The 55,529-nt window shown below is 61.2% G+C and carries 44 protein-coding genes; 14 read left to right on the forward strand and 30 right to left on the reverse strand.

All coding sequences use genetic code 11. The features are described 5' to 3' along the window. Window positions 1–69: 69 nt before the first annotated feature. From prfA to idi, 13 genes are all read right to left on the reverse strand, one after another. Window positions 70–1,137, reverse strand: a complete 1,068-nt coding sequence (gene prfA, locus DWZ15_RS07265) for a peptide chain release factor 1 (RefSeq protein WP_055252487.1) — start codon at window positions 1,135–1,137, stop codon at window positions 70–72. A gap of 231 nt (window positions 1,138–1,368) precedes the next feature. Beyond that, a complete protein-coding gene (locus DWZ15_RS07270) occupies window positions 1,369–2,796 on the reverse strand; it encodes a M20/M25/M40 family metallo-hydrolase (RefSeq protein ID WP_118450196.1) in 1,428 nt (475 codons plus the stop codon). Window positions 2,797–2,867: 71 nt separating this feature from the next. Next, entirely contained in the window at window positions 2,868–3,653 is a 786-nt protein-coding gene (locus DWZ15_RS07275; protein ID WP_117766727.1) for an amino acid ABC transporter ATP-binding protein, read from the reverse strand. Between the two features lie 22 nt (window positions 3,654–3,675). After that, complete coding sequence (locus DWZ15_RS07280) at window positions 3,676–4,824, reverse strand: amino acid ABC transporter permease (RefSeq protein WP_118450198.1); 1,149 nt, start codon at window positions 4,822–4,824, stop codon at window positions 3,676–3,678. A 9-nt stretch (window positions 4,825–4,833) separates the two neighbouring features. After that, window positions 4,834–5,760 carry a transporter substrate-binding domain-containing protein gene (locus DWZ15_RS07285; protein WP_117806678.1) on the reverse strand — a complete coding sequence of 309 codons (927 nt, stop codon included), beginning with the start codon at window positions 5,758–5,760 and terminating at the stop codon, window positions 4,834–4,836. A gap of 255 nt (window positions 5,761–6,015) precedes the next feature. Further along, a complete protein-coding gene (locus DWZ15_RS07290) occupies window positions 6,016–6,909 on the reverse strand; it encodes an aldose 1-epimerase family protein (RefSeq protein ID WP_118450200.1) in 894 nt (297 codons plus the stop codon). A 79-nt stretch (window positions 6,910–6,988) separates the two neighbouring features. Then, window positions 6,989–7,858: a hypothetical protein gene (locus DWZ15_RS07295; protein WP_118450202.1), complete on the reverse strand. Its 870-nt coding sequence runs from the start codon at window positions 7,856–7,858 to the stop codon at window positions 6,989–6,991. A 114-nt stretch (window positions 7,859–7,972) separates the two neighbouring features. Next, on the reverse strand, window positions 7,973–9,289 hold the full coding sequence (locus DWZ15_RS07300; RefSeq protein ID WP_233544666.1) for an ATP-binding protein: 1,317 nt from the start codon (window positions 9,287–9,289) through the stop codon (window positions 7,973–7,975). A gap of 143 nt (window positions 9,290–9,432) precedes the next feature. Next, on the reverse strand, window positions 9,433–10,302 hold the full coding sequence (locus DWZ15_RS07305; protein ID WP_118450204.1) for a MerR family transcriptional regulator: 870 nt from the start codon (window positions 10,300–10,302) through the stop codon (window positions 9,433–9,435). A gap of 92 nt (window positions 10,303–10,394) precedes the next feature. Beyond that, a complete protein-coding gene (locus DWZ15_RS07310; RefSeq protein WP_118450206.1) occupies window positions 10,395–10,973 on the reverse strand; it encodes a UbiX family flavin prenyltransferase in 579 nt (192 codons plus the stop codon). 37 nt (window positions 10,974–11,010) lie between these two features. After that, entirely contained in the window at window positions 11,011–12,498 is a 1,488-nt protein-coding gene (locus tag DWZ15_RS07315; RefSeq protein ID WP_118450208.1) for a UbiD family decarboxylase, read from the reverse strand. A 142-nt stretch (window positions 12,499–12,640) separates the two neighbouring features. After that, a complete protein-coding gene (locus DWZ15_RS07320) occupies window positions 12,641–14,098 on the reverse strand; it encodes an SLC13 family permease (RefSeq protein WP_164473338.1) in 1,458 nt (485 codons plus the stop codon). Window positions 14,099–14,340: 242 nt separating this feature from the next. After that, complete coding sequence (gene idi, locus DWZ15_RS07325; RefSeq protein ID WP_158572515.1) at window positions 14,341–15,282, reverse strand: isopentenyl-diphosphate Delta-isomerase; 942 nt, start codon at window positions 15,280–15,282, stop codon at window positions 14,341–14,343. A 158-nt stretch (window positions 15,283–15,440) separates the two neighbouring features. On the opposite strand from idi, the gene DWZ15_RS07330 reads away from it, so the two are divergent. Both DWZ15_RS07330 and DWZ15_RS07335 read left to right on the forward strand, forming a co-directional pair. Then, window positions 15,441–16,685, forward strand: a complete 1,245-nt coding sequence (locus DWZ15_RS07330; RefSeq protein WP_233544670.1) for an MFS transporter — start codon at window positions 15,441–15,443, stop codon at window positions 16,683–16,685. Window positions 16,686–16,742: 57 nt separating this feature from the next. Beyond that, window positions 16,743–17,189, forward strand: a complete 447-nt coding sequence (locus tag DWZ15_RS07335) for a low molecular weight protein-tyrosine-phosphatase (protein WP_118450212.1) — start codon at window positions 16,743–16,745, stop codon at window positions 17,187–17,189. Between the two features lie 129 nt (window positions 17,190–17,318). On the opposite strand, the gene DWZ15_RS07340 is transcribed toward DWZ15_RS07335, so the two are convergent. Next, a complete protein-coding gene (locus tag DWZ15_RS07340) occupies window positions 17,319–17,648 on the reverse strand; it encodes a TIGR04076 family protein (RefSeq protein WP_199580050.1) in 330 nt (109 codons plus the stop codon). After that, window positions 17,641–18,465: a PfkB family carbohydrate kinase gene (locus tag DWZ15_RS07345; protein WP_118450214.1), complete on the reverse strand. Its 825-nt coding sequence runs from the start codon at window positions 18,463–18,465 to the stop codon at window positions 17,641–17,643. Before DWZ15_RS07345 ends, DWZ15_RS07340 begins: the two co-directional genes overlap by 8 nt. Window positions 18,466–19,158: 693 nt before the next feature. Here DWZ15_RS07345 and DWZ15_RS07350 point away from each other — a divergent pair. From DWZ15_RS07350 to DWZ15_RS07360, 3 genes are read left to right on the forward strand one after another with little or no spacing between them, the layout of a single operon-like run. Next, complete coding sequence (locus tag DWZ15_RS07350; RefSeq protein ID WP_118450216.1) at window positions 19,159–19,665, forward strand: MarR family winged helix-turn-helix transcriptional regulator; 507 nt, start codon at window positions 19,159–19,161, stop codon at window positions 19,663–19,665. Continuing rightward, window positions 19,658–21,481, forward strand: coding sequence for an ABC transporter ATP-binding protein (locus DWZ15_RS07355; RefSeq protein WP_118450218.1), 1,824 nt, complete (start codon window positions 19,658–19,660; stop codon window positions 21,479–21,481). Before DWZ15_RS07350 ends, DWZ15_RS07355 begins: the two co-directional genes overlap by 8 nt. After that, the gene (locus DWZ15_RS07360) at window positions 21,474–23,393 is read left to right on the forward strand and encodes an ABC transporter ATP-binding protein (RefSeq protein WP_117640959.1); all 1,920 of its coding nucleotides are present in this window, start codon (window positions 21,474–21,476) and stop codon (window positions 23,391–23,393) included. The genes DWZ15_RS07355 and DWZ15_RS07360 overlap by 8 nt, the downstream gene beginning before the upstream one ends. A 305-nt stretch (window positions 23,394–23,698) precedes the next feature. On the opposite strand, the gene DWZ15_RS07365 is transcribed toward DWZ15_RS07360, so the two are convergent. Further along, entirely contained in the window at window positions 23,699–24,577 is an 879-nt protein-coding gene (locus DWZ15_RS07365) for a LysR family transcriptional regulator (protein ID WP_118450220.1), read from the reverse strand. Between the two features lie 234 nt (window positions 24,578–24,811). Here DWZ15_RS07365 and DWZ15_RS07370 point away from each other — a divergent pair, with 234 nt between their 5' ends. The 5 genes from DWZ15_RS07370 to DWZ15_RS07390 all read left to right on the forward strand — a co-directional run bounded on the left by DWZ15_RS07370 (window position 24,812) and on the right by DWZ15_RS07390 (window position 32,016). Next, the gene (locus tag DWZ15_RS07370) at window positions 24,812–25,693 is read left to right on the forward strand and encodes an SDR family NAD(P)-dependent oxidoreductase (protein ID WP_118450222.1); all 882 of its coding nucleotides are present in this window, start codon (window positions 24,812–24,814) and stop codon (window positions 25,691–25,693) included. A gap of 84 nt (window positions 25,694–25,777) precedes the next feature. Further along, window positions 25,778–27,034, forward strand: coding sequence for an MFS transporter (locus DWZ15_RS07375; RefSeq protein WP_118450224.1), 1,257 nt, complete (start codon window positions 25,778–25,780; stop codon window positions 27,032–27,034). 67 nt (window positions 27,035–27,101) lie between these two features. Next, complete coding sequence (locus DWZ15_RS07380) at window positions 27,102–28,142, forward strand: Gfo/Idh/MocA family protein (RefSeq protein WP_118450226.1); 1,041 nt, start codon at window positions 27,102–27,104, stop codon at window positions 28,140–28,142. 412 nt (window positions 28,143–28,554) lie between these two features. Further along, window positions 28,555–30,702: a Tex family protein gene (locus DWZ15_RS07385; RefSeq protein ID WP_118450228.1), complete on the forward strand. Its 2,148-nt coding sequence runs from the start codon at window positions 28,555–28,557 to the stop codon at window positions 30,700–30,702. Between the two features lie 180 nt (window positions 30,703–30,882). Beyond that, complete coding sequence (locus DWZ15_RS07390; RefSeq protein ID WP_118450230.1) at window positions 30,883–32,016, forward strand: Abi family protein; 1,134 nt, start codon at window positions 30,883–30,885, stop codon at window positions 32,014–32,016. A gap of 424 nt (window positions 32,017–32,440) precedes the next feature. Here the strand turns inward: DWZ15_RS07390 and DWZ15_RS07395 are convergent, their stop codons facing one another. The 5 genes from DWZ15_RS07395 to DWZ15_RS07415 form a co-directional block, all read right to left on the reverse strand. Beyond that, window positions 32,441–33,145, reverse strand: a complete 705-nt coding sequence (locus DWZ15_RS07395) for a transaldolase (RefSeq protein ID WP_233544672.1) — start codon at window positions 33,143–33,145, stop codon at window positions 32,441–32,443. 324 nt (window positions 33,146–33,469) lie between these two features. After that, a complete protein-coding gene (locus DWZ15_RS07400) occupies window positions 33,470–34,861 on the reverse strand; it encodes a PTS ascorbate transporter subunit IIC (protein ID WP_089573144.1) in 1,392 nt (463 codons plus the stop codon). Window positions 34,862–34,932: 71 nt separating this feature from the next. Then, a complete protein-coding gene (locus DWZ15_RS07405; protein WP_022094539.1) occupies window positions 34,933–35,208 on the reverse strand; it encodes a PTS sugar transporter subunit IIB in 276 nt (91 codons plus the stop codon). 75 nt (window positions 35,209–35,283) lie between these two features. Beyond that, window positions 35,284–35,730 carry a PTS sugar transporter subunit IIA gene (locus tag DWZ15_RS07410; protein WP_089573145.1) on the reverse strand — a complete coding sequence of 149 codons (447 nt, stop codon included), beginning with the start codon at window positions 35,728–35,730 and terminating at the stop codon, window positions 35,284–35,286. Between the two features lie 9 nt (window positions 35,731–35,739). Then, window positions 35,740–36,450 (reverse strand): transaldolase, encoded by a 711-nt coding sequence (locus tag DWZ15_RS07415; protein WP_117564350.1) that lies wholly within the window; start codon window positions 36,448–36,450, stop codon window positions 35,740–35,742. 348 nt (window positions 36,451–36,798) lie between these two features. Between DWZ15_RS07415 and DWZ15_RS07420 the strand changes: the two genes are divergently transcribed. Further along, a complete protein-coding gene (locus tag DWZ15_RS07420; RefSeq protein WP_158548938.1) occupies window positions 36,799–37,590 on the forward strand; it encodes a DeoR/GlpR family DNA-binding transcription regulator in 792 nt (263 codons plus the stop codon). Between the two features lie 45 nt (window positions 37,591–37,635). On the opposite strand, the gene DWZ15_RS07425 is transcribed toward DWZ15_RS07420, so the two are convergent. Next, the gene (locus DWZ15_RS07425) at window positions 37,636–38,463 is read right to left on the reverse strand and encodes an HAD hydrolase family protein (protein ID WP_158572516.1); all 828 of its coding nucleotides are present in this window, start codon (window positions 38,461–38,463) and stop codon (window positions 37,636–37,638) included. A gap of 75 nt (window positions 38,464–38,538) precedes the next feature. Between DWZ15_RS07425 and rlmKL the strand changes: the two genes are divergently transcribed. Continuing rightward, on the forward strand, window positions 38,539–41,106 hold the full coding sequence (rlmKL, locus tag DWZ15_RS07430; RefSeq protein ID WP_118450238.1) for a bifunctional 23S rRNA (guanine(2069)-N(7))-methyltransferase RlmK/23S rRNA (guanine(2445)-N(2))-methyltransferase RlmL: 2,568 nt from the start codon (window positions 38,539–38,541) through the stop codon (window positions 41,104–41,106). A 96-nt stretch (window positions 41,107–41,202) separates the two neighbouring features. Here the strand turns inward: rlmKL and DWZ15_RS07435 are convergent, their stop codons facing one another. From DWZ15_RS07435 to DWZ15_RS07455, 5 genes are all read right to left on the reverse strand, one after another. Further along, window positions 41,203–41,916, reverse strand: a complete 714-nt coding sequence (locus DWZ15_RS07435; RefSeq protein ID WP_199580051.1) for a response regulator — start codon at window positions 41,914–41,916, stop codon at window positions 41,203–41,205. A gap of 4 nt (window positions 41,917–41,920) precedes the next feature. Further along, window positions 41,921–43,546 (reverse strand): ATP-binding protein, encoded by a 1,626-nt coding sequence (locus tag DWZ15_RS07440; protein WP_089573157.1) that lies wholly within the window; start codon window positions 43,544–43,546, stop codon window positions 41,921–41,923. A 113-nt stretch (window positions 43,547–43,659) separates the two neighbouring features. Further along, window positions 43,660–43,854 carry a hypothetical protein gene (locus DWZ15_RS07445; protein ID WP_118450240.1) on the reverse strand — a complete coding sequence of 65 codons (195 nt, stop codon included), beginning with the start codon at window positions 43,852–43,854 and terminating at the stop codon, window positions 43,660–43,662. Window positions 43,855–43,915: 61 nt separating this feature from the next. Beyond that, window positions 43,916–45,943: a KUP/HAK/KT family potassium transporter gene (locus DWZ15_RS07450; RefSeq protein WP_118450242.1), complete on the reverse strand. Its 2,028-nt coding sequence runs from the start codon at window positions 45,941–45,943 to the stop codon at window positions 43,916–43,918. A gap of 159 nt (window positions 45,944–46,102) precedes the next feature. Next, entirely contained in the window at window positions 46,103–46,975 is an 873-nt protein-coding gene (locus DWZ15_RS07455) for a nitroreductase family protein (protein WP_118450244.1), read from the reverse strand. Window positions 46,976–47,189: 214 nt separating this feature from the next. Between DWZ15_RS07455 and DWZ15_RS07460 the strand changes: the two genes are divergently transcribed. After that, window positions 47,190–49,490 carry an LTA synthase family protein gene (locus DWZ15_RS07460; protein WP_118450246.1) on the forward strand — a complete coding sequence of 767 codons (2,301 nt, stop codon included), beginning with the start codon at window positions 47,190–47,192 and terminating at the stop codon, window positions 49,488–49,490. Window positions 49,491–49,797: 307 nt separating this feature from the next. Here the strand turns inward: DWZ15_RS07460 and bilS are convergent, their stop codons facing one another. The 3 genes from bilS to DWZ15_RS07475 form a co-directional block, all read right to left on the reverse strand. Continuing rightward, the gene (gene bilS, locus DWZ15_RS07465; RefSeq protein WP_118450248.1) at window positions 49,798–50,349 is read right to left on the reverse strand and encodes a flavodoxin family protein BilS; all 552 of its coding nucleotides are present in this window, start codon (window positions 50,347–50,349) and stop codon (window positions 49,798–49,800) included. 127 nt (window positions 50,350–50,476) lie between these two features. Next, complete coding sequence (locus DWZ15_RS07470; protein ID WP_118450250.1) at window positions 50,477–52,336, reverse strand: ABC transporter ATP-binding protein; 1,860 nt, start codon at window positions 52,334–52,336, stop codon at window positions 50,477–50,479. Further along, entirely contained in the window at window positions 52,337–54,181 is a 1,845-nt protein-coding gene (locus DWZ15_RS07475; RefSeq protein ID WP_118450252.1) for an ABC transporter ATP-binding protein, read from the reverse strand. Between the two features lie 397 nt (window positions 54,182–54,578). Between DWZ15_RS07475 and DWZ15_RS07480 the strand changes: the two genes are divergently transcribed. Further along, window positions 54,579–55,412, forward strand: coding sequence for an LPXTG cell wall anchor domain-containing protein (locus tag DWZ15_RS07480; RefSeq protein ID WP_147352322.1), 834 nt, complete (start codon window positions 54,579–54,581; stop codon window positions 55,410–55,412). The last annotated feature ends 117 nt before the right edge of the window (window positions 55,413–55,529 follow it).

Below are 55,529 nucleotides of genomic sequence, written 5' to 3' on the forward strand. Positions count from 1 at the left end.
GAATGGCCTATTTGCTCAATGTGTTCGGCTGAGATCGGAAATCAACCCCGTTCGGTAGAACGGCGGAACTTAGACTGCCTGTGCCAGCTTCTCGGCACGCTCGGCGGCGGCGAGCGCCTCGATGACGGTGCCGAGCTGGTCGCCCAGGAGGACGCCATTGTAGGTGGAGTTGAAACCGATGCGGTGATCGGTCACGCGGTCCTGGGGCTGGTTGTAGGTACGGATCTTCTCGGAACGGTTGCCGTGGCCGATCTGGCTCTGGCGCTCGGCACCGAGCTCTGCCTGCTGCTTCTCGAGCTCCATCTCGTACAGACGGGCGCGCAGCATCTGCATGCAGACTTCGCGGTTCTGGATCTGGGAGCGCTGTTCCTGCGACTGCACCACGGTGTTGGTGGGCAGGTGGGTGATGCGCACGGCGGAATAAGTGGTGTTAACGCACTGACCGCCAGGACCGGAGGCGCAGTAGGTGTCGATGCGCAGGTCGGACTGGTTGATCTGGACGTCGATCTCCTCGGCTTCGGGAAGTACGGCGACGGTCGCCGTGGAGGTCTGGATACGGCCCTGGGACTCGGTCTTGGGAACGCGCTGGACGCGGTGCACGCCGGACTCGAACTTCATGACGGAGTAGACGCGGTCGCCCTCGACCTTGAACTCGATGGACTTAAAGCCGCCGGCCTCGCTGGGGCTGGAGTCGAGCACGGTGGTCTTCCAGCCGCGCGACTCGCAGAAGCGCTGATACATCTTGTACAGATCGCCGGCAAAGATAGCCGCCTCGTCGCCACCGGCGGCGGAGCGAATCTCGACGATGGTGTTCTTGTCGTCGTTGGGGTCGCTCGGGATGAGCATGTACTTAATGTCTTCCTCGAGCTGGGGAAGCTTGGCCTCGTTTTCGGAGATGTCCATCTGGAGCATCTCCTTCTCATCGGCATCGGTAGTATCGTGGAGCATTTCCTTGGCAGCCTCGATGTCATCGAGCGCGCCGATGTACTCGCGCGAGGCAGCGATGAGGTCGGACTGGTGTGCGTACTCCTTGTTGAGACGCGTGAACTCCTTGATATCGGAGGCGACGGCTGGGTCGGAAAGCTTCTTCTCGAGCTCCTCGTAGGCCTTGATGATCTTTTCGAGCTTGTCGCGCATGACGGACTCCTTTTATATGCGTGAAGGTGAAAATCGGCAGAATTGATGGGGCGCGGGGCGCCGCTGCGGGGGTAAAGCCCGGCTAGAACATGTCGATCTTCAGATACATGCGCATCCCTTCGCGTATGGGGGTACATAGTTGCGGTCTAACCTATACATGATAGCGTGCGCAGGCAAACCTGCATACAACCCGCACGGAATCCGACAAAGGGAGAGTCCCTTTGTCGGATTCTAGAGCGTATGGAGCAGGGCGATGAGGAAGCGAACACCCTGGAGGTAGGCGCGGCGGGTGATACGCTCGTTAGTGCCATGGACGCCGCGGTCGCACTCGTCATCGTCGACCACAAAGGCCGAGAAGCGAATGCACTCGGGGCAAATGCGCTGGTAGTTGGCAGCATCGGTGGCACCGATCACGGTTGAGGGGACGATGCTGACAGGAACCCCGCCCGTCGCACTCGGTCCGTTTTCCTCCGCCCCCTTTGGGTCGCGGAAGTAGCAGGCGGCAATGGCGCGAACGGCCTCGAGCCCCGGTCCACCGACACGCGGGGACGGCGAGGGCTCGGAGCTGCCGGGGCCGAGTTCGACCTCCACGCGCCCGGCAAGGCCCGCCGCGGCAACGGCCTCGCGGCAGCGAGTAGTGACATCGGCCACGCCCGTGCCCTCGAGCATGCGGAAGTTGATATTGGCCCACATATCCTGTGGCATCACGTTGGCGCCGGTGCTGCCACCCTCGATCTGCGTGGGCGCGCAGGTGGTCGTCACCAGCGGATAGAGCTTCTTGCTGGCGAGGCAGTCGCGGACAATGACGTCCCCGTTGGCGGCAATCTCATCCGCCGTGTAGAGCCCCAGCTCGACGAGCTGTGCGGCAAGCAGATCGGTCACGCGCGTCGGCCACTCGATATCGCAGATTGCGGCGATAGCGCGGCTCAGTACCTCGAGCGATGTGCCGCCGTAGGGGTTGGACGAATGCCCGCCCTCACTCTTCGTCTTGAGCACAATATCGGCGTAGCCCTTCTCGGCAAGGTCGGCATGCATAAGCCAGCCCTCGCCCGCGCCGTACTCGGCAGCCGAAACAATACGGTAGTCACCCTCGTCGATCAGGTATTCAAGTTCAATACCGCGCTCCTCGAGCACGCGACCGATCGCCCGCGCGCCGTACTGCGTGGTTTCCTCGTCCTGGCCAAAAGCCAGCAGCAGGGTTCGCTCGTGCTCCCAGCCGTGCGCCAACGCATACTCAACCGCCTCGAGAATGCCTGCGACCTGATCCTTCATGTCGATAGCGCCGCGACCCCAAATGTAGGTGTCGTCCACCTGTCCGCTAAAGGGGGCGTGCGTCCAGTCGGCCTCGGTATCCGGCACCACGGGGACCACGTCCATGTGGCCCATGAGCATGACGGGTTTGAGGGCGGAGTCGGAACCGCCAAGCGTCACCAACAGCGAGTGGTCGATAAGCTCGACCTCGCCCGCCGCAAACACGCGCGGCCAGGCCTGCTGCATATAGGCGCGCAGGTCGTCGAAGGGCTGCCAGTCCACCGCCTCGGCATCCATGCTCGAGATGGTCGGAAACGACAGCACGCGGCCCAAGCGCTCGCACGCGCCGGCCTCGTCCATATCGGCAAAATCGTCCTCATGCGCAAAGAAGCGCCAAACCTCGGCCATGACATCCTTTCGATTGTGACGACAAAGGCCGCCCCACGGGAGCGGCCCTGCAACGCAGGCGTTTGCGCCGGTTATTTGTCCTCGAGATAGCGAGAGAGGAACTCGCGAGTGCGCTGATGTTTGGGGTTGCCAAAGAGCTCGGCCGGCGCGGCGTCCTCGAGCACCACGCCCTTGTCCATAAAGACCACGCGGTCGGACACCGTGCGGGCAAAGGCCATCTCGTGCGTGACGACAACCATGGTCATGCCGTCGGCCGCGAGCTTGCGCATGACCTCGAGCACCTCGCCCACGATCTCGGGGTCGAGTGCCGAAGTCGGCTCGTCGAACAGCATGATCTGCGGACTCATGCACAGGGCGCGAGCGATGGCCACGCGCTGCTTTTGGCCACCGGACAGGCGACCCACGGCGGCGTGCGCGAACTTTTCGAGTCCCACGCTCGCCAGATGCTCCATCGCGACCTTCTCGGCCTCGGCCTTGCTCATCTTTTTGAGCGTGACGGGCGCGAGCGTGCAGTTGTCGAGCACATCCATGTTGTTGAACAGGTTAAAGCCCTGGAACACCATGCCGATGTCCTCGCGGAGTTTATTGATATTGCAGCGCTCGGCCGTAAGGTCCTGGCCGTGGAACCAGATGTGGCCCGCGTCCGGGGTCTCGAGCAGGTTGAGGCAGCGCAGAAAGGTCGATTTGCCCGAACCCGAAGCACCGATGATGGTGACGACCTCGCCGGGATTGACGGACAAGTCGATACCCTTGAGCACCTCGAGCGAGCCGAAGCTCTTGCGCAGGCCCTCGACGCGGATGAGTGACTCTTTAGTTTGTGCGGCGGCCGCGGTGCCGGTAGTGGCGGTATCTGCCATGATGATTCTCCTCGTCTTAAGCCTAGTTAGAGCTGGGCAGCGTGGCAGGAGCCTCGGCGCCGAGCTTTTTGCCAAAGGCCTCGAGCAGGCGGCTCGCCACGAGCGTCAGGATCAGGTAGACCACGAGCGCCACGCAGTAGACCTCCATCTGGCGGTAGTACACGCCGGCGACGGTGGTGGTGGCATACATGAGGTCGAACACGCCGATGACCGAGAGCACCGACGAATCCTTGATGTTAATGATGAGCTCGTTGGTGAGCGCCGGAATCGCGTTTTTAATGCCCTGGGGGAACACGACCTTGCGCATAGCCTGCCACTGCGAAAGCCCCAGCGAGCGCGCTGCCTCGGCCTGGCCGGGATCGATGGACTCGATGCCGCCGCGCAGGACCTCCATCATGTAGGCGGTGGAGTTGAGCGAGATGGTAACGAGGCCGGCGGTGAAGGTACTCCAAATCTGGTTGGCCTGGGCAGTCTCGAAGCCCATGCCGCGCAAAACGGTGAAGCCCGCGTAATAGATGAGCAGGCCCTGGACCATCATGGGCGTGCCGCGCACGATGGTGGAGTAGACGGTCGCAAAGCCGCGGCCGATGCTCTTAAAGAAGCGCACCAGGTCGTTGTCTACGCGGTCGAAGGTCTGAATACGCAGGAACACAAAGAGCAGCGCCAGGAAGAATGCGATGACGGTGCCGAAGGTGGCAAGCGCGATGGTGATCTCGATGCCACGGATGAAGAAGTCGCCGCTCTTGTAGGTCATGTAGACCAAGCTCGACAAAAAGTCGCTGGGGTTGGAATCCGAGACAATGCTCACCTGCACCAGATCGATAAACGACATGACGCAGCGGTCGACAAAGAAGATCGCCGCGATGACGACCACGACATAGCTGCCCAGGCGCGCGCCGCGACGGAAACGCTCGGATGCAAACGGCGACGTTTCGCGATAGTCGCTCCAGTGCATAACCTTGGTGACGAGCGCTGCCGCCGACACGACGATCCAGGCCCAAAGAATCGCCCAAAGGCAATCCTGGAAGATGCCGGTGGGCGCCAAAAAGCTCAGCGGCGTGGGGTTGCGCTGGCTAAATGCCAAGCCGAGCGCCGCGATAACGCTCGTGCCCAGGTACACATAACGGTGGTCGGCCTTGATAAAGGAGGCCAGACGATTGATGCCTTTCATGCTGCCTCCCTATGCCGGCTGACGGTCGAGGCACGCGTCCCACATTTGGTCGCGCTCCTCTTGGCTAATGCCCTTGAGTGTCTTGTCGATGAGCTTAAGCAGTTTGTCCGAGCCCTTGCGGCAACCGACATTTGCCGTGACCTCCTGCTTAAAGCCCTCGCCCTCGGCAAAGTGGATGGGGACGATACCGGGATTTTGGGCCATATAGCCCTTTTCGTTCTCCGTGTTGTAGGTCACGGCGTCGCACGTGCCCTGCAGCAGATTCGAGAACACCGTGGGGACCGAATCGACCGGATTTTTGTGAACGACGCCCGGGATCTCGTCGATGACGGTATCGAGCATGGTGTCCTTTTGGCCGAGCACCGTGGCACCGCTGAAGTCGCTGAGCTTGGTCGCGTTTTGGTAGGGCGAGCCCTCTTTTACGAACAGGCCAAAGTAGCCGATAAAGTACGGGTCGGAAAAACCGACGGACTCCTCGCGCTCGGGCGTGGCGCTCATGCCGGCGATGATGAGGTCAATCTGGCCGTTGTTGAGCGAGTCGATAAGGCCCGAGAAGCTCTGCTTGACGGCAACGGGCTCGCCGCCGAGAGCCTTGCAGACGATCTTGGCGATCTGCACGTCGTAGCCATCGGCATAGGCGCCCTGCACGTTGTCGATGGGGATCGTGAACTCGCTGGCCTCGGAAACCTGCCAGTTGTACGGGGCGTAGGCCGCCTCCATGCCGATGCGGATCTTATCCTTGCCGATAACGGAATCGGACAGGTCATCGCGACCGCCGCCCGTCGTGGGCTGAACTACTTCCAGCGTGGAGGGACGCTGGCAGCCGGCAAGTGCGCCGGCGACGACAGAAGCGCTCGCAGCGAGAGCGCTACCCAAAAAGATGCGACGGCTGCATACCGGCTGTGGATGCGCGTCGCGCTGTTGTCGAGATTGCATCTGGTGCCTTCCCAATTTCGTTTTGCTGACAATAAGACAGGATATACGCCCGCAACCAGCAGCGCGGCATGTGCGCGAAAAATTAATAGACACACGAGGACGATTGGCGCAAAGCAGCCTGCCCCATGTACCACTTGGCATGAAAAAGGCAAGGCATAGACCTTCTGGTCATGCCTTGCCTTTTGAATGACAAATTGTCGCTCTGGGTGGCGCGCAGCGTCGACCGGTCCGTCGTTCGTTAGAACGGCGGAACCTCTAGAGCAGGGTGACGCTAAAGGAACGGATGTCGGTAGCGCCCGGTGCCAACGTGATGGTGTTGACCTTGTGCTCAAAGACATCGTCCTCGGTGTCCATGGTGGTGTGGCCGGTCCAGGGCTCGAGCGCCACAAACGGGGCGTCGTTGGCGGCAGACCACACGCCAATGTACTTAAAGCCCTCAAAGTCGATCTTGACGCCGTGGCCCGACTTGCGGCCGCGCAGCGTGAGCGTGGAACCCGGGACATCGGTGAACATGATGGCATCGTTATCGAAGCTGCGGTGCGTGATGGGCAGCACGTCCGAGTTATCGGGAGCCTTGTAGCTGCCCTCGAACGTCATAAGACCGTCGGGCGTGATGATGGGGGCCTCGTTAGTCCAAGCCTCGGTAAACGCCAGCTCGTAATCCTCGAACGCCTCGTCTTCGGCACCGGGGGCGGGCACGTTGAATGCAGGATGACCGCCCACCGAGAACGGCAGGGCCACGTCGCCGGTGTTGGTGACGGCAAAGGTCTGCGTGAGCGTGGCGTCGCCGGTCAGGGCATGGGTCATGTTGAGCTTAAAGTGGAACGGGAACGCCTTGAGCAACTCGGGCGTGTCAGTGATCTCGTACGTTACCGAGGAGCCATCCTCCGAAACCTCGACCAACTTGTGCTCGACGATGCGAGCGAGTCCATGGCGCGGCATCTCGCAGGTGCCGGCCGCAGATGTCGCCATGTTGTTGCGCAGCGATCCCACGATGGGGAACAGGATAGGCGCATGCTTGCCCCAAAAGGCCGGGTCGCCCTGCCACAGATACTCGTTGCCGTTGAGGGCAAGGCTCGTGAGCTGGGCGCCCATGGAATCGATGGCCGCGGTGAGGCCGCCGCGCTTGATGGTAGTGACGGTGGACATGCTACTTCCTCCAATAGTAAACAACGGTGTCGAGGGCTATTGTCCCACTCTTGGCGGCGGGGTTGAGCGACAGGTGCAGTTATTGAGCAATAGCGTAAAGGTCAAACCCGCCCTGCGGCGTGCTATCGACCGTATCGGGCGCCTGTGAATTAAAACTCACCGGAACCATGCGCTTTGAGGCACGGTAACGCGTGCCGTCGGTGGCGACGGGCGGCTCATCGACCGTGAGCTCGTAGTCGCCGGGCTTGAGCTCGATGCCGTCACCTTCGGAATTGACGTATTGGTACTCGTCGATCGCTTGCCCCTTGAGCGTGCGACCCACGATATGGACGAGCATCTGGCTGTCGCCGCGCGCGGTGTCCCACGTCGCGCCGTCCTTGACCTCGACCGATACATGCACCGAGCGCGTGCGGCTGAGCGATTGCTCGACAGACATCTCGACCTTGGCGGCGTCTTTGCGCTGTTGTTCAACATGGCTCCAGACGTTTCCAATTACCGAGCATGCGATAACGCCGGCCATAAAGGCGATAAGGATGGGGCCAAGCGGAGAGCGACGTCCCGCATCTTCCTCGCGAGCCAGATCGGGGCGATGCGTGGGCGCAGGCGCCTGGGCACCCTGCGAGGGCACGTCGAGAATGCTGAAGGATGCCGTGCTGTCGGGATCGATAGTGTGACGCGGCTGCGGGGTCTTTGCCGGCGAGATGGACATGTCGGCTGGCTCACCCAGTGTGGCCGTGGCATCGGCCTTTGCCTCGTCGGCCTCAGCCTGGGCCCAAGCCTGCTCAAAGGTTAGGGGTTCGGCGGCATCGGAGGCGGCTTCAGGCTCGACACCGGCATCATTGCCGGACTCGTCCTCGTCGCTCGACACGTCACACGGCGCGGGCTCGTCCCACTCTTCGTCCGGAGCCTCGCCCTCGCTATACCACCATTCAAAGTTATCGATATCCATACGGGGCGCCCCTTAAGCCTCGCAAATAAACACTTGCTAGCCTTATACCCCCAGATGGCACGCCCGCTCGCACGGAATGTGACAAAGGGGCTGTCCCTTTGTCACATTTTGCGTTTAGCCGTGGGCGATCTTGTTTCTCAGCAAGAAATCGGCCGCCCCTACGATTCTGATGCCGTCGATGTCTGTTGGATGCTCACCATCCCTGACAATCAAGATCTTCTCGTACGAATCAGGGATTTTTCCTAGCGTGCTTAGCTTGAGCGGTCGCAGTTCGCGTTCTCTCGTCGCCTCGGCGTCGATCCGTTCGGTAACCTGGATATATTTGCGGTCCGATCCCTCGCCGATTGCGACAAAGTCGATTTCCCCCGCGCGCAGATGGCCGCAAAACACTTCGTACCCTTCAAGGACAAGCTGGTTGTAGATAACGTTCTCGAGCATCCTTCCGCTATCGCTACCTCTATATCCGTCAAGATAGCTGCGGATTCCCGTATCGGCTATGTAATATTTACCGCCTGTCTTAAGAAGCTCCCGCCCCTTGATGTCATACCTTTTTACTTTGGTAAACAGGTACGTCTCTTCCAGAGCGCCAATATATGCCGACACCGTCGATGCATTGGTCTTACCGCCCGCCGATTCGTTGAGCGTCCCTACGATTTTATTGACCGAGGTTTGATTGGAGATGTTGTCTGCCAGGTACGCACAGAGCCGCTCGAGAACATCGCGCTTAGTGATAGCCCCGCGACCCCTACGCGTCGCGCGCAATAAGATATCGCGCGCGACGATTGTCTGGTAAAGGCTACGAATATAGTCGCGACACAGCTCACGCCTCGGCTCATCATGAGCCAGAAACGGCATGCCGCCGTAGGTTATGTACTGCTCAAGCACGGTATTTGAATTAAGGCGATTGCCCGTCTTGGAAACGAGCTCAACCCGCTCACCGAGCCCTTCGGCGACGACCGCATCAATCGAGCGAAAATCAAGATACTCGCCAAACGTGAGGGGCTGCATCTTGACCTCGATATATCTACCCGAGATAAGCGTTGCAAGCTCGCTCGATAGCATAAAGGCATTGGAGCCCGTGACATAGATGTCGCACGGCAAATCCACTCGGAGCGAGTTGACCGCCTTTTCCCAACCCTCGACATTCTGGAGCTCGTCAAAGAACAGATAGGGGCGATCGACACCGTCAACGCGCTCCCGAACCATGCGATAAAACGTCAGATAATCTGTAACCCCCGCGTACTCTAGAGATTCCATCTTAAAGGTCAGCAAACGCTCTGCCGGCACCCCCTGCTGCGCCAGGTGCTCCCTCATCATGTCCAATAACGTGGATTTGCCGCAACGGCGTATACCCGTCACGATTTTGATGAGGTCGGTATCCTGAAAAGCAATGAGTCGATCAAGATAGCGGCTTCGGCGAACGATGTTCATAGAGTCTCCCTAGCGCCCGTCCAGACATGAAAACTTATAAACTTGCATTATTTGCAAGTTTATAAGATGCCACCTTAGAAACTTGCAGATTTTGCAAGTTTCTAAGAAATGGGCGTGGATGTGACAAAGGGACTGTCCCCTTGTCACATCTGAAGGGCGACGGGGATTTGGATGCAGCAGAAGTCCTCTTGGTGGGACTCGTCGTAGCTCGTGGTATCGAGGTAGCAAAAGTCGAAAGCGTTGCCAACGGGCTGGAGCGCGTGCTTGTCCATGCAGGCCACGACGGCGCGGATGCCCTCGGGTTCGTACGGCATGCCCCAGCGGCTCATGCACAGGTATGTGCCCTCGGGCAGCACTTCTATGCCGATCTCTGCCAGCTCGGCAGCGTCGCTCGGCAGCAGTTCCTCGACACCGCGCGGTAGCACGGCAAAGGAGCCGGCGCCGGCAATGGGGTCGTCGGAATGCAGTGCCTCGCGACGCAGCATGGCGCCCCAACCGCGCATGGGACGCGTGCCCGTCAGCGCACGCATGCGCAGAATCGCGCGCATGAGCGTGGGGTGCAGCATCGAGCGGCCGCGCTCGATATCGGCCGGGAACTCCTCAAAGACCACGTAGCGGCGCTCAAACTGTTTGAGCTCCGGCTTGCCCTCGCGCTCGCGCCAGTAAACCGCCTCGTCGTAAAAGCTCAGACGCTCCTGCACACTCGCGCGCTCGGCTTTGAGCCCGGCGATCTGTTCATCGAGCGCCTGCACCCGCGAGCGCAGGTGATCGGTCATCTCGCCAATGTCGAACGTCGAGGTCAGGCGGTCGACCTCGTCGAGCTCGAGCCCCAGGTCGCGCAACATGCAGATCAGGCGCATGAGCGGGATCTGCGTGGGCGAATAGAAACGGTAGCCTTTTTCGTTGACCACGGCGGGCTTAAACAGGCCGATCTTGTCGTAGTAGATGAGCGTTTGGCGCGAAACATTAAACAAGCTCGCCATCTCGCTAATCGCATACATGCCCGTCTGCATAAGTCCTCCCGACACATCCTTTTAGCGCACAAAGCCCGCCGCCCACAGGGGCAGCGGGCTCAAACACTTCTCGTATCCTACCCTAAAAGCGCCTATGACCAGCGCTTATAGTTTGCGCATGACACGCCGACGGCCTCGAGCGCCTTGGCGGCGATGTGATGCACCGCGTCATCGAGCGTGGCGGGGCCGTTGTAAAACGTGAGCATGGGCGGCATGAGCATGACGCCCGGTACGCGCGCCAGGCGCGCCATGTTATCGACGTGAATGGCGCTGAAGGGCGTCTCGCGCACCATGAGCACCAGGCGGCGCTGCTCTTTCATCTGCACGTCGGCCGCACGCAGCAACAGGTTTTCGCTGTAGCCGCTCGCGATGCCGGCGAGCGTCTTCATGGAGCAGGGCGCCACGATCATGCCGTCGACCGGATAGGTACCGCTTGCGATGGGGGCGCCGATATTTTTGTTGTCGTAGACCACATCGGCATGCGTGGCAAACTCGTCGAGCGTCATGCCGAGCTCCTGCTCGATGGTGATCTCTCCCCCGCGCGTGACGACAAGCGCCGACTCGGCACCTGCCTGGCGCAGGCATTTGAGGCACTCAAGACCCAGCGCGGCACCGCTGGCGCCAGACACGCCAACGACAATGCGGCGGGGACGGACAGAAGACTCAGGCATGACAACTCCTCACTTTGTTACTCGGCAGGGCGACTTACTAGAAGGCGAGCTCTGCGGCCCACTTGTCCTGGTCGATCTCCATGAACTGCGAGCGAATGAAATTCTTCTTGAGGTCGAACGGAACCGTGCAGTCGAAGATGGCCTTGCAGGCGATGCCGTGCTCGCGAATCGTGGGGTCGAACGCAGGGTCGTTGGACGGGTCGAGCACGTGGCAGTGGCAGCCGGGGATGGTGATGAGGTCGACGTCGGCCTGGAAGCGCGTGGTCATGGCCCACATCACGTCGCTCATATCAAAGATGTCGACATCCTCGTCAACCAAGATCACATGCTTGAGCTCGGAGAATGCCGAGAAGGCGAGCATGGCGGCGTTGCGCTGACGGCCCTCGTCATTTTTGCTCGACTTCTTAAACTGCATGATGGCAACGAACTTGCCGCCGCCGCAGGGTGCAGCGTGGACGTTGAGCAGGCGGCCCGGGATAGCGGTCTCGACCATCTTGTAGATGGAAGCCTCGGTGGGGATACCGGCCATGGACACGTGCTCGTGCGAAGGGCCGATGCAGCTCTCCATAATGGGGTTGACACGCGTGGTGACGGCGGTGATCTTGATCACCGGGCAGACCTTGGCGCCACCGGTGTAACCGGGGAACTCGGGCATGGCGTAGCCGTGGCCGTTGACGTCCTCGTTGATGGTCTCGTCGTGCATGAGGTAGCCCTCGAGCACGTACTCGGCATTGGCAATGCACTTCTGCGGAACGGTGACGCAGTCGGCAAGCTCGACGGCGTGGCCGCGCAGGGCACCGGCGATCTGCAGCTCGTTGAAGCCGAGCGGCGTGGTGGGAGCCTCGAAGCCGCAGCACATGTACACGGCGGGGTCCAGACCGATGGAGATGGAGATGGGCATATCCTCGCCACGCTGGCAGTACTCGTCAAAGAACGCGCCCAGGTGACGGCTGCCGGGGGTAATCCACATGGCGAGCTTGTCCTTGTCGACGCAGGAGAAACGGTGGATGGTCACGTCGGACTGGGAGCCGTCGGGGCTCGTGCCGTAGGCGAGGCCCATGGTGATGTAGGGGCCGCCGTCGACGGGCGTGTTGGTAGGAGCGGGAACGATCTTGCGCAGGTCAAAGCCCTCGTCGGTCGCCTTGTACACGACCTCTTGGCAGTCGACGTGCGCACCCTCGGCGATCTGCTCGGGCGCGATCAGGTTCTCGAAGCGCTTGCCGATCTCGAGGCCCAGGTGCTCCTCGTCCAGGTCGAGCAGGGCGGCAACGCGCTTGCGGCTGGCAAGCATGCCGATGCAGACCTTGGCATCGTCAAAGCCCTTGACGTTGTTGAAGACCATCGCCGGACCCTCTTTGGTCGGGCGCATAACGGTGCCGCCGGCGCCGACGTGGCGATAGACGCCCGAGACCTCGGCGTCCGGGTCGACCTGAGTGTCGGTCTCGAGCAGCTGGCCCGGCATCTCGCGCAAAAAGTCGAGCGCGGAGCGCAGGTCGTGAATCTGGGAAGCATCGGTAGTGGACATAGCATGCTCCTTTCGGGAGAGTGCCCGGCGGCGAGGATGCCGCCGGGCTTGGTAACGTAATGGGGCCGCAGCGCTCATAGATGAGGCGCTCGGGCACTCGCAGTTCAAGCACTCGGCTAATTACAGCCAAGCACTCGACTGCTTACATCAGGCCAAAGAGGTGGAACCAGGCGGCCTCAACCAGCACGACGATAAAGACGACCGCGGTGAGGGGAATACCCATGCGCATGGCCTCTTTGGAGGTGTAGCCGCCGGCGTCCTTGCCCTCGCCGATAAGGATCGGCAGGTTGTGGAACGGCAGGATGTAGTGGATGTTGATGGACGTGAAGACGATGAGCGCCACGGCAAGCGGGCTTACGCTGGAGCCGGCCGCGAAGCTGATGAACGCCGGCACGCACACACCGAGCACGGCCATGACCGAGCCCATGAACATGTGGATGATCATGGAGAGCGCGGCGACGAGCAGGGCGAACAGGAAGATGTTCTCGGGCACGGAGCTGGGAAGCACGACGTCGGCGATCCAGGCGTTCATGCCGGTGGCGCCGCCCACGGAACCCACGGCCATGGCGGCCGTCAGGAACATGAGGGACTTGATGTCGACAGCATTCCAGCTGGCGGGGGTGAGGACCTCGCCGATGACGGGCATGGCGAGGCAGACGCCAATGGCCAGGGTGACCCAGCCGATATAGTCGCCCGAGACAGTGAGCCACAGCGCAATGGCGATGACAAGCCACACGATGGTGCGGATCTCCTTGACGGAGAGCTTGCCGAGCGCGGCCTGCTTGGCCACGATCTGCTCGCGATCGTAGACGAGCTCCTTGCTGGGCTTAAAGAGGAAGAGGCCCAGGAACAGGGTGCACAGCAGCGCGACCAGCATGGGCACGCTCATGTACAGGAACCAGTCGACGAAGGACGGGCTCATGCCGCCGGCTTCGGCGCTGTACTGCGCAACGAGCGGGTTGAGCGTGGAATCGCCCGTCAGGAAGAACATGGAGCCCGGGGCGGCAGCGGCAAACACGAGGAAGCCGAGCTTGCCGCGGTCGTCGTCACCGTAGCCGGCGGACTCGGCGATGACCGAGACGACGGCGAGGATGAGGAAGGCGCGGGGGAACGGATGCGGGATCAGCAGCGACAGCACAAAGGTGAGCGCGAAGATCGAGATGATGAGCGACTTGGCATCGCGCACGAACTTGAGCATAAACGCATAGGCGATGCGCTCGCCCAGGCCCGACTCCTTGACCGCGCTGGCGATGAGGTAGGCGCCGATGACGAGCCACATGGTGGCCTTGGTCCACGAGCTAAACGTGGAGGCGACCGTCGCCGAGATGCTCGCGGCGCCCGTGTCGTCCACGCACACCTTGAACAGAACGAGCAGCGCGCAATAGAGCAGGCCCACAAAGCCCGGCTGTGCCACGCCACACGCCCAGAACACCACCGTGGCGAGCGTCAACGCCAGACAGGTCTGACCGCCGACCGTAAGCTCGACCGTCGAGCTCAGCTCCGCCAAAGGAAGAAACTTCACTAGCAAAAAGACAACGATACCCAGCACAAATCCAATTTCGCGCTTGGTGATCTTAAACGCCTTCTTTTCCGCTTCCATCTCCCCACCTTTCTTGTTGGGGGCGCTCCGAATTCGCAGCCACGTTGCCACTTAAAAAGGGGCGCCCGTTATCGGACACCCCTTACGTTGCGCTGTGTTGTTGCAATACAGTCAAGCGGGATTTTTGGATGAGAAGCGATCTTCTGGGCAAAAACCGTCACAACATTCGACGCTTTTCCTCGATTTCGAGATTTTCATCGAATGTTGTGACGGTTTGGATATGGCAAAGGGGCTGTCCGATGTCACATAGCGAGAGCCGTACGGATGGATGGGTCGCTGAGGGCCTCGCGGAGCCAGGGGGCCAGCTGCTCGGGGTGACCCCGCAGGTAGCCTTTGAGCTCGGACGGGGCCACGCGGCGTACCTCCGAGATCTCCTCTTGGTTGATATGCAGCTCGCCCGGCTCAACATGGGCAAGGTAGACCTCGCACCATTCGCACTCGCAGCGGCCGTCGCCGTGGTCCTCGCGGTACACCACGTGTCCGAGGTGCTTGAGCTGATCGGGCTCGCGCGTGATGCCAAGCTCTTCGTTGATGCGACGTGCCGTGGCGGCCGCGACGTCTTCCCCGGGGAGCGGATGGCCGGCACAGCTATCGGCCAGCACCCCGCCCCACAGGCGTTTGAGCGGGCTGCGACGACAGAGCAGCAGGCGCGCGTCTTCGCCCTGGCCCTCGACCAGAAGCGTCAGAAATGCCTGATGCAGAATGCCCTCACCGGCATGGGCATCGATGCGGTCGACGGGGCCAAGCGTCTCACCGGTCGCGGCATCGACCGCCACGACCTCGGCGCCTGCGCCGCCCTCATCCCAGCCGGCGCGCAGAATGCAGGCTGCAGCTTCCTCGAGCGCGGCGATGAGCTCCTTGGTGGTGTCGAGCACGCGCTGCAGGTCGTCCCCGCTCGCCTGTTCAACATGAAAACCCGTGCTTGCAACTACCGGCACGCCAAAGCGCGTGGCCAGCGCCGCCGCGATATCGTGCGCCGGGATCTCGTCTCGATGGCACGGAACGGCCAGGATGCTCACCGTCGCCGTACGGCCGGGCTCGGGACGCGGAATGGCCTGTGCCGTGGCGCCCAGGTGCGCAAATTTCGGCGAGCAGGCGTAGACCGCCATGCCTCGCGGTGTCACCGTCAGCTGGGCCTCGAGCGCAAACTTGCCCTCGCCCACTGCAACCTTTGTCGTGTGCATACCCATGGGATCTCCTGTCGCCCGCGATGTACCTGAGACCATCTTCGCCTGTATTGCGACTATACAGGCAAGCGCAGCCTGCGACAAAGGGGGCAGGCACCTGACACATTCTGTTAGAGTTGCAGGGATTGAATCCCGCTTATTCATGCGACATTGGAGTGACAACCTTGACCGCCGCAACCACGCCTAAAAGTAAGTCAACCGCCGCCGCGCTCTCCCCCGCGCGCACCAAGCTCTGCCTGGCGCTGCTCGTGCTGCTGGGCTTCTCGCTCGGCTGCTCGGAGTTCGTGGTCATCGGCATCGAAAGTGACTTGGCGACGGAACTCGGCATATCGCTTGCCACTGCGGGCCAGCTCATCAGCGTTTTTGCACTGGTCTACGCTATCGCGACGCCGGTGCTTGCGCTCAGCACGGGGCGCTTCCGTCGTTACCAGCTGCTCGTGTGCTACAGCATTATCTTTGTGCTCGGCAATCTGGTCATGGCGTTGGCGCCCAACTTCCAGGTGCTGTTTATCTCGCGCATTGTCCTGGGTTCCGTCTCGGGCGCACTGCTCGCCGTGGGCGTGACGTACATCCCCGAGCTGCTGTCCCCGCAGCAAACTTCGCTTGCCATCTCGGTGGTATATGGTGCGTTTTCCGTGGCAATGGTCTTTGTCACTTCGATCGGCAAGTTTGTGGCCGACACGCTCGATTGGCACGTGGCCATGTACGGCACGCTGACCTTTGCCGTTTTGATCTGCGGAGCGCTCGTGGCGTTTATGCCGCGCGCTGGGCAAACCGACGAGCCTGCCACCTTTCGCGAGCAGGCGGGTCTGCTGCGCGAGCCGAGCATCATCACCGGCATGCTCATCTTTTTGTTTGGCGTAGGCTCGGTCTATGTGTTCTACGGCTACGTTACGCCTTATCTTGAGCAGGTGCTGGGTATGGGCACTGTCCAGGCGAGCACCACGCTTATGGCCTATGGCGTGTTCTGCCTGATCTCGAACATCCTGGGCGGATGGATCGATGCGCGCTTTGGCATGAAGGCGCTGCTTGTGACGTTTGTGCTGCAGGCCGCGGCGTTACTCGGGCTGTTTGCCGTGGGCGGCACCATGCCGCTCGCGCTGGTCTTTGTCTTTAGCTTGGCGCTGCTCATGTACCTATTCTCGGTGTCATGCATCACGCACTTTATGGACGTGGCACGCAGCCGCCATCCCAAATCGATGGTACTTGCAAGTTCGGTTGAGCCCATGGCGTTTAACGTCGGCATCTCGTTTGGCACCGCAGTGGGCGGCGCCGTGGTAAGCAGCATTGGCATTGCGTACGTGGGTGCCGTGGGCGCCGCGTTCTCGCTTGTGGCCTGGATGCTCACGCTGGTGACGATTAAGTTGGCTCGCTGGGAGCGCAAGCGGGCGAGGGCGTAGGCGCAGGCGTAGATGCGATACTCGAGCTCGATGATGACGATCGAAAGGAAACCGCATATGCAACGCGTACTGTTTATCTGCCATGGGAACATCTGCCGCTCGACGATGGCTGAGTCGGTGTTTACCGAGCTGGTGCACCGCGCCGGACGCGTGGGCGAGTTTGTCATTGATTCCGCAGCGACCTCGACCGAGGAGATTGGCAACCCGCCGCATCATGGCACTGTTGCCAAGCTGCGCGAAGTCGGGATTCCCGTCGTTGCCCACCGCGCGCGCCAGGTGCGTCGCGCGGAGTATGGCGACTGGGATCACATTGTCTATATGGATGCTGAGAACGCGCGCGGCCTGCGCCGCATCTTTGGCGACGACCCCGACGACAAGATTACGCGCTTGCTCGATTGGACCGAGCGCCCCGGCGACATGGCCGATCCCTGGTATACCGGCAATTTCGATGCCACCTACCGCGATGTGCTCGACGGTTGCACCGCTATGCTCGAGCAGCTGTAATCGATGAAATGCAGAGTTTTTAGAGCGCGAAATCGGATGAAATGCAGAGATTTGAGATTTAAGGCTTGAAGAGGTGCGTCCACCGCCAAATATGACAAAGGGACTGTCCCTTTGTCGCATCCCGCTCGGCTACTCGTCGACGATCTCGGCAAGCCAGACGTTTAGCGTATCGACCTCGGGGCAGCAGAACTTTGCCGTACCGGGCTCGTTGCCGGGCACGGAGCCGCCATAGCGCAGGATATCGATATAGGGAAAACCCACATGGCAGGCCATGGCGCACATCTTGCCGCGGTCTCGGTCGAAGTCAAAGACGTCGCCCGGCTTGTGACCATGGTGGCAGCGGCACGTCCCCAGCTGGTCCACGCAACTCACGCGGATACGCGGACGCTTTCCACGCGGCGCGCCGAGCGGCTTGCCCCCGCCCGCAGGCTTGACGCCGTCCTCGCCAGCATTACTCATGGTCAATCACATCCAGGCAGGCCTCGATGGGAAGGCCGGCCGACTTGTCCTCTTGGTCGGCATTGCGCTCGATAAGCTCAGCCACCACACGCATGGCATCGGACGTCGCGCGCTGCAGACTCCAACCCGCCATAACGCGGCCGACGAGCACCGCCGAGAACGTGTCGCCCGTGCCCGGGAAATAGACCGGAATGAGCTCAAAGGGAATCGTGAAGTACTCCCCCGCCACATGGTCGTAACCGATAACCGCGTTCGTACCATTGACTACGGCGCTCGTAATGACCACCGACTTGGCACCCAGCTCGTGCACGGCGTCCACAAGGGCGCGGGCCTCGTCGGTCGTGATCTGCTCTGCAATAGGCGTATCGGTGAGCAGACAGGCCTCGGTGTAGTTGGGCACCGCGTAGTCTGCGCACTCCAGCAGGTGCCGCATAAGGCCAATCGTGGACTCGGGCACACCGGCATAGAGCTTGCCGTTATCGCCCATGATGGGGTCGACGAACACCTTGGTGCCCTTTTGCGCACGGCGGTGGCAAAAGCCCGAGATGATGCGCGTCTCTTCCTCGGTCACGATAAAGCCGGTCGAGATGGCATCGAACTCAAAGCCGAGCTCCTCCCAGATAGCGAGGCTTTGACGCACGTACTCGGTGGTGTCGTGGATGTAGAACTTGGGGTAGTTGAGCGTGTCGGAAACGAGTGCCGTCGGCAGGTTATGGATGCGATAGCCCATGTGCGACAGCACCGGCAGCATGGCCGAGAGCGCGACCTTGCCGTAGCCGCACATATCGTTGATCAGCAGCAGCTGAGTACTCTTCATGAGGGTCTCCCTTGTTTCGGGTGCGGCGCGGCAGCACCACAGTGCGACTAAGTGTAGCGCAGGAGGCATCGTGAGCGGTCGCTAGGGTCGCGAAGAGCGCGTTGTTGCGGATAGGTTTCGGAAATGGGGACTGTTTGCTCCATAACGGCCTAGTTGATACTACTCATATAGTGCCATTTCAAAACTATGCCTATTTACTACGTTTAACCGCCCACCTCCAACCACAACAAATTTCGCTCCAACAAAACCGCAGGTAGATAGCTTGCGCTTTTTCAGAAACAGCTGTTGTGGTCGGGGATGCCGGATTCATCGTAGTAATTAGGCATAGTTTTTGGCGAGGCCGCTTCGAAAGGCGTCATCGCAGCCCAAAGTAATCCCTTTTCCTCCGTCCCCAAGGGATCACATGCACCGAAGCGGACCGTGGCGGAATCACATGTTGAGGACGGACAGCGAAAACGTTCCTAAGCGAGCAAGGTGGCGTGCAAGAGGAGGGCATAGGCCTTGTGGCCATGCCCGATGATTGAACGTCAGATTGCCGCTTAGGAGCGTTTGCAGCGTCGAGCGGTTACGGCGTTTGGTAAAACGCCGTAACTTAATAAGTTTGGTACCTTGACATTCATTTCTCATGCTCCTAGATTGGTTAGGCACAAAACAATTCCACTACCTAACTAAAGAAAGGAGCAACACTAATTCATGTGCGATGAACCTCTTAACCTTTGTTCGCATGAGCCCGGCGGCGACCCGTCACAGCCTGCGGATGTACCCGAAGCGGTCAGCGCCGAAGACAAGCTTGCCAAGCGCATCCTCAATAATCTGGGCTTTTGCGGCCATTACATGCATTTTCATGGTGGCGGCGTGTCCGGCAAGGCGCCCATCATCTGCCTGCTGGCCAAGCAGCCCGGCGGCGAGATGTCGCAGCAGGAGCTCGGCATGCACTTTGACCTCAAGCCGGGATCGCTTTCCGAGATCCTGTCCAAGCTCGAGCTCAACGGCCTCATCGAGCGCAGCCGTAACCCCAAGGATCGACGGCAACTCACCATTCGCCTGACCGAAGTCGGCCGGGAGAAGGCCCGCATCGACCAGGCCGCCCGCATCCGCTTTAGGGAGCAGGCCTTTAGTGCCCTCACTCACGACGAGCGCGAACAGCTCGCCGAAATGCTTGAGAAAATCCGCGTAACCTGGGAGGAACTGGATGATTAAAACCCTCATGGGAAGCATCCGCGACTATATGAAAGTCACTGTTGCCACGCCGCTGCTCGTGCTTGGCGAGGTGCTCTGCGAGATGCTGATTCCATTTATCACCGCCAACCTGATCGACGCTATCAAAGACGGCGCCACCGTAGCCGAGATGCTTCCCACCGCAGGCTTTTTGGTGCTCATCGCGCTGACGTCGCTTGCTTTTGGCGCCGCGGCTGGTGTCACCTGCAGCCATGCGAGCTGCGGATTCGCCAAGAACCTGCGTCATGACCTGTTCTACAAGATCCAGACGTTCAGCTTTGCCAACATCGACGAGTTCTCGAGCTCCTCGCTCGTCACCCGCCTCACCACCGACATCAACAACGTGCAGCAGGCCTTTATGATGCTCATCCGCATCGCCGTGCGCTCGCCGCTGGTGCTGGTCTTTGCCTTTACCATGGCATACGCCATGGGCGGCAGCGTCGCCATGGTCTACCTGGTCATCATTCCGCTGCTGGGCTTTGGTCTGTTCTTCATCATCCATAAGGTGCGCCCGATCTTTGCCCGCGTCTTCCACAAGTACGACGCGCTCAACGAATCCGTTGAGGAAAACGTCACCGGCATGCGCGTGGTCAAGAGTTACGTGCGCGAAGACTTTGAGAAGGAGAAGTTCGCGACCGCCGCGCGCGACGTCCAGATGGACTTTACCCGCGCCGAGAAGCTGCTCGCCTTCAACAACCCCATGATGAACATCTGCGTCAACGGCGCGTTCGTCGTCATCATCTACCTGGGTTCCGAGCTCATCATCACGAGCCAGGGCACCCTGTTCGACGTGGGCCAGCTCTCCTCCATCTTTACCTACGGCTTCCAGATTCTGATGAGCCTAATGCAGCTGTCGATGATCTTTGTCATGGTGACCATGGCCGACGAGTCCGCACACCGTATTACCGAGGTGCTGGCCGCCGAGCCCACGATCGCCAACCCGGCCGAGCCCGTGCACGAAGTTGCCGACGGCTCCATCGACTTCGATCACGTGAGCTTTAAGTATTCCGAGCATGCCCGCCGCCAGGCGCTCGACGATATCGACCTGCATATTAAGAGCGGCGAGACCATCGGCATTATCGGTAGCACCGGCTCGGCCAAGTCGACGCTCGTGAACCTGATCGCCCGCCTGTACGATGTCACCGAGGGCACCGTGCGCGTCGGCGGCGTGGACGTGCGCAACTACGATCTGGACGCGCTGCGCCACCAGGTGGCCATGGTGCTGCAGAAAAACGTGCTGTTTAGCGGCACCATCGCCGAGAACCTGCGCTGGGGCGACCCGAACGCCACCGACGAGGAAGTCCGCGAGGCGGCGCATCTGGCCTGCGCCGACGAGTTTGTCGACGGCTTCCCCAAGGGCTACGACACCTGGATCGAGCAGGGCGGCTCCAACGTTTCCGGCGGCCAGAAGCAGCGCCTGTGCATCGCGCGTGCCCTGCTGCGTCGCCCCAAGATCTTGATCCTGGACGACTCCACGAGCGCCGTCGACACCAAGACCGACGCCAAGATCCGCGAGGGCCTGGCGAGCTACCTGCCCAACACGACCAAGCTCATCATCGCCCAGCGCATCAGCTCCGTGCAGGACGCCGACCGCATCATCGTCATGGAGGGCGGCCGCATCAAGGACATCGGCAACCATGACGAGCTGCTCAAGACGAGCGAGATCTACCGCGAGACCTTTACCTCGCAAAACAAGATGAGTGCCGCGGGCGAGGAGGCGGCCGAGACCGTCGCAGCCGACACCGAGGCATCCGCACCGCAAGCTCAGACCCAGAAAGGAGGCGAGGCACATGAGTAAGGCAGCTACCGCCGAGCGCGCGCGCAACCGCAAGGGCGGCACTATGACGCGCCTGATCAAGATGCTCTTTGGCTTCTACCCGGTGCTTTTGCCCCTCGTCGTCGCCGGCGTTGTGCTCTGCGCCATCATCAACTCCATCGGCGCGACGTTTCTCCAGAGCGCGCTGCAGGTCATTAGCGAATCGTGGCAGTCGGGCGACTGGACGGCCGCGCAGCCCAAGATTCTGAAGCTCGTGACCACCCTCGGCTGCATCTACGCCGTGGGCGTCGCCTCCTCGCTCTTCTGGAACCGCACCATGGCCGTCATCACGCAGGGCTCGCTCGAGAAGCTGCGCGAAAAGATGTTCAACCGCATGCAGGACCTGCCGATCCGCTACTTCGACACGCACCAGCGCGGCGATATCATGAGCCACTACACCAACGACATCGACACGCTGCGTCAGATGATCAGCCAGTCGCTGCCCAACCTGCTCATGACGATCATCATCATCGTCACGGTGTTCTTTATCATGCTGTACTACAGCGTGTGGATGTGCCTGGTCATCATCGCCGGCGTCGCCTTTATGACCTTTATGACCAAGCTGCTCGGCTCCAACTCCGCGCGCTTCTTCATTGCGCAGCAGACCGAGCTCGGCGTGGTCGAGGGCCATATCGAGGAGGTCATGAACGGCCAGAAGGTCGTCAAGGCGTTCTGCCACGAGTCTGCCGCCGAGGCCGATTTTGACGAGCGCAACGAAAAGCTCTTCGAGGTCTCCCAGAAGGCCAACATGTACGCCAACATCCTCATGCCCATCCTTATGAACCTGGGCAACCTGCTCTACGTGCTGGTCGCACTGGCGGGCGGCATTTTCCTGGCGCTGGGCGTGCCCAACCTGAGCATCTCGGGCATGGCGCTGTCCATCGCCGTCGTGGTGCCGTTCCTCAACATGACCAAGCAGTTCTGCGGACAGATCGGCCAGATCTCGCAGCAGATCAACGCCGTGGTCATGGGCCTCGCCGGCGCCGACCGCATCTTTGAGCTCATCGACGAGAAGCCCGAGGCCGACGAAGGCTACGTGACGCTCGTCAACGCACAGGTGAACCCCGAGACTTGGGAGTTCGAGGAGGCTGACCACCACACCGGCATGTGGGCGTGGAAACATCCGCACCGCGCAACCGGCGAGATCGAGTACGTCCCGCTGCGCGGCGACTTGGTCATGGACAACGTCGACTTTGGCTACACCCCCGACCACGAGGTCCTGCACGGCGTGTCCGTGTTTGCCAAGCCGGGTCAGAAGGTCGCGTTTGTCGGCGCCACCGGTGCCGGTAAGACGACCATCACCAACCTCATCAACCGCTTCTATGACATCGCCGACGGCAAGATTCGCTACGACGGCATCAACGTCAATAAGATCCGCAAGGCCGATCTGCGCCGCTCGCTGGGCGTCGTGCTGCAGGACGTGAACCTGTTCACCGGCACCGTGATGGACAACATCCGCTACGGCAACCTGGATGCGACCGACGAGGAGTGCATCGCGGCGGCCAAGCTCGCGGGCGCAGACGACTTTATCACCCGCCTGCCCGACGGCTACGACACGATGCTCACCGGCAACGGCGCACAGCTGTCGCAGGGCCAGCGCCAGCTGATCTCGATCGCCCGCGCCGCCGTCGCCGATCCGCCGGCGATGATTCTAGACGAGGCCACGAGCTCCATCGACACCCGCACCGAGGCCATCGTGCAGGCGGGCATGGATAAGCTCATGGAGGGCCGCACGACGTTTGTCATCGCACACCGCCTGTCCACCGTGCGCAACTCCGACGCGATCATCTGTCTGGACCACGGCCGTATCATCGAGCGCGGCAACCACGACGAGCTGATCGCCAAGCGCGGGTACTACTACCAGCTGTACACGGGTGCGTTTGAGCTGGAGTAGGAACGGTTACTGACGGAGGGTGCCCCGGGGCGTCGGGGTAATTCCTCCGTGCTCAAACATTCTCGCTTCGCTGCGAAACTGCGCGCGGAGGAAATACCCCGCCGCCCCGGGGCACCCTCCTGCGCGCAATCAGCCCGTTGTTTAAAACGGAATAAAGGTTAGTGAGGCCCTGGCCGTTTGGCCAGGGCCTCGTTTTGTTAGTCTTTTTGGGACGGGGCTTTTTGACTACTTTGAGGGTGCGCAGGCAGGGCGGCGAAAGTAGCTAAAAAAGCCCCGTCCCAAAAAGACTACCCGCGCCAAATGAGCTAGTTGAGGAGTTGGGCCATGGCGTTGACGAATTTTTGGACTTGGAGGGTGGGCTCGAGCGGGTAGTGCAAATAGACCGGCACCTCGCGACCGCATAGAAACGGTACGCCCACAAAGGCCGGGTGCACGCCCGACCACGCTCCGCAGGTGAGCACCGCATCGCCCTTTTCCTCCGCCTCGTTAAAGAGCGCAAAGTCGAAGCTATCCACGTCGATCACGTCCACGCCGCCGTCGGCCAACAGGTCGATGCGCAGGCTGTCCATGGCGTCGTTGCCGTGACGGAGCACGCGCAGGCGCATGCCCTCCAAGTCGGCGACCGTAATGCGATTCTTGCGCGCCAGCGGGCTTGTGCGCGGCAGGTCGATATAAAACGGCACGTTGACAATGCGGAGCTTTTGGCAGGCGTCACCCCAGCGCGGGGTCGAAAAACTCGACTGCACCACATCGACCTCGCGGCCCAAGCTGCGCATGACGGTCTCGCGCTCATCGTAGAGGTCACTCACCGGCACGATCTCGAAGCGCAGCGATGGCTCCAGCTCGTGCACGCCCGTCCACATCGACAGCGTCTGGCGCCCCGGGCACATCATCGACACGCCCAGACGCACGGCACCGCCATCGCCCGCCGCGCGTCGGGCGCGGCGCAGCGCATCCTCGGACTGGCGCATGATCGAGCGCGCATCGTCCACCAGCAGAGCGCCCTCCGGCGTCACCTTGACGCCCGAATGCGAGCGTTCGAACAACGTTATGCCAAACTCGGCCTCGAATCCCGACACCTGTTTGACGAGCGCCGGGGTCGACACACGCAGTTTTGCCGCGGCGCGCGAGAAGCTCCCCAGCTCCGCGGCAGTCGTAATGGCCTCGAGTCGTCGATCGTACACGTCAATCTCTCCGTTTTCGCACCTGCGGCCATGCGCGGCCGAAGGGGGTCGTTTTGGCAGGTCACACACTCAATTAAGAACAAATCGTTTTGCGAGCTATAAACCAGAGGTTTACGCCATTCTAACAAATATGCAATTCACCTGCGCAAATTCAAAGCATACGATAACCAGCGAAAACCACGTGGGTCGATTAATGGGAGCGGCCCACAGGGAGGCACAAGAAGGGAAGTTCCTATGAGCAACTGGCTTAAGCTCGAGGGCGATGTCTGCGCTGTGACCGGCGCACTCGGCGGCATGGGCGTCGAGATTTGCCGCGAGTTCGCCCGCAACGGCGCCAACGTCGTCCTGCTCGACCTGGACGAGGAGAAGGTCAAGGCCGCGGCCGCCGACCTCGCCGCCGAGTTTGGCATCCACGCCGAGGGCTACAAGATGAACGCCACCGACGAGGACGAGGTTCAGGCCGCTGTCGATGCCACCATCGCCGACTTCGGCCGCGTCGACGTCCTCGTCAACACTGCCGGCATCCTGCGCTTCGCAGCCATGGAAGACCTGCCGCTGAGTGACTGGAACGAGGTCCTCAACGTCAACCTCACCGGCTACTTCATCACCTCGCAGCGCTTTGGTCGCGAGATGATCAAGGCCGGCCAGGGTCGCCTGGTGCACATCTCGACCGTTGCCAGCCACTCCCCCGAGACGTTCTCGGGCGTGTACAGCTCCACCAAGGCGGGCGTCAACATGATGTCCAAGATGCTGGCTGCCGAGTGGGGTCCCTACGGCGTCCGCTCCAACTGCGTCGAGCCCTGCTTCGTTAAGACCCCGATGTCGGCGAGCTTTTACGCCGACCCCGAGGTCGAGAAGAGCCGCAGCCGCCTGATCGCCACGCGCCGCATCGGCGAGGTCAGTGATATCGCCAACGCCGTCATGTTCCTGGCGTCCAAGCGCTCGGACTTTACCACCGGCGACGCCATCAAGGTCGATGGCGGTTTCTCCAATATGATGGGCGACCTCACCGCCAAGCCCGGCGGTCGTCGAGCCTTTGCCGACAACTACCTCAAGAACAAGGGCGTCGAGCTTTGGTCCGACGAGTCCGGCGTCGCAAAACCGACCGACCAGTAAACCAGCCCGGTAGAAAGGGGCGCGGGGCAAGCACCTCAGCGGCGTTTGCCCCTCCCCTCCCCCGTATCGATTAGAAAGAGTCCAATGGCTTCCAACAACTCCAACAAGGGTCGCGCCGTCGTGCTTTCCGCCGCGTGCGTCACCATGTTCTTCATCAGCTCCATCGCGCTGTATTCCGTCGTGAGCAAGAACCTGCTCGCCGTCTACCCCGAGTGGTCGAGCGCCCTTACCTGGGCTTTCCCGGTCTTCCAGACCATCATGGCCGTGACGGGCATCTTCGCCGGCCGCATCTCCGATAAGATCGGCCCGCGCAACGTCGTGATCGCTGCCGCCGTGTGCTACGGCCTGGGCTGGTTCATGTCCGGCACCGTCACCGAGCCGTGGCAGTTCTACCTGTGGTTCTCGCTCGTCGCCGCCATCGGCAACGGCCTGGGCTACAACCCGGCACTCACCACCGGCCAAAAGTGGTTCATCGACAAGAAGGGCCTCGCCTCCGGCATCACCCTGGCCGCTTCGACCGCCGGTCCCGCCGTGCTGTCCCCGGTGCTCGCCTCGCTGCTCATCCCGAGCCTGGGCATCTTTGGCGCCCTCAAGGCACTCGGCGTCATCTTCTTTGTGACGATCGCCGCCTCCGCCCTGTTCCTGAAGGCCCCCGAGGCCGGTTGGCTGCCCGAGGGCTTCGAGGCCCCCAAGGGCGGCGCGCACGCCGGCACCTTCGGTGACCTCACCCCGGGCGAGATGGTCAAGACCCCGCGCTTCTGGGTCCTCATCGTCACCTTCGCCTTTGCTGCCACTGCAGGCACCCTGCTTGTGGGCAAGGTTGCCTCCATCGCCGCCGTCCAGCTCTTCGCCGACCCCACGAGCGCCGCGGCCGTCGCCCTCGGCGGTGTGGTGGTCTCCGTCAACACCTGCGCCAACCTGGTCGGCCGTCTGTCCTTTGGCCAGATCATCGACAAGCTCGGCGCCTACAAGTCGCTGCTCATCAGCCTTGTCGTCACCATCGTCGCGCTCGTCATCATGTCGATGAGCTTTACGCAGAGCATGTTCTTTGTGGCGCTCGCCCTGCTTGGCTTTAGCTTTGGCGCCCTGCTCGTCATCTACCCGCCGCTCACCGGTGGCGCCTTCGGTACCAGCAACATCGGCGTCAACTACGGCATCATGTTCCTGGGCTACGCCGCTTCTACCTGGATCAGCCAGCCCATCACTGCCGTGCTGTATCACGCTGAGGCCGGCAGCGCCGCCTACCAGCAGTCCTTCTACGGCGCCATTGTGATCGCCGCCATCGCCGTCGTGCTCACCGTCTACATGATGGTCTCCGACAGCAAGAAGAAGTCCGCCTAGTTTTATCGATGCGGCAAAGGGACTGTCCCTTTGCCGCATTCCAAGCCACCAGTATTAAGGAGTCGAAATGTCTGAGCTCAACCCCGTCCGCATTGCCGTCATCGGCGCCGGCGCCATGGGCCGCAACCACATCCGCTTTGTCACCGAGGAGCCCGAGGCCGAGCTCGTCGCCATCGCCGACGCCTTTGAGGGCGCCCGCGCCACGGCCGAGGCCGCCGGCGCGCCGTTTTATACCGATCCCGCCCAGATGATGGACGAGGTCAAGCCCGAGGCCGTCATTATCGCCACGCCCAACGACCTGCATCTGGGCGTTGCCCGCGAGGCCGTGAAGCGCAACATCGTGCCGCTGGTCGAAAAGCCGATCTCCAACGACCTCGAGGATGCCCAGGCCTTCGCCGCCGAGGCCGAGACCGCCGGCGTGCCCGTGCTCGTGGGTCAGCACCGTCGCCACAACCCCTTCGTCAACAAGGCCAAGGAGATCATCGAGTCCGGCGAGCTGGGCAAGCTCACCGTGTCGAGCTTCCACTACATGATCTATAAGAACGACGAGTACTTCGATGTCGAGTGGCGCCGCAAAAAGGGTGCCGGCCCGATCCTGGTCAACCTGGTGCACGACGTCGACCTGCTCCGCTACCTGCTGGGCGAGCCCGTTGCCGTCCAGGGTATGCAGTCCAGCGCCGCCCGCGGTTTTGAGACCGAGGACTCCGCCGTGGTCAACGTCCGTTTTGCCGATGGCGCGCTCGCAAGCATGACCATCTCCGACGCCACCGCCAGCCCCTGGAACTGGGAGGCAACCGCTCGCGAGGACCCGCAGTACCGCCCCTTCGACGCCGACGCCTACTTTATCGGTGGCACCAAGGGCGCCCTGTCGCTGCCCCGCCTGCACCAGTTCTCCTACGACGGCGCCTCCAACTGGCACAAGCCGCTGCAGATGGAGATCCCGGCCGTCGACCCGGCACTTCCGCACAAGATGCAGCTCAAGCACTTTGTGAAGGTTGTCCGCCGCGAGGTCGAGCCCGTCGTGACGCCGGCCGACAACGTCAAGACGCTCACGCTTCTCAACGCCGTCAAGGAGGCCGCCGAGACCGGCCAGCTCGTCGAGCTGTAATGTCTTAAGAGCGGGCCGCGGCAAACTCACCGCCGAGCGCCTTGGCCCGCCGCCAACAAGCCCCCTCTTCTTTGCCCCGCGAGCAGCCTCCTGCCCGCGGGGCTTTTTGCTACTTCGCTGACGATTTTTCTGAGGCGGGGGGCCTTTTTGCGCCTCAGTTTGGTTCGTTCGCCACGAAATGGGCCTATCTACTACGTTTAACCGATCACCCTCAACCATACCGAATTTCACGAAATAAAAACCGCAGGTAGACGGGTTGCCGATCTTCGGAAAACCCAGGCATGGTCAGCCCCTACGGGTAAAACGTAGTAGATAGGCCGTTTTTGTGGCGCGGCCCCAAAACAGTCTTTTGGGACGGGTGGTATCCTTGGTAGCTCTGTGCTGCAAATGCACCATAAACGCAAGGAGTTCCATGGATCTTATCGCGCAGCTCGCCCACGAGCTCAACCTTAAGGCCGCCAACGTCGAGGCGGCCGTCAAGCTCATCGACGAGGGCAATACCATCCCCTTTATCTCGCGCTACCGTAAAGAGGCCACCGGCGGCATGGATGACGTCGCCCTGCGCGCACTCGACGAGCGCCTGTCCTACCTGCGCAATCTTGAGCAGCGCAAAGAGGACGTCATCCTGCTCATCGACGCCCAGGGCAAGCTCACGCCCGAGCTCGAGCAGCAGATTCGCGAGGCCACACAGCTCCAGCGTGTCGAGGACCTCTATAAGCCCTACCGCAAAAAGCGCATGACCCGCGCGCAGAAGGCCCGCGAGGCCGGCCTGGAGCCACTCGCCAACATGATCATCATGCAGGCTTCGGCCAAGGGCAGCGCGCTCGACGCCGCCGCGGACTACGTCAACGAGGAGGCCGGCTTCGACACGCCCGAGAAGGCGCTCGCCGGCGCCGCCGACATCGTGGCCGAGACGGTGGCCGAAGATCCCGAGAACGTCGCCGACCTGCGCGCCTTTACGCAAAACACCGCCGACATCGTCGTCGAGGCCACCGACCCCGCCGAGAAGACCCCCTACGAGCCCTACTACAACTTTGACGAGCCGTTGCGCCGTATACCCAACCACCGCGTGCTGGCTATCGACCGCGGTGAGCGTGAGGGTAAGCTCCGCGTGCGCGTGAACGTCGACGGCGCTGCCGCTACGGCACGCCTCGGCAGCCGCTGGCCCCGCCGTCAGGGCGTCTTCGCGCCCGTCTTTGACGCCGCCATCGCCGATGGCTACAAGCGCCTCATGGCCCCCTCGCTGGAGCGCGAGGCCCGCGCCAAACTCACCGTTCGTGCCCAGACCGAGGCCATCAACGTCTTTGCCAAGAATCTCGAGGGCTTGCTCTCGGCGCGCCCCGTGCGCGGCGCCCGCGTGCTCGCGCTCGATCCGGGCTACCGCACCGGCTGCAAGGTCGCCGTCATGGACGAGACCGGCAAGCTGCTCGACCACGGCGTGGTCTACCCCACCAAGCCGCGCCACGACGTCGCCGGCACCAAGCGCGAGCTCGCCCGCCTCGTCAAGAAGGACGGCGTCAACACCATCGTCATCGGCAACGGCACCGCCAGCCGCGAGACCGAGGAAGTCGTCTCGGAGTTCATTGCCGAGCAGGCGCCCAGCCTTCGCTACACCATCGTCAACGAGGCCGGCGCGTCGGTGTACTCCGCGTCCGAGCTCGCCAGCCAGGAATATCCCGACCTGGACGTCACCGTGCGCGGCGCCATGAGCCTGGGCCGCCGCCTGCAAGACCCGCTGGCAGAGCTCGTCAAGATTCCGCCCCAGTCCATCGGCGTCGGACAGTACCAGCACGACCTTGACCAGGCCGAGCTTTCGCGCACCCTGGGCCACGTGGTGGAGGACGTCGTCAACCGCGTGGGCGTCGACGTAAACACCGCGAGCGCGAGCCTGCTGGGATACGTATCGGGCATCACGCCGAGCGTAGCCAAGAACATCGTGGCCTACCGCGAGGAAAACGGAGCCTTTACCGATCGCCGCCAGCTCAAGAAGGTCCCCAAGCTGGGACCCAAGGCATACCTCAACGCCGCGGGCTTCCTGCGCATTAGCGGCGGCAAGAACCCGCTCGACGCGACGAGCGTCCACCCCGAGAGCTACGAGGTGGCCACGGCCGTCCTGGAACGCGCCGGCGTTGCGGCAAGCGAGCTCAGCCGCGGCGGCGTGCCCGACATCGAGCGCCGTCTGGGCAGCATCTCGGCGCTGGCAAGCAACCTAGACTGCGGCACCCTCACGCTCATCGACATTGTCAACGAGCTCAAGAAGCCCGGCCGCGACCCGCGCGACGACGCGCCCGAGGTGGTCTTTAGCCGCTCGGCACTTTCTATTGACGACCTGGAGCCCGGCATGGAGCTCAAGGGCACGGTGCGCAACGTCGTCGACTTTGGCGCCTTCGTCGACGTGGGCGTGCACCAGGACGGCCTCGTACACATCTCCAAGCTGGCCAACCGCTTCGTCAAGCACCCGAGCGACGTGGTGCGCGTCGGCGACACGGTAAAGGTGTGGGTCGAAAAGGTCGATCGCGACCGCAAGAAGATCTCGCTCACCATGGTGCAGGGGAAGTAAACCGCCAAAGCGGATATCCCCTCTTCGCGGCAAGTGTCGCAAAGAGCGCGGGCGTTCCCCGCGCTCTTTGCCCCTTCGGCAAAGTGGGGTATACTGTCCGCAGTGTGAAAAGCCTTCGGGCTTTTAGCGGCTGCGGGTACCTGTACCTACAGCCGCATTTTTCGTTTTGGAGGCTCGATTATGAAGGAGCGCCCGCTCATCCCGGCAGAACAACAGGTCGCCCACCTCGCAGAGCGGGGCGTCCGCTTCGACATAATGAGCCCCGAGGATGCGGTCGCGTTCCTCCGCGACAAGAACTTCTTCTTCAAGGTCAAGGCGTTTGCGAAGTGCTTCTCAACGTATCGTAGCTCCGCGTCGGAGGGCTACGGACGCTACGTCAACCTAGACTTCGCCTACCTCGCCGAACTCACCAGACTCGACCACCACCTCCGCGAGCACATCCTCTCGATGACGCTTGACATCGAGCACTACATGAAGGTCCATCTAAACCGGACGATGATGGACGACGGCGCCGACGGGAAGGAGATCCTCGACCTCCTCTTCGCCCACGAGAGGGTGCGTAAGGAGAGGATGCTGGAGGAGCGGTTCGATCCAAGCGGGTCAGAAACAGCCGTCGAGAAGATGAAGGCCATCGCCGACCGGCTAGATGAAGTGGACGGCAGCGAGCGAGCGACGCTCTTCCTCGAGATGCTCCACATCGCCGAGGACCAGACTTTGGGGATAGACCCGGAGCACCTCGAGCGCAGCGTCTCGTACCTCGGAGACTCGAACTACACCCGGGACCTCGCGAATAAGTATGGCAGACGCGAGGACATGTACGTCTGGAACTACCTGGAACTCGTCTCCTTCGGGGGAATCATCGCGCTTTACAAGTTCTACTTCTACGACCTCAGGAGGGAACGCAGCCAGGAGGCCGAATCCGTCAAGCAGCTCCTGTTCCCCGTGAAGGCCCTGCGCAACGCGGCCGCTCATAACGGCAACATTCTGAACACGATCGGGCAGCGCCTACAGAAGCCCGTCGGCTCCATCGCGACGGCCGCGCGGGAGGAGCTCGGAATCGACCAGGAGCTCGTCGCCCTTACGAAGCGCTTCCCCGTCATCCACGACTTCACCGCGCTCGTGCTCTGCTTCAACAGAATCGTCAGCGATGCGGACGCGAGGTCGGAAAAGGCGGCAGGCCTGCGCACCCTGCGCGAGCGCTTCCTTGAGCACGCCGACTACTTCGAAAAGCAGATCGAGCTTGCCCGAGGAATCAGGATGCTGGGGGAAGTCATGCGCTCGGGAGCCGATGCCATCTCCTCGAGCTCCCTATAGCTCTTCAGTCCCCTAATAGCCCCTTGCCACTTGGGCCCCGCTCGGACAGAGTGGGTTCGAGTAGGTTCGAGCAACTCAGCAGCAATCCGACTACCCGCTGCATGAAAACCGCAGCTCAGACGCATGACATGCCGTCCCATGAAGCAGCGGGTTCGGGTAAGAGTACGTCCGAGTGGTCAGAGTAGGGCCCGACTTCCCCCTCTTGGCGACGTGCAAAATCGCGAATATTCAGCATCTCTCGATAGCCCCGCGGCACCTCGGAGAACCATAAAAGCAAAAACGGCCCCCGTTTTGGCGTTTTTAGAGCCAAAACGGGGGCCGTTCCGTGCTTCGACCAACTGGTAAAAGCTGGTAAAGTCTGATAAAAGCCTTCACCATGCTGAATATTCGCGATTTTGCACGTCGCGAGAGGGGGTACCCTTGCTTACGGCAGGATATGGAAGTCGAGCGAGGCGATATCCTTAGCGAAACCGCGCACGGTATCGAGCGAGACCTCGTACGGGTCGCGACCGATGTTCTTGCGCTTGGCCAGGATGCCGTTGGGCACCGTGATGATCTGGCAACCGCAGGCCTGCGCCTGGTAAATGTTGATGAGCTCGCGCGTGGATGCCCACAGGACCTCGCAGCTGGGCTTGGCGGCGGCCTTCTTGACCGACTCCGTCATAAACGGAATGGGGTCGACACCGGTATCGGCGATACGGCCGGCAAAAAGCGAGATGATGGACGGCGTTTCGGCGTCAACGGCCTCGACCATCTCGTCGACCTGCGCAGGCGTAAAGATGGTGGTGACGTTGACCTTAATGCCGTCGGCGGAAAGCTTGCGCACCAACTCGGCCGTGGACTCGCCCTTGGTGGTCACGCACGGAATCTTGACGTAGACGTTCTCGGCCCAGGTAGCGATCTCGCGGGCCTCGACCTCCATGGTCTCGACGTCGTCGGCAAAGACCTCAAACGACACGGACACATCGGTGATGTGGGCCAGGACCTCCTTGGCAAACGCGCGGTAATCCGTCACGCCGCCCTTCTTCATAAGGGACGGGTTGGTCGTGAAACCCTGAACGTTGCCGCTCTCGTACATGTCGAGCATGCCCTCGAGGTTTGCACCGTCAGCGAACACCTTGATTGCCATCTGCCTGATTCCTTTCGTTAGCATACGGCCGATAAACTGCTAAACACTTTATCTACGTTTATCAAGGCGTGAACTGCGGTTTTTTATCTTCTCGGCGAACGGTTTTGCAGATTTACCATTTTTATATCGACGCCCCAGCGGCAAAACGTTTTTTCCGATCATTGCGTTTGATTCCGTTCACGGAACAGAAGCAGCACCTCGCCGGCTCATGTTCACAATCGCTCCAAAGCAAAAAGCGGTGACGCCTCGATTGAGACGCCACCGCTTCCGTGTAGGAGCCGGTTATCGGAGCTCCGCCCGATTAGGGCTTAACGTATGCCTGGATTACTCTTCCTCAACGTGATTGATCACAGCACCCTTGGTGTGGATGAAGTTGGGGACGAAGGCAACGACCAGAAGGACAGCGAGAATCGCGTAGACACCGGTGGTACCGAAGGCCTCGGCAGCGCGGCCAAGCGTAATACCAATGACGGAGAAATCGAAGTCGCCGAACGTAGTGTTCTTGAAGCCAAAGACGTCAAGAACGGGCAGGAGCAGGGCCGGGGCGAAGGTGATGAGCAGGCCGTTGACGAAAGCGCCAAGAGCTGCGCCCTTGCGACCGCCGGTAGCATTGCCGTAGATGCCTGCGGTAGCACCGCAGAAGAAGTGGGGAACCATGCCCGGGATGATGAAGATGCCCAGGGTAGCGCCCACGATGAACATACCGACCACGCCACCGATGAAGGATGCGACAAAGCCGAGGATGACGGCGGTGGGAGCATAGGGGAAGAAGACGGCGCAGTCGACGGCGGGGATGGCACCGGGGATCAGCTTGTTGGAGATGCCCTGGAAAGCCGGGACCAGGTCGGCAAGGATCATACGAACGCCGTTATAGACGATGGTGACACCAACGGCAAAGGACAGGGCACAGGTCAGGGCATAGACAATCACGTTGTCGCCGCCAGCGGTCTTGGTAACGACCGCAGGATCTGCGATGTAAGCGGCGAAAGCGGTAACCAGGTAGAAGAAGGCCATGGTAAGAGCCGTGGAGATGGTAGTGTCGCGCAGGAAGGCGAACTTCTCGGGAACCTCGATCTTCTCGGTGCTGTTCTCCTCGGCGTCCTTAGCAAAAAGCGTACCGACTGCAGCGGAGATGTAATAGGCGAGTGAACCGAAGTGGCCCATGGCGATTTCATCGCCATCGGTAACCTTCTCGGTGAAACGCTGACCAACGGCGGGAAGCATAGCGCTCACGAGGCCCAGGAACATGCCGCCCACGATGACAAGCTGGACATCCTGGAAGCCAGATGCCTGCAGAACGGCAGACAGCAGGCAGGCCATAAACATGCTGTGATGGCCCGTCAGGAAGATGTACTTAAACTTGGTAAAGCGGGCAATGATAATGTTCACGACATAGCCGAGAATCAGGATCATCATGGTCTGAACGCCGAGGACGCTCTGAGCCATCGAAACGACGACCTCGTTGTTGGGCACGACGCCGGTGATGTGGAAACCGGTCTCGATGAAGGTACCCAGCGGAGCAAGGTTCTCCTGAACAACAGCGGCGCCGGCGGACAGCATGATGTAACCAAGAATGGGCTTCAGGGTGCCCGTCATCACCTTGTGGGCAGGACGCTTAAGCGCGACAAGGCCCACAAAGGCAAATAGACCCATAATCCACGCTGGCTTGGTCAGAATCGATTGGATAAACTCAAGTATGGGAAGGATGGCTTGCATCTGCGCTTCCTTTCTCTCTAACGTGGGCGCGTTTCCCTCTTCCACAGGGAACCGCCCTTTTTTGTGCCGCTTTAGGCGTTAGCGGCGGCCGCCTTGATTGCCTCGAGGGCGTCTTCGCGGATCTTCTTCTTGTTCACATAGCTGCGAACGATCACAACGTTGCCGTGGAGCTCGGGGGCGAGTTCCTTAACGGTGATGAACAGATCCGGATTTGCGGAAGAAGCACCGTTCAGGTCCATAGACTCAACGTCGGCCTTGATGCCCTCCTCCTCGCAAAGCTCCTCGACTTTGCCAGCGAGCATCAGGCTGGACCCGATGCCGTTTCCGCATACGGTGATGATATGCATGGCAACCTTCCTCTCCTACACGTGACGGTTTTCCGTCTATCCAAAAGCGGCGACGCATCGCCGTGCCATTAAGGCCTAAAAGAATGAACGCATGGTCTCCAAAACCTGCTCGGGCGTATCGCATGCGCTGAGCTTGGCAACGCAGTCCTCGTCCTCGAACATCTGCGAAAGCTCCGCCAAGCAGCCAAGATGAGCCTTGGGGTCGGGTGCGCAAATACCCACGAGCACGTGAACCGGATCGAAATCCTCGTGTCCAAACGCAATGGCAGGGTCAAGCGTGACGATACAGATCCCCGCTTCACTCACATTGCCATCTGCCTGAGCGTGGGGCATGGCGATGCCCTCTTCCAAGACCATATAGGGGCCGAATTTGTGAACCGATGAAATCATGGCGTCAACATAGCTCTGGTCGCATTTGCCAGCGTCTACGAGCAACTTACCGCATGCCCTGATCGCTTCCTCCCAGTCGGAGGCCTCGACGTGGCAGGCAACAAGCTCGGGCTTAAGAAGATCGGTCAGCATACTCGTCCCCTACTCCTCGGGCAGAATGTGAAAACCAAGCGCCTGAATGTCGCGGGCAAAGCCCTTGACCGTATCAAGCGAGTACTCAAGCAAATCTTTCCCGAAATTCTTGCGTTTGGCAAGAAGGGCATTGGGGACCGTAATGATCTGGCATCCAACGGACTCCGCCTGGAAGATATTGAGGACCTCGCGCGTAGACGCCCAGAGAACCTCGGCAGCAGGCTTAACGGCAGCCTTCTTTACGGACTCCGCCATGAGGGGCAGCGGATCGACGCCGGTATCGGCAATGCGACCGGCAAAGATGGACAGAATAGAGGGGGTCTCAGCAGAGACGGCATCGACAAACTCGTCGACCTGCTCGGGCGTGAAGATAGTGGTGACATTCACCTTGATGCCGTCGGCAGAAAGGCGCTTGACCAGCGCGGCGGTGGACTCACCCTTGGTGTTGAGCGCCGGGATCTTAACGTAGACGTTGTCTGCCCAGGTTGCGATCTCGCGAGCCTCGGCTTCCATACCCGCCTCGTCGTCGGCGAATACCTCAAAAGAGACCGACACATCAGTAATGTGCTCAAGAACCGTCTTGGCAAAAGCGCGGTAGTCGGTCACGCCGCCGGCCTTCATAAGGGAAGGATTGGTCGTGAAGCCCTGAACGTTGCCATTGTCATGCATGTCAAGCATACCCTCGAGGTTAGCGCCGTCGGCAAACACCTTGATCGCCATGTTCGGTCCTTTCTCATCTAACACTATTGCTATCGAAAGCCTTCTTCTTTGTTTCAAAAGCTTTTCGGTTTTCTTTTATAAACCATTTCAAAAGCTATCGAAAGCTCAATTGTCAACTTTCCGTGAACGGTCGAATATCGGGCGTGAACGTACTTCTTTTGGGCGGCACCTTCAGAATGAGACTCTTTATAGCCCGTTTACGTGCGAACTATCTGCTACGCATGCATTTATGACATGCCATTCCGTTCTTTGATTCATTCGAATTTGCCTTGTTCTTTTCATATCGATACGTTATATTTCGATTACGAAAGGCGCATCTTTTTACCTTTTGTTCAAAAGGAGCGGCATATGGCATCTACTTCAGACCTTTCACCGGCCGAGCGTCAGCGATTTATCATGAATTGGCTGGCCGAAAAGCCAAATATCTCGGTATCCGACATCGTTCGCCGTTTTTCGGTTTCGGAAGTCACCGCACGGCACGACCTCATCTCGCTGGAATCCGAAGGCAAGCTGCGTCGCGTACGCGGCGGAGCGGTATCGCTTTCTCGCTCTAACGCAATCTCGTATCCCGAGGAGCGCATCAATGTCCAAGTCGAGGCCAAGGAGGCCATCGCCGCAACCGCAGCAACTCTTGTTGATGATGGCGATGTTCTGGTAATTGATATCGGCACCACAGGCTTTTACTTCGCTAAGGCCCTCATGGACAAGCGTGAGATCACCATTATCACCGGCGATCTTGCAATCGCGAACTACGCCAGCTTCAATCTCCCCAATGCTTCGGTAGTGCTGCTGGGCGGCTCCGTGCGCAAGGGGCACCTCTATCTCGCGGGCGCACTGACGCTCGACTGCATGAGCAAACTACATGCCGACAAGGCGTTTGTCAGTGCCGACGGATTCCACCCCGACCACGGTTTTACCGTCGAGCACGACTTCTCGGCCATGATCAAGCATATGTACCTGACCAACTCAAACCAGGGCTACATGATGGTTGACCAGGGAAAGTTCAACAAGACCAGTTTTTATCAGTCCGCGCAGATCGATGACCTCGATGGCATCATCGTTGATGGAGACGACGAGGGCATCATGACGGCGGCGATCGAGAGCAGTCGCAGTCATCCCAAGCTCTATATTGCAAAATAGCTCAAATGGCCGGGTCGCCCCCACTGCGGGCGACCCGGCCATTTATTAAATCAACCCAAAATGGCGCATCGCTGTGACGGTGCCATCGTGTGCGACATCGTCGGTCACGTAGTCGGCGACTGCCTTGACCTCGGGCATGGCGTTGCCCATGGCTACAGCCGTCTCGACGGCGGCGAGCATACCCAGATCGTTGCCGGAATCGCCAAAGCCAAAGGTGCGCGCGTTGCCGGTGCGACCCAGGTATTCCAGCGCTCGCGCCACGCCCACGCCCTTGTCGATACCCTTGGGGCTCAGCTCGCGGTTCTGGCCGCCGGTATTGCACAGCTCAAAGTTGCGATCGATAAAGCCGTCATCGTTGGCTACGCGAGCCAGGTTGCACGCGTTAATGCACACCTTGCCTACGTGCAAGCGGCCATCGACGCGCATCTGATCAACGCCATGCACCACGCCGGCGCCTAGCAGAAATGACTGTTCGACACCAACTGGCTCAAGTGAATAGGTGGCACCGTTCGTCTCGAACAACGCCTCGCCGCCCGCCACAGTAATGCGGCGCGCGAGCTCCTCAACAATGTCTTCGTCAATGCAATCCTCGTGTACCACGCGTCCCTCGACCTCGAGCGTGGCGCCCGCCATGGCAACGATACCCGCCGGGTTCAGCGCACGCAGGCCATGTGCAACCAGCCACAAGGGACGGCCCGTGCAGATAAATGCCTGGTGACCCGCATTGCGCAGACGACCAAATGCATCGACAACAGTCTTCGACGGATGGATTGCATTGAAGTCCTTATCGGTCATATCGTCGGGATCGAACGACGTCAGCGTGCCGTCCACGTCAAAAAAGAGCACGGCGGAATCGGGGCACGCATCAATCATATGGGTTCCTTTCGAGGGCGATGGCAAACGAAGCATCCATCATATAATGGAGCGACGCAACCAGAGAGGTCACCCATGGAATTTTATGCAAGCTGCCCCGAGGGCTTTGAATCCGCACTCGCCGACGAGCTCAAGTGGCTCGGGCTTTCGCATGTCCGCCGCCTGAAGGGCCGCGCTACGTTTGAGGGCGAGCTCGAAGAAGGCTACCGCGCCTGTCTGTGGTCGCGCCTGGCCAGCCGCGTGTTTGTGGTGCTCGGACGCTTTGAGGCACAGGATGCCGACGAGCTGTACGATGCCGTTTACGACATTGCCTGGGAAAACATCGTCCGCCCCGGCGCCACCATTGCCATCACTGCCCGTGGTGTGACCGAGCAGCTGCGCAACACGCGCTTCTCTGCCCTGCGCGCCAAGGACGCATTGTGCGACCGCCTGGCCGAGACCACGGGCCGTCGCGCCGATGTCGATGCTGCCGACCCCGATGTCCACCTGCTGCTTTCGCTACGCCAGCGCCGTGCGAGCATAAGCCTGGACCTTTCGGGCGACCCGCTGTTCAAGCGCCTGCCGCCCGCCGCGACTCGAGCCGGCGAGGGCGCGCACGTGCTGCGCCCCGACTACGCCGCCCTGGTGCTTTCGCAGGTCGGCTGGACCGCGCTATGCGAGCGCGAGCTGACGGCCAACGATTACGAGAACGAAGCCCTGCCCACGCTGATCGATGCCTCGTGCGCCGGCGGCGGTCTGCTGCTAGAGGCCGTGAACATTCTGACCGACCGCGCCCCGGGCGCTGCACGCGAGCGCTGGGGCTTTGAAGGCTGGCAGCTGCACGACGCCGCTCTGTGGAAGCAGCTACTTGCCGAGGCACGCGGGCGCGAGGCGGCAGCGCGTGAGCGCCAGGCGCGCATCGTGGCCGCGGACATCGACCCCGCCGCCCGCAAGACCGCCGAGCGCATGGTCAAGTGCGCCGGCTACAAGCGCTTTGTCGAATTTTGCGCCGCCAAGTCCGCCACCGTACTGGACCATGCGGGCGCCGTTGCCGGTGCCGCCGTGGTCGCGGATACGACCGAGACACCGCTTTCGCTCATGCATGACACCATGACGCTCATCGGCGAGCTGCGCCGCGCGCCCGAGCTTGCCGCGGCGCCGGTCGCCGCGCTCACCCGCGACGGATTGCTGGCCCGCGCACTCCACGCCGAGCCCGAGCGCTCAATCGCCGTCATGCCCAACAACGAAGAGGCGACTATCGAAGTCTGGCCCTCTCTCGACCACGCCGCCGCAGCATTTGAGGCTGCGACCAGCGCGGATGCCGAGGCCGAAGTTGCGGATGCCAACGAAGTCAACGACGAAGCCACCGCTTCCGCCATGCCCGAGCCCGCCGCCACGCTCGACCTGGGCGACGGCAAGCCGCTGCCCGTGCTCATCCCCGAGTCGGAGCAGTTCGCCAACCGCCTGCGCAAGAACGCACGCCTGCGCCGCAAGTGGGCCAAGCGCGAGGGCGTGAGCTGCTACCGCGTCTACGATGCCGACCTGCCCGATTACTCCGCCGCCATCGATCTGTACGAGGGCTGCCCGCAGACGCCGGGTCGCTGGCTCGTCATCGCCGAGTACGCCGCACCCAAGACCATCGATCCTGCGCTGGCCCAGGCCCGCATGCTCGACATTCTGGCCATCGCGCCGCGCATCCTAGATGTTCCCGCCGAGCACGTGCACGCCAAGGCCCGCATGCGTTCGCGCGGCGGCTCGCAGTACGGCAAGCAGAGCGCCGGCAAGGGCGGCCCGGGCGAGCGCGCCAACATCGCGCGCCGTCGCCTACCGCTCATCGAGGAGGGCGGCCTTACCTTTGCCGTCAACTTTGACGACTATCTGGATGTGGGCATCTTCCTGGACCACCGCGTCACCCGCAACCTAGTGCGCGAGCACGCCAAGCAGGCGCGCCGCTTCCTCAACCTGTTTGCCTACACCGGCACTGCCACCTGCTATGCGGCAGACGGCGGCGTCGAGGAGACCGTGACGGTCGACCTCTCCAACACCTATCTGGACTGGGCCGAGCGCAATATGCGCCAGAACGGCTTTGTGGGGCCTCAGCATCATTTTGTGCGCGACGACGTGCTCGCCTGGATTCGCGACCAGCGCCAGACGCGCAACCGCTGGGACCTGATCTTTGTCGACCCGCCCACGTTTTCGAACTCGTCCAAGATGGGCCGTCGCACCTGGAATGTTCAGCGCGACCATGTTGAGCTTTTGGCCGGCGTATCGCGCCTGCTCGCGCAGGGCGGCCATGCCATCTTTAGCTGCAACCTGCGCGGTTTCCGCCCCGAGACGCGCAAGCTTGCGCGCGCAGGCGTGGTGCTGGAGGACATTACGGCGCAGACCATCCCCGAGGATTTCGCGCGCAACCAGAAGGTGCACCACTGCTACATCGTGCGCCGCCTGCCCATCGAGGACGCCATGGCCGAGGTCGGCTTTAGCGCCGAGGAAATTGCTGAGCGCGTCGAGGAACTGCGCAACCCCGGAGCCCGCAAGCCTCGCGCAACGGCGCCCGCGCACGCGCAGGCCGGCGTCCGAGGACCGCACGGCGACGACAAGCCCGCCTGCTCAGGCAAGCCCAAAAAGAAGAAGTTCTACGCCAGCAAGCCCAAGGGCAAATAAACAAAGTTGCGGTGGAATAGTTCCTAAAAATGCCTGGTAAAGGCCCAAAACAGGAACTATTTCACCGCAACTCATATTGGGATGGTGGTTGGCGATCTAGCCTTGGATGACCAATCGGTAGCCGATGCCCACATGCGTCTGGATATAGCGCGGATGCGCGGGGTCGGACTCGATTTTCTTGCGCAGCGTGCCCATAAAGACGCGCAGGCTCGCCAGGTCGCTCTTGGTCGCCGTGCCCCAAATCTCGTGCAGGATAAACTGGTGCGTCAACACCTTGTCGGCGTTGCGCGCCAGCAGACACAGGAGCTTGTACTCGATCGGCGTCAGGTGCAGTTCCTCGCCATCCATCGTGGCGATGCCGGCATCAAAGTCGATATGCAGCTCACCGGTATCGAACGAGCCCTCGGAGGCAACGCCGCCCGTTTGCGCATACGAAAGGCGCCTGAGCGTCGTGCGAATGCGCGCGAGCAGCTCCTCGACCGAAAACGGCTTAGTCAGGTAGTCATCGGCGCCGGCATCGAGCGCTCGGATCTTGTCCGCGTCCTCGCTGCGCGCCGAAACCACGATGATCGGCATGCCCGACCACGCGCGCACCGACTCCACCACCTTGACGCCGTCCATATCGGGCAGGCCCAGATCGAGCAGCACAATGCTCGGCGCCTGCGACGAAGCGGCGGCGATGGCGGCGTGGGCGGTCTCCACAGCCATATGGCGCAAACCGTGCGCCTCGAGCGCGGCGACGATAAGGTTGCGGACGGCGGGATCGTCCTCAACGACCAAGATGAGCGGTTTCACGGCAGAGTTCGGCACAGCGCTACTCCTTATCAAACGAAACGTCGGCGGCGGGAAGCTCAATCGTAAAGACCGAACCGTGAGGGTCCGCCGCGGTAACCTCTATGCTACCGCCATGTGCCAGCGCAATGGAGCGGCAGAGCGAAAGCCCCAAGCCCACACTGCGGCAGCTGTCGGCCAGGCCATGGTTGGCGGTGTAGAACGACTCAAAGATTCGCTCGCGGTCCTCGGGCGCAATGCCCGGGCCATCATCAGCAACCGAGCACGCCACGCATCCATCATGGACGCCAATCGAGATTACGATATGCGAGCCCGCAGGCGTATAGGCGATGGCGTTGTTCACCAGATTGACCACCAGCTGCACCATCAGGCGCGCGTCGACGTTGACGAGCGCCGGCTCATCGCACGCCACTACCTTAAGGTCATGCTCGCGCACAGCCGGATTTACGTGACGCAGCGCCTCCTCGACGATATCGTCCATGAGCTCGAGCGTGGTCGACAGGTGCATGCCGCCGCCCTCGAGCTTGGTGATGGCGAGCAGATTCTCGACGGTGGCGTTGAGCCATTGCGCGTCCGAGCGAATGGATAGGAGCATGCCGCGGCGTGTCTGGTCGTCGAGCACGGCCGTGCCGGTCGAGCCCTGGTCGAGCAGCACATCGGCATTACCCGAAATACTGGTAAGCGGCGTGCGCAGGTCGTGCGAGATGGAGCGCAGCAAGTTGGCACGCAGCTGTTCGTTTTTGGCGAGCACCGCCGCTTCCTCGCGAGCCTCCATGGCGCGGGCGCGATCGAGCGCCAGCTCGCCTTCGCTCACGATGGCATCGGCAAGCGTCCGCTCCTCGGGCGTCAGCGCATCGGGCTCGGCGACAATGGCGAACACCCCCACCACCGAGGCGGGATCACCCGCGCGCACCATGGTGTCACCCGAGCGCACGGTCAGGTATATGCCGTAGAACGCCGAGGCGCCATAGGTGGCATCGAGCGGCGTTCCCACATAGGCGGACGCCGAGAGCCGCGGCGGCATCTGGGGCGCCAGCTGGTGTACCGGCGCGGCATCGCCCACGGCCGTGTACGTCGTGCGCGGCAGCAGGTCATCGTTATCGGCATCGGCGCTATACCACACGACCGGACAGTCCGAAAGACGCGCCAGCTGCGTTGCCATAGCGTGCACAATCTGTTGCTGATCGCCACACCGCTGCAGCATGCGGTTGGTCTCGAGCACCATCTGCGTGCGACGGTCGCTGGCGGCAGCCTGCGCCAAGGCGCGGCGCAGGGCCAGCGCGATCGAGCTCGATACGAGCGAGACCGCAAACATGATAAAGAACATGCCGGGATAGACGCGGTCGATAAACGACAGCGCGTAGCGCGGGTCGACAAACAAGAAGTTGTAGAGCGCCACGGCGGCAGCCGAGCTCAGCAGGCAGTACAGGCGGCTCCAGGTAAAGAAAGCGCACAGCTGCACGGCGAACACATAGACGATCATGATGCTCGGCGCGAGCCCCGGATGGTCGAGCAGCGCGCCCACAATCGTCGCCGCGGCTAGCAGCCCCGCCGATACGCAGGCGTCATACAGAGGGCTGCGACGCGTCAGCGTTGTACGCCGCCACCAAAAGTTCTCGGCAATATCGCCGTCCGCACGGACGTCCATCAGCGCCCCGCCCCTCTCTCAAAAACAAAAACCACCACAAAGGGGACTGGCACCTTTGCGGTGGTTTCCCCTTGTGGTGGTTCCAAGTGTATAGCCTTTGCAACCGGCGGTCGCTAGACAAACAGCACGTGCGCGAGCAGGGCACACACGCACACCGCTCCAAATACCAGTGCCACGATCGAAATTACGCGATCGGCCATATCCATGTTGGCACGGTTCGTCAAAAACCGATCTTCGGCGGCGTCGGCACGTGCCTCACGTACCAGCTCGGCAACCACCTCGCGGCCATCAAGCATCTTTGCATCCATGTTTGCCTCCCCGGTCTCAATCTTGTCCATCGAAAACCAACTCCGTGCAACCTGTCGGCGCCTACGGGCGCTCGTTGGGAGCCAGGCGTTGCATCTTGCTCACGGCCTTAAACTTGGTGAACAGCGGCACGTACTCAAAGCTCACGTTGGAGTTCTCCAGGCCGTACCAGCGCGCAGGCGTGCCGGCGGCGCGGCGGATGATGTACTTGAGCGTGATGGCCGTACGCTCGCTGGGCTCCACGTCGCTTTCGGGCGCCAGCAGCTTGCGGATCATGACGAACTTAAACGTACCGATGTTGCCCGGGTCCTTGTAGACCGAGTAGTCATGCGTCTGCGCCGGCAGCTCGCCGCTGGCAGCCAGGTCCTGAACAACCTGGCGCAGGTAAGCATTGACGCGCTGGTTGATCTTATAGCCCAGGTACAGATGCACGCGGAATACGTAGTCGGTGCCGAACGTCTCGACCGAGTAGGCAAAGGTATACGGCTCCTCCATGGTCTCGACATTCACGAACCACCAGGCGCGAGCGCGCTTGGGGTGCTTATCCAAAATCGAGTAGACGATATCGCGGTCGATATAGTCGGTGTTGGTGTCCTTGGTCAGGTACACGATGTTGTCGCTCATGAGCTCGTAGCGATCGTCGTCGCGCAGGCGTTTGAGCTGCGGCAGATAGCTGCGCAGCGGCAGCAGCGTAAACTGACGTTGCTCGACCGCCGTGCCGTTGTACCAGCACACCATGATGCCCATGATGAGTGCAGCCATGAGGATGGTGAAGTAGCCACCGTGGAAGAACTTGGTGAGCGAGCTCACAAAGAAGAAACCCTCGAGCAAAAGGAAGAAGGCGGCAAAGATCCACGGCGCGACCTTGAGATTGCGCTCCACGTGCAGATAGAAGAAGAGCAGCAGCGTGGTGCACATCATGGTCAGGGTAATGGCCAGGCCGTACGCGGCCTCCATGTGCGCCGAGTTCTGGAACAGCAGCACCACGACGACGCAGCCCACGAGCATGACGTTGTTGACCATGGGGATGTAGAGCTGGCCCTTGGTCTCGGCAGGATAGAAGACCTGCATATGCGGCATGAGGTCCAGGCGGCTGGCCTCGGACACCAGCGAGAATGCGCCGGTGATGAGCGCCTGCGAGGCGATGATGGCCGCGACGGTGGAAAGGCCGACGGCAAAGGGGCGCAGACCCGGGGCGAGCATCTGGTAGAAGGGGTTGAGGTCGGCGATACCCATGAGCTCCGGGTTGCCGGCGTTGTTGATAAGCCACGCGCCCTGGCCCATGTAGGACAGCAGCAGGCAGCACTTAACGAACGGCCAGGTGGCATAGATATTGCCGCGGCCCACATGGCCCATGTCGGAATAGAGCGCCTCGGCACCGGTGGTAGCGAGGAAGCAGCTGCCCAAAATCATGATGCCCGCATGGTTGTTGGGGCTCAGCAGAAAAGCGATGCCACGCAACGGGTTGAGGCACAGCAGCACCGCGGGATACTGGCAGACAAAGAACAGGCCCGTGCCGCCCAGGAACAAAAACCACAGCGTCATGATGGGGCCGAAGGCGTGACCGATCTTGGCCGTGCCGATGCGCTGCACCAAGAAGAGCGCGATGATGATGGCAAGCGTGATGGCGACGACACGACCCTGGTCGTCACCGAGCACGGCATGGACCGCCGGGATGGTGCGCAGGCCCTCGATGGCCGTGGTGACGGTAACGGCAGGCGTCAGGATGCCGTCGGCGAGCAGCGCCGCGCCGCCCAGCATGGCGGGGATGATGAGCCACTTGCCGCAGCGCTTGACCAGGCTGTACAGGGCAAAGATGCCGCCCTCGCCGTGGTTGTCGGCGCGCAGCGAGATCAGCACGTACTTGACGGTCGTCAGCAGCGTGACCGTCCACACGACAAGGGAGAGCGCGCCGAGCACGAACTCCTGCGTGACGCTTCCGATGCCGCCGTTGCCGGCAACGAGCGCCTTGGTTACATACATGGGGCTGGTGCCGATATCGCCATACACCACGCCCAGCGTGACGAGCATCGCCGAGATGCTCACAGGAATCGCAGCGTGCGAGGCTACTTCCTTTGCCTTTTGTTCCATAAGCCGGTTTCCTCCCAATTTTAACGTTCGACGGGATTATATGTAATCAGCCCATATTTTAATGGCACCGTTTTCCCAGCTAGATAAACATTTATGCGGCCTTTAGGCCACCGCGGCGATATGGAATGTGACAAAGGGACGCCCCCTTTGTCACATTCGTCATTTTCCGAGCCAGTTTTTGAACCACCACTCCATAGAGCGGCTCATCTCGGCCATAAAGGGGCTCGTGTGCTTACGGGTGTAGATGTCGATGACGCGCTCGCCCACCTCGCGGGCGTGCGGGCGAAACATCGCATCCATCTCGGCCACCTGCGCATCCATCGTCGCGGCGTCGGCGCGACGATAACGCTCCTCGTGCACCAGGTTCACCACGGGATGCGCGATTGCCGGGCGCTCCTTACGGGGCGTGCCGATGATGAGCATCGACAGCGGCATGGTATAGGGCGGCAGATCGAGCAGCTCGGCGACTTCCTCGGCATTCTCGACGATATCACCGATGTAGCAGCTCCCCAGCCCCAGGGCCTCGGCGGCAACCACGGCGTTTTGAGCAGCAATCACGGCGTCCTGGGCCGCGATGGCAAAGTCGCCCAAACCCGGCGCGCGGCGGGGCGCCTTGCCCGTGCGCTCGACAAAATCGGGCTCAAAGCAGCCCACGTGCTCAAACAGATCGATCCACTTGGCATAATCGACCACAAATATAAGTGCCCAAGGCGCCTTGGCGATCATGGGCTGGTGATCGCACAGGTCGGCCAGACGGTCCAGCGTAGCCTGCTCGCGAATGCTCACGATGGAATACATCATCATGGCGCCCGCCGACGGCGCACGGCTCGCCGCATGCAAGATCGCCGCCCGCTGCTCGTCGGTCACCGCCACGGGGCGGTCGTCGTCATCGCGCGCGAAGGCACGCGTAGACGAGCGATGCTCCAAGATGTCCAGCGCTGCGTTGCCCGTAGTCTCGACCGGATAGCCGTACATATCCACGCCCGCAACTCCGCCGCCGCCCATGTCCGCCTTGCAAACCTGCTCGCTCATCGCCCTACCCTCGCCATTTCTTTAAGAAGCCTTTACCTTTCCGTGTAATTCCCGTCCATTATCGCGCAGGTGGGCACTCCATTGCGCAACACCGCCATACTCGCGCGTTATTATGGCTGATTGTTGTACGCAGCCGTCAAATGCTGCGCATATCTCGGTAACAATCGGGTAAATCCCCGCTTTCGTAGGTTTTACATTTGTGAGGAGTCTCAGCATGTTCGCTGCCGCCATCTCGCTCGTCGGTCTTGCGGCGACCGTCTACCTTGTCTTGCGCGAGGCCAAGGCCATTCGCGCACAGTCGGGCACCGTTGCCAAAAGCGCTCTTGGGTGGAGCGTCGCGTTCGGCCTGTTCCAGCTCTTTTTGACCATTTGGGGCGCCATTGGCCTCGTCGCCCAAAACGAGCCGCTCGCCTTTGTGATGCTCGTCCTGACCAATGCCATCCTCACCGGATGCGCCTGGGCCAGCATCGCCCGCGACCGCATCGCCCCGCGCGTCTTTGCGTTCGCCTCGGCCGACGCTCCCGCCCCCACTGGCAAGCTCGCCCGCCTGCGCGGCGCCTTTGTGGGCAAACCGCTCGTCGCCGCCGTCTTATGCCTGCTGCTCGCCGGCGTCTTTGCGCTGCTGGGCATGGAGGTCTCGTCCAACCACGACTTTACCTGGGTCTACCCCCTGTGCATCCTGCTCGAGTGGGCCATCATCACCACGCTCATGGTCGGCCTGTTCTTCCTGTTCCAGCGCCACGGCGCAGCTCCCGCGGTCCTGGCCTTTGCCCTCTTTGTCCTGGGCATTGCCGAGTTCTTCGTCATCACGTTTAAATCCATGCCCATCCAGCCGGGCGACCTTTCGGCCATCTCCACCGCCGCCGCAGTCGCCGGCACCGGCTACACCTTCTCCATCTCGTTGTTCTGCGTGCTGTCCATGGGCTTTACCGCCATCGCCATGCTGCTATGCGAGTACGCCGGCCTGGTGGCACCGCACCGTCAGAAGGGTGCCGTCAACGCCAAGCGCATGCTGTTCATCAACCTGCTCGTGGCGGTGCTGTGCCTGGGCGGCGTGACCGCGCATGTCACGCTTATCGACTACTACAACACCCTCGGCATCACCGTCTACACCTGGCGTCCGCTCGAGAGCTACTGGCGCGAGGGCTATCTGCCTGCCTTTATTAGTGCAGCACAGTCCATCAAGCCGCCCAAACCCGCCGACTACTCCGTCGACGATGCCAAGGCCACGCTCAAAAAGTACGCCAAGGCCTACGACAAGTCCGACGCAGCCAAGAGCGACGAGCGCGCCGCCGCAAAGGAGCAATTCGACAGCGAGAAGCCCACGGTCATCGCCATCATGAACGAGACCTTCTCGGACCTGTCCATCTACCAGAACATGCGCGCCGGCTACGAGGGTCCGCAGTACTTTAAGAGCCTGTCCAACTGTCTCAGCCGCGGCAAGCTCTATGTGAGCGCCTACGGCGGCGGCACGGCCAATACCGAGTTTGAGTTTATGACCGGCAACTCCATGGCCAACCTGGGTTCGGGCGTGTACCCCTACACCATCTACAACATGGAGACGACCGGGAACCTGGCAGAGCAGTTCAAATCGCTCGGCTATTCCACCACGGCCATGCACCCCAACCACGCCACCAACTGGAACCGCGAGAACGTCTATAAGGACTTTGGCTTTGACCAGTTCCTGTCCATCAACGATTTCCAAGGCGCCGATACCCTGCGCGGCATGGTGACCGACCAGGCGACCTACGACAAGATTCTTGAGCTGCTCAATCAGAACGCCGATCCGCAGTTTATCTTTGACGTGACCATGCAGAACCACTCGGGCTACGACACGGGCCTGCTGCCGGCAGATAAGCAGATGCACCTCAACATCGACACGACCGATCTGGACGCCAAGACCGTCGAGGACGGCACGCTGTCCGATGTCGACGAGTACGTCTCGTGCATCGAGCAGTCCGACCAGGCGCTGCGCTACTTCCTCAACGCCTTGAGCAGGCTTGACCGCAAGGTGGTCGTGGTGTTCTGGGGCGACCATCAGCCGTTCTTCCCGTCCAAGTTCAACGATAAGTGGTTTACCGGCGAGGACGACGCCACCCACCAGGAACGCTTGTGGCAGACCGACTACATCATCTGGGCTAACTACGACGTTGCCGGTTGCGACCAGACGAGTGAGGTCGACGACCTGTCCACCAACTACCTGTCCACCCAGCTGATGCAACTGATCGGCGCACCGCTGACCGACTACCAGAAAGCGCACATGACGCTGCGCGAGTCGCTGCCCGCCATCAACTCCGTGGGCTACGAGGACGCCAGCCTGCGCTGGGCGCTCTCCTCCAACGTCACCGGTGACGACGCCGCTGCCGCAGCCGCCACCAAGGCGCGCGAGGATTACGCCAAGATGCAGTACTACGAGATGTTCCGCGACGGCAAGAACGTCTACACCGAGCACTTCCAGACCGAGGCCAACGAGACCGACCCCAACCTGGCACCGGGTACGACCAAGATCAAGTAGCGGGTCGCTCATAACTGAAACGTCTGTCCGGGCGGAGGCATATAAGGTTCCCTGCTCGGACAGTCCTGCGCAAGACGGAGGCCACATTAAGTGGCCTCCTTTGCGTGCGGAACTCGCGATGAACCTTATATGCCTCCGCCCGGACAGGCGCCATGTTGTTGGAGCGCGGCTTGTCATCGGGGTAATGGAAAATGTCACCCCCAAACGCTTGCCACGGTTGCGCCTACGAGTGTCAAGAAAAAAGCCTCGAGGATTTCGAGGCTTTCACATTTGTATTGTTTTGCACGAAGGACCGCGAACAGCGAAGTTACTCGCCCAGCACGGCCTTCTTGGCCGCCGCCGCCATGTTGTCCAGATCCTCCTTGGTGGGATGGTCCTTCGCGGCAACCCAGTTGTCGAGCAGCATCTTAAATCGGGCGTTATCGGGATCTTGCTCGAGCATGGCCTCGTAGCGCTGCTTGACCGCGGAACCCATCTTGCCCTGGCACATCGCCCAGCCCGCAAGCTCGGCATCCCCAGCCAAATTGGAAGTTACGCGATCAATAATCTGCTGGTAATAGCTCTGGTCGGCGCCAAAACCGCAGGTGCCAAACAGGAACACGCGCTTACCGTGCAAGGCGGAGAGCAACGCCGCGACCGAAGGCGTGCACGCGCCCTTGTCGCACCAAAAACCGACGAGCACCGTGTCGGCCGCGCAGGCGCCCTGCGCCTCGAGCGCAACCTGATCTGCGTCCGCATCGTCGCTCAACGCCGCGGCGTGGACAAACTCAACGCCCGCAGCCTGCAGGGCGCGCTTGATCGCCCCCGAAACCATCCTGGTATTACCGCTCTTGCTGTTGACCACCATAGAGCATGTCATAGTCACGTTGCCTCGTTTCCCCCGAAACTCGAGCCATTAATGCAATTTATTAGATGAATATCTTAGTACTAACGTGACAGATGTAAACCACCGTCTGTCGATTGATTAATTTGCCCCACGGGCTTGCTCACTGGGCGAATTGGCTGCGGTAGAGCTCGGCGTAGAAGCCGCCTGCCGCTAGCAACTCGTCGTGCGTGCCGCGCTCGATAATCTCGCCGTCGCGCATCACCAGAATGCAGTCGGCGTTGCGGATGGTGCTCAGGCGGTGCGCCACGACAAAGCTTGTGCGACCTGCCATGAGCTCGTCGAATGCCGCCTGAACCTGCAGCTCGGTGCGGGTATCGATGCTCGAGGTCGCCTCGTCCAGCAGCAAGATCGCCGGGTCGGTGAGCATGACGCGCGCGATGCACAGCAGCTGCTTTTGGCCCTGGCTAAACGTACCGCCGTCCTCGCCGATGACCGTATCGTAGCCGCCTGGCAGCTGCACGATAAACTTGTGCGCGTGCGCGCGCTTGGCGGCTTCGATAACTTGTTCGCGCGTGGCGTCGGGACAGCCGTAGGCGATGTTTTCGGCCACGGTGCCCTCGAACAGCCAGGTATCTTGCAGCACCATGCCAAAGGCGCGGCGCAGGCTTGCGCGCGTGTAGTCACGTGAAGACCGGCCATCGACCATGATGCGACCGGCGTCGATATCGTAGAACCGCAGCAGCAAATTGATGAGCGTTGTCTTGCCACAGCCCGTAGGACCGACCAGGGCAAAGCGCATGCCGGGTTTAGCCTCGATGCAGATATCCTGCAGCAGCTTGCGGTCGGGCACATAGCTAAAGTCCACGTGCTCAAAGGTCACCTCACCCTGCGGGGCGGCAAGTTCAACGGCATCCGCCGCATCAGGCTCCTGCTCGCGGGCATCGAGCAGCGCAAACATGCGGCGCGCCGAGGCGTACGCGGTCTGAATCTGCGTAATAACGTTGGTAACCTCGTTGAACGGCTTGGTGTACTGGTTGGCGTAGGACAGGAAGATCTGCACGCCGCCCACCGTGAGCGCCGCAGGCACGCCCGTGATCACGCCCACGCAGCCGATCACAGCAACCACGGCATAGATGATGTTGTTGATAAAGCGCGTACCGGGATTGGAAAGCGAGCCCATAAACTGCGCGCGCTCACCTGCCGTATAGAGCTCGGCGTTAAGGGCATCGAAGCGCTGCTGAGCGTGCGGGCCGTAGGCGAAGGCGTCCACGAGCTTTTGCTCACCCACATACTCCTCGATATGACCGCCCAGTTGACCCTGAATACGCTGCTGGGCCGTAAAACTCTTGTTGGAAAGCTTGGCGATGGCGCCGGCTGCAAAAATGGAAAGCGGCGTGACGAGCACCACCACGAGCGTCATGGTCAGGTTAATGGAGAGCATAAACGCGAGCGTGCCAACGATGGTGATGACACCGGTGAAAAGCTGGGTAAAGCCCTGCAGCAGACCGTCGCCCACTTGGTCGACATCGTTGACCACACGGCTCATAAGGTCGCCGTGGGCGTGGCTGTCGATAAAGCTGAGCGGCATGCGGCTGAGCTTGTCGCTCGCCTCCACGCGCATGTCACGCACCGTCTCGTAGGACAGGCGGTTGACGCAGTAGCCCTGCAGCCACTGGAAAGCCGCCGCGCCCACCACGACAATCGCGAGCTTGGTAACGAGCGGCAGCAGCGCGTCAAAGTCCACCTGCCCGGCGGCAACGATGAGGTCGATGCCCTCGCCGATGAGGATGGGCGTGTAGAGCTGCAGAATCACCGAGATGGCGGCGCTCACAAACGACGCCGTAAACGAGACGCGGTGCGGACGAACATAGCCAAGTAGGCGGCGGGTCACCGCACCCACGGGATAGCGCTCGGGATCGCCGGGCTGGCGCGGACCGTCACCCAAGTCGTTGAGGTTATCGTTGCCGGACACGTTGGCCGTCATCGTGGCGACCGAGCCGGAAGAAGTGTACGGGTTCATTTAGCAGCCCTCCTTTACGCAGGCGGATGCGGGGGCAGTCGCGGCGGACGCGGGCGTCGTGCTCCCCTGCTGGCCCTCGAGCTCCTCGCGGCGCAGCTGCGACTGGCAAATCTCGCGATAGAGCTGGCAGCTTGCATACAGCTCGTCATGCGTGCCCAGGCCCGCAACCGATCCGTGGTCGAGCACGCAGATCATGTCGGCATCGCGCACGGTCGAGACGCGCTGGCTCACGATGACCGTCGTGAGCGGCAGCCCGCCCTCGGCGGCACCGCGCACGCTGCGCTCGCGGATGGCATGGCGAAGCGCCGCGTCGGTCTTAAAGTCGAGTGCCGAGGCGGAGTCGTCCATGATCAATATCTGAGGCGAGCCCACCAGGGCGCGCGCGATGGTCAGGCGCTGGCGTTGGCCACCGCTGAAGTTCTTACCGCCCGCCTCGACCGGGGCATCGAGCCCCTGCGGCTTGTTGCGCACGAATTCGCTGGCCTGCGCCATATCGAGCGCCGCCCAGAGCTCATCGTCGGTCGCTGACTCGTCACGCCAGGTCAGGTTGCTGCGGATGGTGCCGCTCACCAGCGACGCGCGCTGCGGGACGGTCGCGACCACATGGCGCAGCTGGTCGAGCGGCCAGGCGCGCACGTCGGCGCCCATCACGCTCACGCTGCCAGCGCTCGCATCGTACAGGCGCGGGATAAGCGAAACGAGCGTGGACTTGCCGCTGCCCGTGCCGCCGATAATGCCGAGCGTCTTGCCCAGCGGCAGCTCCAGCGTCACATCGCTCACGGCATTTGCCGCGCCCACGCCAAACGAAAAGCTCGCATGGTCAAAGCTCAACGCAGGAACGGGAGCGACATTGCCCGGCTCGGGCAGTGCGACCGGCTGGTTGCCCTCATCGGTAATGCTCGGCACGCAATTGAGCACCTCGTTGATACGCGACGCGCTGGCGCTCGACTTGGTAAAGACCACGACCAGGTTGGCGACATACACGATGGAGGTGAGGGTCTGCGTCATGTAGTTGACGAACGCCATGACCTGACCCTGCGTGAGCTCGCCCACGTTGACCTGGATGCCGCCGACCCACAGGATGGCGCACACGCCCAGGTTCATCACAAGAAACGTGACGGGGTTGAGAATCGACGAGAGCTTGCCCACCGCGATGGCAGTATTGGCCTGGTCATCGGCGGCTTGGGCAAAGCGCTCACGCTCGTGATCTTCACGCACAAACGCACGGACCACGCGAGCGCCCGAAAGGCCTTCGCGGCAGATAAGCGCGATGCGGTCGAGCTTTGCCTGCAGCTGCTTGTAGTACGGAATACAGCGCGCCATGACAACCCAGAACACCAGGCCAATGGCGGGCGTGCAAATCAAAAAGATGATGCCGAGCTTAAGGTCGATGGCAAGGGCCGCGACCATGGAGCCCGCCGCCAGGAAGGGCCAGCGGATGAGCATGCGCACGCCCAGCGCCACGGCGAGCTGCACCTGGTTGACGTCGTTGGTAATGCGCGTGATGAGCGACGGCGTGCCAAAACGGTCGAGTTCGGCATAGCTCAGCTTGTTGATGTGCTGGTAGAGCGCGCCGCGAATGTCGGTGCCCATGCCCTGCGAGGTGAGCGCCGCCATCTTTTGGCAGACGAGCGTAAACGAGATGCCGATCACAGCCATGGCGCCAAGTACCATACCGTAGTGGACGACGGCGTTCACGTCGTGTGCGCCGATACCCTTATCAATCATCTGGGCAATCACCAGCGGCGTCAGCAGGTCAAAGATCACTTCGATCAGCTTGCACGCAGGACCAATCACCATATAGCGGCGAAACTTACCGCCAAAACGCCTGAGCAGCTCAATCATAAAAAGGCGCTCCCTATCATCATCCACATTCAATTCGAACCATGATAGTACTGTCGCCCCAACTGATGAGTAAGCCGCTCGTCATTTCTAGTGGAATTCGGTTTACAGAGAAGTGGGAAGTGTTCGGATGAAGTTGCCAATCAAGGTTACAGAGAAGCGGAGAGGTGTATGCGCATACCCGGCCACCGGCGGACCAATCGCCTGATATACTTACATTAGTGCTACCAAGTTAGTCGCCGACCCTTGAAATGAGGTGCCGAGATGAACGACATTCTCGCAAGAAGAGCAAGACGAGCAACTGTGGGCATCGCCCTTTCCGCGGCGCTTGTCGCGGGAATCGCCCCCCCCCGTAACGGCGATCGCGGCAGAAACCAGTTCCCCCACCGGTGCAGTTGCCTTGCAGACGGAAGATGCGACCGCCGCAAAAGAAAAAGCGTATGCAGCCATGCAGGAAGCGCTCAAAAACCTCGAGGTCGCAAAAGACGCCGCAAGTCCTGAGAAAATTGCGGTAATCGATGATGACATTGCCGCTTTTCAAGAGATCTACGACATGGTGGTGACGGAAGCCGCCAAACGGAGGGAACGCCTTCCCGCCATGCAAGCGAACGTCGGTGCAGCCCAAGCCAAATACGATGAGGCCCACTACCGGACAAGCGGCCTTCAGGCAGAATTAAATAAGGCAATCGACGACGGAGCTTCTAACGAAACTATTAAGCAGTTGCGAAGTGAGATCATGTCGGCAGAAAGGCGAGAAAAATCTTGTGAAGATGATCTTCACCACTGCCAACGCCGGCTCGAAAGCCAGGAAAAACAGGTTCAGTATTTCGAAAGTGAGGCAGAGGAAGCCAAAGCCCACATCGATGAGGACGTAGCCAAGCGAGATGCGCTCCTTAGCGATTTGGAAAAGGCGCAAGCGGCCTATGACGACGCCTGCAAGGCATACGAAGAGGCAAAGGCCGCGGCAGACAAGGCCACCTCGCCCGAGATAACGAAACCCGCCGAGACGACAAAACCCTCCAGCTCAGCGCAGCCGGCCGAAACGGCACAGCCCGCCAGCTCGCCCGCGACCGGCAAATACGCTCCATCGAGCTCCACCAAGCAAGCAAATGCAGACGGCAAGCTTGCAAATACGGGCGACACGACGCCTAGTACAATCGTACTCGCAGGAATCGCCGCCGCAGGGTTCGGAATAACCGCCACAGCTACACGCCGCATCAAGAACTCAAAATAGCCGACAGAGCATTCTGCCTTCACCAATCCACAAGCCCAGCGACAAAAGGAGGCCCGTTTCCCCAACCCAGGGAGGTACCGTCAAGATTCTTTCGCAAATTGATCGAGGCGGCCTCGG

Source organism: Collinsella sp. AF29-7AC, assembly GCF_003475665.1.
Lineage (GTDB): Bacteria > Actinomycetota > Coriobacteriia > Coriobacteriales > Coriobacteriaceae > Collinsella.

Bases quoted from the DNA above. Each gene is read 5' to 3' on its own strand.
- DWZ15_RS07270 (WP_118450196.1), bottom strand. From the start codon at position 2,796: ATGGCCGAGGTTTGGCGCTTCTTTGCGCATGAGGACGATTTTGCCGAT.
- idi (WP_158572515.1), bottom strand. From the start codon at position 15,282: ATGCACACGACAAAGGTTGCAGTGGGCGAGGGCAAGTTTGCGCTCGAG.
- DWZ15_RS07320 (WP_164473338.1), bottom strand. From the start codon at position 14,098: ATGGAAGCGGAAAAGAAGGCGTTTAAGATCACCAAGCGCGAAATTGGA.
- DWZ15_RS07395 (WP_233544672.1), bottom strand. From the start codon at position 33,145: ATGGCAATCAAGGTGTTCGCTGACGGTGCAAACCTCGAGGGCATGCTC.
- DWZ15_RS07350 (WP_118450216.1), top strand. From the start codon at position 19,159: ATGTGCGATGAACCTCTTAACCTTTGTTCGCATGAGCCCGGCGGCGAC.
- DWZ15_RS07340 (WP_199580050.1), bottom strand. From the start codon at position 17,648: ATGAGTAATGCTGGCGAGGACGGCGTCAAGCCTGCGGGCGGGGGCAAG.
- DWZ15_RS07385 (WP_118450228.1), top strand. From the start codon at position 28,555: ATGGATCTTATCGCGCAGCTCGCCCACGAGCTCAACCTTAAGGCCGCC.
- DWZ15_RS07460 (WP_118450246.1), top strand. From the start codon at position 47,190: ATGTTCGCTGCCGCCATCTCGCTCGTCGGTCTTGCGGCGACCGTCTAC.
- DWZ15_RS07290 (WP_118450200.1), bottom strand. From the start codon at position 6,909: ATGTCCACCGTCACTACCATCAAGCGCGGCGGCCTCACCGCGGCCATC.
- DWZ15_RS07440 (WP_089573157.1), bottom strand. From the start codon at position 43,546: ATGGACGTCCGTGCGGACGGCGATATTGCCGAGAACTTTTGGTGGCGG.
- DWZ15_RS07280 (WP_118450198.1), bottom strand. From the start codon at position 4,824: ATGAAAGGCATCAATCGTCTGGCCTCCTTTATCAAGGCCGACCACCGT.
- DWZ15_RS07335 (WP_118450212.1), top strand. From the start codon at position 16,743: ATGCAACGCGTACTGTTTATCTGCCATGGGAACATCTGCCGCTCGACG.
- DWZ15_RS07455 (WP_118450244.1), bottom strand. From the start codon at position 46,975: ATGAGCGAGCAGGTTTGCAAGGCGGACATGGGCGGCGGCGGAGTTGCG.
- DWZ15_RS07405 (WP_022094539.1), bottom strand. From the start codon at position 35,208: ATGCATATCATCACCGTATGCGGAAACGGCATCGGGTCCAGCCTGATG.
- DWZ15_RS07450 (WP_118450242.1), bottom strand. From the start codon at position 45,943: ATGGAACAAAAGGCAAAGGAAGTAGCCTCGCACGCTGCGATTCCTGTG.
- DWZ15_RS07355 (WP_118450218.1), top strand. From the start codon at position 19,658: ATGATTAAAACCCTCATGGGAAGCATCCGCGACTATATGAAAGTCACT.
- DWZ15_RS07305 (WP_118450204.1), bottom strand. From the start codon at position 10,302: ATGCAGACGGGCATGTATGCGATTAGCGAGATGGCGAGCTTGTTTAAT.
- DWZ15_RS07295 (WP_118450202.1), bottom strand. From the start codon at position 7,858: ATGGATATCGATAACTTTGAATGGTGGTATAGCGAGGGCGAGGCTCCG.
- DWZ15_RS07410 (WP_089573145.1), bottom strand. From the start codon at position 35,730: ATGCTGACCGATCTTCTTAAGCCCGAGCTTGTTGCCTGCCACGTCGAG.
- DWZ15_RS07375 (WP_118450224.1), top strand. From the start codon at position 25,778: ATGGCTTCCAACAACTCCAACAAGGGTCGCGCCGTCGTGCTTTCCGCC.
- DWZ15_RS07360 (WP_117640959.1), top strand. From the start codon at position 21,474: ATGAGTAAGGCAGCTACCGCCGAGCGCGCGCGCAACCGCAAGGGCGGC.
- DWZ15_RS07415 (WP_117564350.1), bottom strand. From the start codon at position 36,450: ATGGCGATCAAGGTGTTTGCCGACGGCGCTAACCTCGAGGGTATGCTT.
- DWZ15_RS07310 (WP_118450206.1), bottom strand. From the start codon at position 10,973: ATGCCTGAGTCTTCTGTCCGTCCCCGCCGCATTGTCGTTGGCGTGTCT.
- bilS (WP_118450248.1), bottom strand. From the start codon at position 50,349: ATGACATGCTCTATGGTGGTCAACAGCAAGAGCGGTAATACCAGGATG.
- DWZ15_RS07470 (WP_118450250.1), bottom strand. From the start codon at position 52,336: ATGAACCCGTACACTTCTTCCGGCTCGGTCGCCACGATGACGGCCAAC.
- DWZ15_RS07445 (WP_118450240.1), bottom strand. From the start codon at position 43,854: ATGGATGCAAAGATGCTTGATGGCCGCGAGGTGGTTGCCGAGCTGGTA.
- DWZ15_RS07400 (WP_089573144.1), bottom strand. From the start codon at position 34,861: ATGCAAGCCATCCTTCCCATACTTGAGTTTATCCAATCGATTCTGACC.
- DWZ15_RS07420 (WP_158548938.1), top strand. From the start codon at position 36,799: ATGGCATCTACTTCAGACCTTTCACCGGCCGAGCGTCAGCGATTTATC.
- rlmKL (WP_118450238.1), top strand. From the start codon at position 38,539: ATGGAATTTTATGCAAGCTGCCCCGAGGGCTTTGAATCCGCACTCGCC.
- DWZ15_RS07380 (WP_118450226.1), top strand. From the start codon at position 27,102: ATGTCTGAGCTCAACCCCGTCCGCATTGCCGTCATCGGCGCCGGCGCC.
- DWZ15_RS07345 (WP_118450214.1), bottom strand. From the start codon at position 18,465: ATGAAGAGTACTCAGCTGCTGCTGATCAACGATATGTGCGGCTACGGC.
- DWZ15_RS07315 (WP_118450208.1), bottom strand. From the start codon at position 12,498: ATGTCCACTACCGATGCTTCCCAGATTCACGACCTGCGCTCCGCGCTC.
- DWZ15_RS07370 (WP_118450222.1), top strand. From the start codon at position 24,812: ATGAGCAACTGGCTTAAGCTCGAGGGCGATGTCTGCGCTGTGACCGGC.
- prfA (WP_055252487.1), bottom strand. From the start codon at position 1,137: ATGCGCGACAAGCTCGAAAAGATCATCAAGGCCTACGAGGAGCTCGAG.
- DWZ15_RS07390 (WP_118450230.1), top strand. From the start codon at position 30,883: ATGAAGGAGCGCCCGCTCATCCCGGCAGAACAACAGGTCGCCCACCTC.
- DWZ15_RS07300 (WP_233544666.1), bottom strand. From the start codon at position 9,289: ATGAACATCGTTCGCCGAAGCCGCTATCTTGATCGACTCATTGCTTTT.
- DWZ15_RS07285 (WP_117806678.1), bottom strand. From the start codon at position 5,760: ATGCAATCTCGACAACAGCGCGACGCGCATCCACAGCCGGTATGCAGC.
- DWZ15_RS07275 (WP_117766727.1), bottom strand. From the start codon at position 3,653: ATGGCAGATACCGCCACTACCGGCACCGCGGCCGCCGCACAAACTAAA.
- DWZ15_RS07475 (WP_118450252.1), bottom strand. From the start codon at position 54,181: ATGATTGAGCTGCTCAGGCGTTTTGGCGGTAAGTTTCGCCGCTATATG.
- DWZ15_RS07425 (WP_158572516.1), bottom strand. From the start codon at position 38,463: ATGATTGATGCGTGCCCCGATTCCGCCGTGCTCTTTTTTGACGTGGAC.